56 protein-coding genes and 1 riboswitch (1 of these 57 running past the window's edge) are annotated in these 54,599 nt (G+C 65.3%); of the genes, 28 read left to right on the forward strand and 28 right to left on the reverse strand.

The genetic code is table 11. The features are described from left to right. From L879_RS0100005 to L879_RS19805, 4 genes are all read left to right on the forward strand, one after another. Positions 1–1,374 (forward strand): DNA translocase FtsK (locus L879_RS0100005; RefSeq protein ID WP_027314320.1); only part of this gene is annotated, 1,374 nt, incomplete at its 5' end. Between the two features lie 100 nt (positions 1,375–1,474). After that, the gene (locus tag L879_RS19800; RefSeq protein ID WP_051434917.1) at positions 1,475–2,401 is read left to right on the forward strand and encodes an outer-membrane lipoprotein carrier protein LolA; all 927 of its coding nucleotides are present in this window, start codon (positions 1,475–1,477) and stop codon (positions 2,399–2,401) included. A gap of 85 nt (positions 2,402–2,486) precedes the next feature. Next, entirely contained in the window at positions 2,487–3,302 is an 816-nt protein-coding gene (xth, locus tag L879_RS0100015) for an exodeoxyribonuclease III (RefSeq protein WP_027314321.1), read from the forward strand. A gap of 119 nt (positions 3,303–3,421) precedes the next feature. Further along, positions 3,422–5,494, forward strand: a complete 2,073-nt coding sequence (locus L879_RS19805) for a methyl-accepting chemotaxis protein (protein WP_051434918.1) — start codon at positions 3,422–3,424, stop codon at positions 5,492–5,494. Positions 5,495–5,625: 131 nt separating this feature from the next. Here L879_RS19805 and L879_RS0100025 read toward each other — a convergent pair whose 3' ends face one another. Then, positions 5,626–6,120, reverse strand: a complete 495-nt coding sequence (locus tag L879_RS0100025) for a cyclic nucleotide-binding domain-containing protein (RefSeq protein ID WP_027314322.1) — start codon at positions 6,118–6,120, stop codon at positions 5,626–5,628. A gap of 6 nt (positions 6,121–6,126) precedes the next feature. Further along, on the reverse strand, positions 6,127–6,813 hold the full coding sequence (locus L879_RS0100030; RefSeq protein ID WP_027314323.1) for a response regulator transcription factor: 687 nt from the start codon (positions 6,811–6,813) through the stop codon (positions 6,127–6,129). 292 nt (positions 6,814–7,105) lie between these two features. On the opposite strand from L879_RS0100030, the gene L879_RS0100040 reads away from it, so the two are divergent. Next, the gene (locus L879_RS0100040; RefSeq protein ID WP_027314324.1) at positions 7,106–7,639 is read left to right on the forward strand and encodes a L,D-transpeptidase family protein; all 534 of its coding nucleotides are present in this window, start codon (positions 7,106–7,108) and stop codon (positions 7,637–7,639) included. Positions 7,640–7,643: 4 nt separating this feature from the next. After that, entirely contained in the window at positions 7,644–8,549 is a 906-nt protein-coding gene (locus L879_RS19810) for an ATP-grasp domain-containing protein (RefSeq protein WP_051434919.1), read from the forward strand. Here L879_RS19810 and L879_RS0100050 read toward each other — a convergent pair. Beyond that, positions 8,528–10,042 (reverse strand): ATP-binding cassette domain-containing protein, encoded by a 1,515-nt coding sequence (locus L879_RS0100050; RefSeq protein WP_027314325.1) that lies wholly within the window; start codon positions 10,040–10,042, stop codon positions 8,528–8,530. The genes L879_RS19810 and L879_RS0100050 overlap by 22 nt on opposite strands. A gap of 363 nt (positions 10,043–10,405) precedes the next feature. After that, positions 10,406–11,086: a YggS family pyridoxal phosphate-dependent enzyme gene (locus L879_RS0100060; protein WP_051434920.1), complete on the reverse strand. Its 681-nt coding sequence runs from the start codon at positions 11,084–11,086 to the stop codon at positions 10,406–10,408. 189 nt (positions 11,087–11,275) lie between these two features. Between L879_RS0100060 and leuS the strand changes: the two genes are divergently transcribed. The 3 genes from leuS to holA are packed head-to-tail and all read left to right on the forward strand — an operon-like array spanning position 11,276 to position 15,444. Beyond that, the gene (gene leuS, locus L879_RS0100065) at positions 11,276–13,897 is read left to right on the forward strand and encodes a leucine--tRNA ligase (protein ID WP_027314327.1); all 2,622 of its coding nucleotides are present in this window, start codon (positions 11,276–11,278) and stop codon (positions 13,895–13,897) included. Continuing rightward, the gene (locus L879_RS0100070) at positions 13,884–14,420 is read left to right on the forward strand and encodes an LPS assembly lipoprotein LptE (protein ID WP_027314328.1); all 537 of its coding nucleotides are present in this window, start codon (positions 13,884–13,886) and stop codon (positions 14,418–14,420) included. The genes leuS and L879_RS0100070 overlap by 14 nt, the downstream gene beginning before the upstream one ends. 4 nt (positions 14,421–14,424) lie before the next feature. Next, positions 14,425–15,444 (forward strand): DNA polymerase III subunit delta, encoded by a 1,020-nt coding sequence (holA, locus tag L879_RS0100075; RefSeq protein ID WP_027314329.1) that lies wholly within the window; start codon positions 14,425–14,427, stop codon positions 15,442–15,444. 28 nt (positions 15,445–15,472) lie between these two features. Here the strand turns inward: holA and L879_RS0100080 are convergent, their stop codons facing one another. From L879_RS0100080 to mnmE, 6 genes are all read right to left on the reverse strand, one after another. Beyond that, positions 15,473–16,042 (reverse strand): SMI1/KNR4 family protein, encoded by a 570-nt coding sequence (locus L879_RS0100080; protein ID WP_027314330.1) that lies wholly within the window; start codon positions 16,040–16,042, stop codon positions 15,473–15,475. Positions 16,043–16,067: 25 nt separating this feature from the next. Then, positions 16,068–16,949 carry a ParB/RepB/Spo0J family partition protein gene (locus tag L879_RS0100085; RefSeq protein WP_027314331.1) on the reverse strand — a complete coding sequence of 294 codons (882 nt, stop codon included), beginning with the start codon at positions 16,947–16,949 and terminating at the stop codon, positions 16,068–16,070. Positions 16,950–16,967: 18 nt separating this feature from the next. Then, complete coding sequence (locus L879_RS0100090) at positions 16,968–17,807, reverse strand: ParA family protein (protein ID WP_154664030.1); 840 nt, start codon at positions 17,805–17,807, stop codon at positions 16,968–16,970. Next, positions 17,804–18,430, reverse strand: coding sequence for a 16S rRNA (guanine(527)-N(7))-methyltransferase RsmG (rsmG, locus tag L879_RS0100095; protein ID WP_027314333.1), 627 nt, complete (start codon positions 18,428–18,430; stop codon positions 17,804–17,806). The genes L879_RS0100090 and rsmG overlap by 4 nt, the downstream gene beginning before the upstream one ends. Next, on the reverse strand, positions 18,427–20,304 hold the full coding sequence (mnmG, locus tag L879_RS0100100; RefSeq protein ID WP_154664031.1) for a tRNA uridine-5-carboxymethylaminomethyl(34) synthesis enzyme MnmG: 1,878 nt from the start codon (positions 20,302–20,304) through the stop codon (positions 18,427–18,429). The genes rsmG and mnmG overlap by 4 nt, the downstream gene beginning before the upstream one ends. A gap of 204 nt (positions 20,305–20,508) precedes the next feature. After that, a complete protein-coding gene (gene mnmE / locus L879_RS0100105; protein WP_027314335.1) occupies positions 20,509–21,819 on the reverse strand; it encodes a tRNA uridine-5-carboxymethylaminomethyl(34) synthesis GTPase MnmE in 1,311 nt (436 codons plus the stop codon). Between the two features lie 137 nt (positions 21,820–21,956). Between mnmE and L879_RS19815 the strand changes: the two genes are divergently transcribed. Then, positions 21,957–23,987, forward strand: a complete 2,031-nt coding sequence (locus tag L879_RS19815) for a thioredoxin domain-containing protein (RefSeq protein ID WP_035458291.1) — start codon at positions 21,957–21,959, stop codon at positions 23,985–23,987. Between the two features lie 163 nt (positions 23,988–24,150). Next, complete coding sequence (locus tag L879_RS0100115; RefSeq protein ID WP_027314336.1) at positions 24,151–24,738, forward strand: VOC family protein; 588 nt, start codon at positions 24,151–24,153, stop codon at positions 24,736–24,738. An 83-nt stretch (positions 24,739–24,821) separates the two neighbouring features. Here the strand turns inward: L879_RS0100115 and L879_RS19820 are convergent, their stop codons facing one another. Beyond that, complete coding sequence (locus L879_RS19820; RefSeq protein ID WP_035458293.1) at positions 24,822–25,331, reverse strand: Lrp/AsnC family transcriptional regulator; 510 nt, start codon at positions 25,329–25,331, stop codon at positions 24,822–24,824. A gap of 117 nt (positions 25,332–25,448) precedes the next feature. On the opposite strand from L879_RS19820, the gene L879_RS0100125 reads away from it, so the two are divergent. Next, positions 25,449–26,375 carry a DMT family transporter gene (locus L879_RS0100125; RefSeq protein WP_027314337.1) on the forward strand — a complete coding sequence of 309 codons (927 nt, stop codon included), beginning with the start codon at positions 25,449–25,451 and terminating at the stop codon, positions 26,373–26,375. Between the two features lie 72 nt (positions 26,376–26,447). Here L879_RS0100125 and rho read toward each other — a convergent pair whose 3' ends face one another. From rho to hemE, 3 genes are all read right to left on the reverse strand, one after another. Next, positions 26,448–27,713, reverse strand: coding sequence for a transcription termination factor Rho (gene rho / locus L879_RS0100130; protein ID WP_035458296.1), 1,266 nt, complete (start codon positions 27,711–27,713; stop codon positions 26,448–26,450). 651 nt (positions 27,714–28,364) lie between these two features. Further along, on the reverse strand, positions 28,365–28,790 hold the full coding sequence (gene hemJ, locus L879_RS0100140) for a protoporphyrinogen oxidase HemJ (RefSeq protein ID WP_027314339.1): 426 nt from the start codon (positions 28,788–28,790) through the stop codon (positions 28,365–28,367). Between the two features lie 5 nt (positions 28,791–28,795). After that, positions 28,796–29,833: a uroporphyrinogen decarboxylase gene (gene hemE, locus L879_RS0100145; RefSeq protein ID WP_027314340.1), complete on the reverse strand. Its 1,038-nt coding sequence runs from the start codon at positions 29,831–29,833 to the stop codon at positions 28,796–28,798. A 436-nt stretch (positions 29,834–30,269) separates the two neighbouring features. Between hemE and L879_RS0100150 the strand changes: the two genes are divergently transcribed. The 5 genes from L879_RS0100150 to dnaQ are packed head-to-tail and all read left to right on the forward strand — an operon-like array spanning position 30,270 to position 33,923. Then, positions 30,270–31,100 carry a pyruvate, water dikinase regulatory protein gene (locus L879_RS0100150; protein ID WP_027314341.1) on the forward strand — a complete coding sequence of 277 codons (831 nt, stop codon included), beginning with the start codon at positions 30,270–30,272 and terminating at the stop codon, positions 31,098–31,100. 4 nt (positions 31,101–31,104) lie between these two features. Continuing rightward, on the forward strand, positions 31,105–31,722 hold the full coding sequence (locus L879_RS0100155) for a Maf family protein (protein WP_027314342.1): 618 nt from the start codon (positions 31,105–31,107) through the stop codon (positions 31,720–31,722). 13 nt (positions 31,723–31,735) lie between these two features. Beyond that, on the forward strand, positions 31,736–32,584 hold the full coding sequence (locus L879_RS0100160; RefSeq protein WP_027314343.1) for a shikimate dehydrogenase: 849 nt from the start codon (positions 31,736–31,738) through the stop codon (positions 32,582–32,584). Next, on the forward strand, positions 32,581–33,186 hold the full coding sequence (gene coaE / locus L879_RS0100165; RefSeq protein ID WP_027314344.1) for a dephospho-CoA kinase: 606 nt from the start codon (positions 32,581–32,583) through the stop codon (positions 33,184–33,186). The genes L879_RS0100160 and coaE overlap by 4 nt, the downstream gene beginning before the upstream one ends. A gap of 17 nt (positions 33,187–33,203) precedes the next feature. After that, entirely contained in the window at positions 33,204–33,923 is a 720-nt protein-coding gene (gene dnaQ / locus L879_RS0100170) for a DNA polymerase III subunit epsilon (RefSeq protein ID WP_027314345.1), read from the forward strand. 1,051 nt (positions 33,924–34,974) lie between these two features. Here dnaQ and secB read toward each other — a convergent pair. Continuing rightward, positions 34,975–35,454: a protein-export chaperone SecB gene (gene secB / locus L879_RS0100180; RefSeq protein ID WP_027314346.1), complete on the reverse strand. Its 480-nt coding sequence runs from the start codon at positions 35,452–35,454 to the stop codon at positions 34,975–34,977. Between the two features lie 261 nt (positions 35,455–35,715). Here secB and L879_RS0100185 point away from each other — a divergent pair, with 261 nt between their 5' ends. The 4 genes from L879_RS0100185 to L879_RS0100200 are packed head-to-tail and all read left to right on the forward strand — an operon-like array spanning position 35,716 to position 38,592. Then, the gene (locus L879_RS0100185) at positions 35,716–36,438 is read left to right on the forward strand and encodes a Tim44/TimA family putative adaptor protein (protein WP_027314347.1); all 723 of its coding nucleotides are present in this window, start codon (positions 35,716–35,718) and stop codon (positions 36,436–36,438) included. 50 nt (positions 36,439–36,488) lie between these two features. Beyond that, positions 36,489–37,604 (forward strand): murein transglycosylase A, encoded by a 1,116-nt coding sequence (mltA, locus tag L879_RS0100190; RefSeq protein ID WP_051434987.1) that lies wholly within the window; start codon positions 36,489–36,491, stop codon positions 37,602–37,604. Beyond that, complete coding sequence (locus L879_RS0100195; protein ID WP_027314349.1) at positions 37,601–38,176, forward strand: Smr/MutS family protein; 576 nt, start codon at positions 37,601–37,603, stop codon at positions 38,174–38,176. The genes mltA and L879_RS0100195 overlap by 4 nt, the downstream gene beginning before the upstream one ends. Beyond that, positions 38,173–38,592 carry a helix-turn-helix domain-containing protein gene (locus L879_RS0100200; RefSeq protein ID WP_027314350.1) on the forward strand — a complete coding sequence of 140 codons (420 nt, stop codon included), beginning with the start codon at positions 38,173–38,175 and terminating at the stop codon, positions 38,590–38,592. Before L879_RS0100195 ends, L879_RS0100200 begins: the two co-directional genes overlap by 4 nt. 13 nt (positions 38,593–38,605) lie before the next feature. Here the strand turns inward: L879_RS0100200 and L879_RS0100205 are convergent, their stop codons facing one another. Then, positions 38,606–39,247: a LysE family translocator gene (locus L879_RS0100205; protein ID WP_027314351.1), complete on the reverse strand. Its 642-nt coding sequence runs from the start codon at positions 39,245–39,247 to the stop codon at positions 38,606–38,608. A gap of 18 nt (positions 39,248–39,265) precedes the next feature. After that, positions 39,266–39,346, reverse strand: a riboswitch (ZMP/ZTP riboswitch). A 128-nt stretch (positions 39,347–39,474) separates the two neighbouring features. On the opposite strand from L879_RS0100205, the gene L879_RS0100215 reads away from it, so the two are divergent. After that, positions 39,475–40,476 (forward strand): adenosine kinase, encoded by a 1,002-nt coding sequence (locus L879_RS0100215; protein WP_027314352.1) that lies wholly within the window; start codon positions 39,475–39,477, stop codon positions 40,474–40,476. A 45-nt stretch (positions 40,477–40,521) separates the two neighbouring features. Here L879_RS0100215 and L879_RS0100220 read toward each other — a convergent pair whose 3' ends face one another. The 9 genes from L879_RS0100220 to hisB form a co-directional block, all read right to left on the reverse strand. Continuing rightward, positions 40,522–41,019 (reverse strand): YidH family protein, encoded by a 498-nt coding sequence (locus L879_RS0100220; protein WP_027314353.1) that lies wholly within the window; start codon positions 41,017–41,019, stop codon positions 40,522–40,524. A 56-nt stretch (positions 41,020–41,075) separates the two neighbouring features. After that, positions 41,076–42,053: a type I pantothenate kinase gene (gene coaA / locus L879_RS0100225; protein ID WP_051434922.1), complete on the reverse strand. Its 978-nt coding sequence runs from the start codon at positions 42,051–42,053 to the stop codon at positions 41,076–41,078. A 142-nt stretch (positions 42,054–42,195) separates the two neighbouring features. Then, complete coding sequence (locus L879_RS0100230; RefSeq protein WP_027314355.1) at positions 42,196–42,516, reverse strand: phosphoribosyl-ATP diphosphatase; 321 nt, start codon at positions 42,514–42,516, stop codon at positions 42,196–42,198. Positions 42,517–42,523: 7 nt separating this feature from the next. Then, positions 42,524–43,273 (reverse strand): type I methionyl aminopeptidase, encoded by a 750-nt coding sequence (map, locus tag L879_RS0100235; RefSeq protein WP_027314356.1) that lies wholly within the window; start codon positions 43,271–43,273, stop codon positions 42,524–42,526. Positions 43,274–43,332: 59 nt separating this feature from the next. Then, positions 43,333–44,136, reverse strand: coding sequence for an imidazole glycerol phosphate synthase subunit HisF (hisF, locus tag L879_RS0100240; protein WP_027314357.1), 804 nt, complete (start codon positions 44,134–44,136; stop codon positions 43,333–43,335). After that, complete coding sequence (gene hisA / locus L879_RS0100245) at positions 44,130–44,888, reverse strand: 1-(5-phosphoribosyl)-5-[(5-phosphoribosylamino)methylideneamino]imidazole-4-carboxamide isomerase (protein ID WP_183501302.1); 759 nt, start codon at positions 44,886–44,888, stop codon at positions 44,130–44,132. The genes hisF and hisA overlap by 7 nt, the downstream gene beginning before the upstream one ends. Further along, positions 44,876–45,526: an imidazole glycerol phosphate synthase subunit HisH gene (gene hisH, locus L879_RS0100250; RefSeq protein WP_027314359.1), complete on the reverse strand. Its 651-nt coding sequence runs from the start codon at positions 45,524–45,526 to the stop codon at positions 44,876–44,878. Before hisH ends, hisA begins: the two co-directional genes overlap by 13 nt. Beyond that, on the reverse strand, positions 45,523–46,014 hold the full coding sequence (locus L879_RS0100255; protein ID WP_027314360.1) for a DUF2628 domain-containing protein: 492 nt from the start codon (positions 46,012–46,014) through the stop codon (positions 45,523–45,525). Before L879_RS0100255 ends, hisH begins: the two co-directional genes overlap by 4 nt. Before the next feature lie 75 nt (positions 46,015–46,089). After that, positions 46,090–46,677 carry an imidazoleglycerol-phosphate dehydratase HisB gene (hisB, locus tag L879_RS0100260; protein WP_027314361.1) on the reverse strand — a complete coding sequence of 196 codons (588 nt, stop codon included), beginning with the start codon at positions 46,675–46,677 and terminating at the stop codon, positions 46,090–46,092. Between the two features lie 178 nt (positions 46,678–46,855). On the opposite strand from hisB, the gene hslV reads away from it, so the two are divergent. From hslV to L879_RS19830, 4 genes are all read left to right on the forward strand, one after another. Then, positions 46,856–47,386, forward strand: a complete 531-nt coding sequence (hslV, locus tag L879_RS0100265; RefSeq protein WP_027314362.1) for an ATP-dependent protease subunit HslV — start codon at positions 46,856–46,858, stop codon at positions 47,384–47,386. A gap of 49 nt (positions 47,387–47,435) precedes the next feature. Next, a complete protein-coding gene (gene hslU, locus L879_RS0100270) occupies positions 47,436–48,746 on the forward strand; it encodes an ATP-dependent protease ATPase subunit HslU (protein WP_027314363.1) in 1,311 nt (436 codons plus the stop codon). 136 nt (positions 48,747–48,882) lie between these two features. Continuing rightward, the gene (locus L879_RS22440) at positions 48,883–49,506 is read left to right on the forward strand and encodes a BA14K family protein (RefSeq protein ID WP_051434923.1); all 624 of its coding nucleotides are present in this window, start codon (positions 48,883–48,885) and stop codon (positions 49,504–49,506) included. Positions 49,507–49,676: 170 nt separating this feature from the next. Next, the gene (locus L879_RS19830) at positions 49,677–50,117 is read left to right on the forward strand and encodes a BA14K family protein (RefSeq protein WP_084020657.1); all 441 of its coding nucleotides are present in this window, start codon (positions 49,677–49,679) and stop codon (positions 50,115–50,117) included. Between the two features lie 71 nt (positions 50,118–50,188). Here the strand turns inward: L879_RS19830 and L879_RS0100285 are convergent, their stop codons facing one another. Further along, entirely contained in the window at positions 50,189–50,539 is a 351-nt protein-coding gene (locus L879_RS0100285) for a RidA family protein (RefSeq protein ID WP_027314364.1), read from the reverse strand. Positions 50,540–50,725: 186 nt separating this feature from the next. On the opposite strand from L879_RS0100285, the gene L879_RS0100290 reads away from it, so the two are divergent. Beyond that, positions 50,726–51,229 carry a DUF4142 domain-containing protein gene (locus L879_RS0100290; RefSeq protein WP_051434924.1) on the forward strand — a complete coding sequence of 168 codons (504 nt, stop codon included), beginning with the start codon at positions 50,726–50,728 and terminating at the stop codon, positions 51,227–51,229. Positions 51,230–51,237: 8 nt separating this feature from the next. Here the strand turns inward: L879_RS0100290 and L879_RS0100295 are convergent, their stop codons facing one another. Further along, positions 51,238–51,858 (reverse strand): pyridoxamine 5'-phosphate oxidase family protein, encoded by a 621-nt coding sequence (locus tag L879_RS0100295; protein WP_027314366.1) that lies wholly within the window; start codon positions 51,856–51,858, stop codon positions 51,238–51,240. A gap of 70 nt (positions 51,859–51,928) precedes the next feature. After that, complete coding sequence (gene mbfA, locus L879_RS0100300; RefSeq protein WP_027314367.1) at positions 51,929–52,912, reverse strand: iron exporter MbfA; 984 nt, start codon at positions 52,910–52,912, stop codon at positions 51,929–51,931. A 246-nt stretch (positions 52,913–53,158) separates the two neighbouring features. Here mbfA and L879_RS0100305 point away from each other — a divergent pair, with 246 nt between their 5' ends. Beyond that, positions 53,159–54,599, forward strand: partial view of an adenylate/guanylate cyclase domain-containing protein gene (locus L879_RS0100305; RefSeq protein ID WP_051434925.1) — the 5' portion only. It continues 245 nt past the right edge of the window; 1,441 of the gene's 1,686 nt are visible here — the first part of the coding sequence; it begins with the start codon at positions 53,159–53,161; its stop codon lies beyond the right edge, outside the window.

Consider the following 54,599-nt stretch of genomic DNA (forward strand, 5'->3'; position numbering starts at 1 on the left):
CCCGGCCCTGTTGTGACGTTGTATGAGCTGGAGCCTGCGCCTGGGACGAAGTCGTCGCGGGTGATCTCGCTGGCGGACGACATTGCGCGTTCGATGAGCGCGGTGTCGGCGCGCGTGGCGGTGGTGCAGGGGCGCAACGCCATCGGCATCGAGCTGCCCAACCACAAGCGCGAGACGGTGTATCTGCGCGAGCTGCTCGCCTCCCAGGATTTCGAGAGCACCAAGCAGAAGCTCGCCCTGTGCCTCGGCAAGACCATCGGCGGCGAGCCGGTGATCGCGGATCTGGCGCGTATGCCGCACCTGCTGGTGGCCGGCACCACCGGCTCGGGCAAGTCGGTGGCGATCAACACCATGATCCTGTCCTTGGTCTACCGCCTGACCCCGGCGGAATGCCGCCTGATCATGGTCGACCCGAAGATGCTGGAACTGTCGGTCTATGACGGCATCCCGCACCTGCTGACCCCGGTGGTCACCGACCCGAAGAAGGCGGTGGTGGCCCTCAAATGGGCGGTGCGCGAGATGGAGGACCGCTACCGCAAGATGTCGAAGCTCGGGGTGCGCAACATCGACGGCTTCAACGCCCGGGTCTCGGAGGCCAAGGCGCGCGGCGAGACGATCACGCGCACGGTCCAGACCGGGTTCGACCGCGAGACCGGCGAGGCGATCTACGAGGACGAGGTGATGGACCTCGATCCGCTGCCCTACATCGTGGTGATCGTCGACGAGATGGCCGACCTGATGATGGTGGCGGGCAAGGAGATCGAGGGCGCGATCCAGCGCCTGGCGCAGATGGCGCGCGCGGCCGGCATCCATGTGATCCTGGCGACCCAGCGCCCGTCGGTGGACGTGATCACCGGCACGATCAAGGCGAACTTCCCGACGCGGATCTCGTTCCAGGTGACGTCGAAGATCGACAGCCGCACGATCTTAGGGGAAATGGGCGCCGAGCAGCTCTTGGGCCAGGGCGACATGCTCTACATGGCCGGGGGCGGGCGGATCACGCGCGTGCACGGGCCGTTCTGCTCGGACGAGGAGGTGGAGAAGGTGGTGGCGCATCTCAAGCGCCAGGGCCGTCCGCAGTACCTCGAGGCGGTGACGGCGGAGGAGGACGAGGGCGGGGCCGCCCCCGACACAGCGGTGTTCGACCAAGGCGAGTTCGGGGCGCCGGGCGGGGATTTGTACGACCAGGCGGTGGCGGTGGTGCTGCGCGACAAGAAGGCCTCGACGAGCTACATCCAGCGCCGCCTGCAGATCGGCTACAACCGCGCCGCCTCGCTCATGGAGCGCATGGAGAACGAGGGCATCGTCGGACCCGCAAACCACGCCGGTAAACGCGAAATCCTGCTTGAATCTCCAGGGATGGCGGACGATTAAGTTCTTGAGCCGGAACCTTGGCCGCCGCTTTTGCGTCATCCTTGCGCCACGCAGCATGACCGGCGGCGGTCTTGGCGGTTTCGGTCTGGAGAATTGTCGGATGCGCCCCCTTTCCCTCGTCAGCCTGGCGACGGTCCTGTCCCTCTGGGCAGGAGCCTTTCCGGCTGCGGGCCAGACGCTTCCCCTCGACCTGATCCTGCCTCCGGCCCGTGCCACGGCGCAGGGCTTCAGCCGCACGGCCCCTGCCCTTCCGACCGCGAGCTTCCAGCGCGCCGGGCCTGTGCAAGGCCCCTCCCCGTCCTCGCGGCCCGCCATCGCCAGGCCCGCCAATGCGGAACAGGTTCTGGCCGCGACCACGCCCCTGCCGCCGAGCCGTCCCGTCCCCGAGGAGCCGGCGAAAGCGGCCGAGGCGGAGCCCGTCGCCATCGCCCCGAGGCCCATCGTCACCGCCGCCGTGGAACCGGCGGCGCTCCACCAGCCCCTGCCGAACAGTGCCGTGGTGGAGCGGGCCAATGCGTATTTCACGAATCTGAGCACCCTGGTGGCGGATTTCACGCAAGTAGGCGGCGACGGACGGCGCCAGGGGGGAACCCTCTATCTCCAGCGGCCCGGCAAGGTGCGGTTCGAGTACGATCCCCCGGCGAATCTCCAGGTGATCGCCGACGGCCGCTCGGTCGCGGTGCGCGACCGCAAACTCGCCACGCAGGACCTCTATTCGATCTCGCAGACGCCCCTGAAGTTCCTCCTCCGCGAACGGGTCAATCTGGGCCAGGACATCAAGATCACCGGCATCACCAGCGACGGCGATTCGGTACGGGTCAACCTGGAGGACACGTCGACCCTCGGCGGTACCTCCCGGATCACCCTCTATTTCGACGGCCAGGTGGAGAACCTGAACCAGTGGCGAATCGTCGACGCGCAGGGCTTCCAGACGGTGGTGGTGCTCGACAAGGTGGAGCGGGGCCGGCGGATCGACCAGGACCTGTTCAAGATCCAGTACGAGGCCATCGTCGGCAGCGACAAGTAATCTCTCCCGCCACACCCGCTCCGCCCCGCTTCCCTCGGAGCCGAATCTGTCGTAGCCGGAAAGGGTCTTTCGAAGGGGCCCTTCCGTGCAGCTCACGATCTCGACCTGGAACATCAATTCCGTTCGCCTGCGCCTCGACCAGGTGGGCCGCTTCCTGAGCGAGCGGCGCCCGGACATCCTGTGCCTGCAGGAGACCAAATGCCCGAACGACAAGCTGCCCCTGAAGGAGCTGCAGGCCTTCGGCTATCCCTTCGTGGTCCATATGGGCCAGAAGGGCTATAACGGCGTCGCGATCCTCTCCCGGTATCCCTTCGCGGAAACGGGCGTCATGGAGATGTGCGGCCGCCAGGACGCGCGCCACATCACCGTCACCCTGAGCCGCGAGGCGAAGGCAGCCGCCGGCTTGACGATCCATAACTTCTACGTGCCCGCGGGCGGCGACATTCCGGACCCGGACCTCAACGAAAAATTCCGCCACAAGCTCGACTTCATGGCCGAAATGCGCAGCTGGGGCAGCAAGGCGAAGCCGACCGCGGGCCCCGCGATCCTCGTCGGCGATCTCAACGTGGCGCCGCTCGAGCACGATGTGTGGAGCCACAAGCAGCTTCTCGACGTGGTGAGCCACACGCCGGTCGAGACGGAAGCGCTGGAGGAGCTGCGCCAGGAGGCGGAATGGATCGACGCCATGCGCGCCTTGCGGCCCGAGCCCGAGAAAATCTATTCCTGGTGGAGCTACCGCTCGCCGGACTGGGCCGCCGCCGACAAGGGCCGCAGGCTCGATCACATCTGGCTGTCGAAGGATCTCGGAAGCAGCCTGCGCGCCGTCGACGTGACCCGCGAGACGCGCGGCTGGGACCGCCCTTCCGACCATGCGCCCGTGACGGCGGTCCTGGAGCTGTAAGGAGCTCGGATCCGCCGCGCCCCGCATCGCCCATCGCTGCCCCCGCAAGCCTGCCGCAAGCCTGACCGATTAAGGAATCGGACAATTGCGGAAGTCCGTGCCTAGGGGGGTTCAAGCGGATGGTTTTCAAGCTGCGTTCAATCAAAAGCCGCGTTCTGTTGCTCGCAGGCGCGGGGTTCATCGGGGCCTGCTCGGTCCTGACCTTCGCCGGTTCCCAGATCATGATGAACTCGGGCCGCGAACAGTCTATCGAGACGGCCAATACTCTTCTCAAGGAGTACAAGGGCCTGGTCCAGGCGGAAATCGGGCGCGCCATATCGGCTGCGATGGTCATGAATTCCGCGGTCGAGGCCGTGATCTTCGACCAGAAGGTGGACCGCGACGAGCTTGCGGAGATCGTCGCGAAAACCGTCGAGAGCCAGCCCAACCTGATCGGCATCACCCTGGCGTTCGAACCGAACGCCCTCGACGGGCAGGACAAGGACTTCTTCGCCCATACCTATTCGGACCCGACCGGCCGCTTCGCGCCCTATTTCCACTGGAACAAGGACGGAAAGGTCGCGGTCGAGACGATCGACCTGACCAAGACACAGGAAATCGAGAACTGGTACACCAAGCCGCTGCGGGAGAACCGCCACCAGATCGTTCCGGCCTATACCTATCCGATCAACGGCCAGGACGTTCTCCTGTCGACCGTGAGCGTCGTCGTGCGCCGCTACGGCAAGCCGGTCGGCATCGTCACCGCAGACATGGGCCTGAACAAGATTTCGGACGCGATCGGCACCCTGAAACCCTTCGGCGCGGGCACGGTGAGCCTCGTCGGCGCAGGAGGATTGTGGGTCGCCAACAAGGATGCGCAGCTTCTCGGTAAACCGGCGAACGACCCGGTCATCCAGAACCTGAAGGCGCAAGCGCTCTCGGCGGGCATGGCGGATACGATGATCGAGGACGCTTCGGGCGAGAGCATCTATCGCGCCGTGGTCGCGGTCGACTTTCCCGGCATCGAGGAGCCCTGGCTCCTATCCATCGCGGTCCCCGCCGACGCCATGATCGCCGGAGCCCTGGAAGCCCGCAACCTCATGCTGCTGACGGCGGCGGGCCTCCTGGTCCTGGCGCTGATCGGGGCCTGGTGGGCCGCGCGCGCGCTGTCCACGCCGATCATGCGCATGACGCAGACCATGAAGACCCTCGCGCTGGGCGATACGGGCGTGACGGTCACCGATACCGAGCGCGCCGATGAGATCGGGGCCATGGCCGGTGCCGTCCAGATCTTCAAGGAAGCCCTGATCGCCAAGAAGGCCGCCGACGAGGCGGCGGCCGTGGAAGCCGACGCGAAGATGCGCCGGGCGCAGATGCTCGATCAGCTCACGAAGCAGTTCGAAGCCAATGTCTCGGTTCTCACGGACGGTCTGTCCTCGGCCGCGTCGCGCATGGAATCGACTGCCCGGTCGATGACCGCCGTGGCGGACCAGACGACGAGCCAGTCCGTCAGCGTGGCCTCGGCGGCCGAGCAGACCTCCGCCAACGTGCAGACGGTGGCGGCCGCCACCGAGGAGCTCTCGATCTCGATCCGCGAGATCGCCTCCCAGGTGGCCCAGTCGTCGCGCATCGCGGAACAGGCGGTGACGGATGCGCAGCGGACCAATGCCACCGTGCAGACCCTGGCCGCCTCGGCCGAGCGCATCGGCGACGTGATCCAGCTCATCAACAACATCGCCTCCCAGACGAACCTTCTGGCGCTCAACGCCACCATCGAGGCCGCCCGCGCCGGCGAAGCCGGGAAGGGCTTTGCCGTCGTGGCGAGCGAGGTGAAGGATCTCGCGAGCCAGACCTCGAAGGCCACCGAGGAAATCTCCTCGCAGATCGGCGCGGTGCAGCAGGCGACGATGGAGGCCGTGCAGGCGATCGAGAACATCGCCCGCACCATCGGCGAGATGTCCCAGATCTCCGTGTCGATCTCCGCGGCGATGGAGGAGCAGGGCGCGGCTACCGCCGAGATCTCGCGCAACGTGCAGGAAGCCGCGCGCGGCACGGAGGCCGTGACCGGCAACATCAACGACGTGCGTCAGGGCGCGGGTGAAACCGGCGCGGCCGCGGCCCAGGTGCTCGCCGCCGCTCAGGACCTCGCCCGCCATTCCGAGACCCTCGGCCTCGAGGTCGGCTCGTTCCTGTCGGGCGTCAAGGCGGCCTAGAGCATTTTTCAGCGAAGTGGATCCGGTTCGCCGTTCAAAAATGCGGCATGATTAAAGATGAGACCCGCGCAACGGACCCGAAGGCGGTTCCTCCGGTTTCGGGTCCGGCGTTCTCGCCGGGAGGGAGGCTCTCAGTCACCCTCCGGCGCTTTTGCCGGAATGTCCTCGCCGTCGATGGCGATGAGCTGCTGGCGCACGCGCTCCAGGCCCTCCGTGAGCCGCACCAGATCCTCGGCCATGACATCGTGGATGGCGGCGGCGGCCGCCGGAAATTCCTCCAGCACCCGGCGCATGAGGCTCGGCGTCACGCGGATGATGGTGGAGGGCTCGCGGGCGGTGGCCGTGGCGCGGCGCTCGATGCGCGCGAACAGGGCGGCCTGGCCGATGAGGGAGCCGGGACCGGCGATGAAGGCGGCGGGCGAGCCGTCGTCACGGGCGTCGAGCGCGACGGCGCCGCGGCTCACCACGTAGCCGCCGTCGGAACGGTCGCCCTTGCGGAACAGCACGTCGCCGGCGCGGTAGGTCCGGGTTTCCGACGCGAAAGCCACAAGACGCAGGGCGTCGCGCTCCAGCAGGTTGAACAGCGGAGCCTGGCTTAAGATCGCAATGTCGTCGTCGAGCGCCATGATGTCCTACGGGATCAGCTTGTAGCCGCCCGGCTCCGTCACGAGAATGCTGGCATTGGAAGGATCCGCCTCGATCTTCTGGCGCAGGCGGTAGATATGCGTCTCCAGCGTGTGGGTGGTCACGTTGGAATTGTAGCCCCACACTTCCGTGAGCAGCGTGTCGCGCCCGACCACGGCCTGGCCCGCGCGGTAGAGATAGCGCAGGATCGCCGTCTCCTTTTCCGTGAGCTTGAGCTTGGACCCCTTCTCGGTGGTCAGGAGCTTCGAGCCCGGACGGAAGATGTAGGGACCGATCTGGAACACCGCGTCCTCGCTCGCCTCGTACTGGCGCAGCTGCGCCCGGATGCGGGCGAGCAGCACGGCGAACTTGAACGGCTTCACCACGTAGTCGTTCGCGCCCGCCTCCAGGCCCATCACCGTGTCGTTCTCCGACCCCTGGGCGGTGAGCATGATGATCGGGCTGCGGAAGTTGTTCTGGCGCATGATCTTGACGGCCTCGCGCCCATCCATGTCAGGCAGGCCCACATCCATGATCGCGAGATCGATCCGGTCGCCCTTCACCGCCTCGATGGCCTGGGTGGCCGTCTCGGCCGTGGCGACCTGGAACTCGTCATACATTCCGAGCTGTTCGGCCAGGGTGTCGCGCAGGTCCTGATCGTCATCCACGACGAGGAGGCGGCTGGCATTCGACATCTCAAACCTTTCAACACGATGAACCGCAAAACAGGCAGGAGCGGCCCTTCAAAAAGCGAAAACCCCTCGAGCCCGAGCCGGTTCGTTCGCCCCCTTGTCGCCGCTCATGAGCCGGATCGAAAATCGCCGCCTGGCCTTGGAGCATCGGACCCGGAAGTGGAAAACCACCCTTGGAATCCATCCGATGCTTCTCCCGGCCGGCGCGAGCCTTGAACTTCGGATCATGCCCGTCGCATAAGAGTAGTCATTCCCAGCTTGACAACAAGGGGTGCCTCAGGCCCTTCCACTGCCGATGAAACAGTCTCGCGTCAATGTTATTCGGGTCTTCCGCTCCCCGCTCGATCACAGGCGGGGGCGTCTCGTCGCAGGCAATCTCGTGATTCCCTGCGCCCTGGGGCGCTCCGGCACGGCCCGCGACAAGCGCGAGGGCGACGGCGCCTCCCCCATCGGCCGCTTCGGGATTCTCCAGGCTTTCTACCGGCCCGATCGCGGCCCGCGCCCGCGCACGGGCCTGCCCTTGCGGCCGATCCGCCCCGGCGACGGCTGGTCCGACGACGTGAGGGACCGCCGCTACAACCGGCTCGTCCCCCTGCCCTGCTCCACGAGCCACGAGAAGATGTGGCGGGACGATCATCTCTACGACATCGTGCTCGACATCGCCTGGAACCGGGGTCCCATCAGACGGGGCCGCGGCAGCGCGATCTTCCTGCATCTCGCACGCCCGGGCTTCCTGCCGACGGAAGGCTGCGTCGCCGTGGAAAGCGGCGCGATCCGCCGCCTGATCGAGCGGATCGGGCCGGACACGCGCATCGAGATCGTCGGCTGACCGCGTGATCCTCGTTGCCACCTGCTCGGAATATCCGCATCCGACGCCTAATCTCGAAGCGCTGCTGAAGGCCCTTCGCGCGCTCGGCATGGACGCGGATCACCGTCCCTGGAAGACGGCTCCGGTCGCCGCCTTCGCCGAGGCCGAGGCCGTGCTGCCCCTGTGCTGCTGGGATTACTACGACGATCCGGCCGCCTTCCTTGCCTGGATCGACGCTCTGGACGCGCGAGGCGCGCGGCTGATCAACGATCCGTCCCTGCTGCGCTGGAATTTCCGCAAGACGTACCTTCTGGAGCTTGCGAAGGCGGGGCTTCCCGTTCCGACGACATTCCACCTGCCGCAGGCGAGCCGCGACGCAGTCGAGAGGATCATGGAGATGCAGGGCTGGCAGGTGGCCGTGCTGAAGCCCGTCTCCAGCCAGAGCGGCCACGGCGTCAGAAAGCTCGATCGGGCGGAGCGGGATCGCTGGTCCCTCGACCGATCCGGCACCGACATGCTTCTGCAGGAATTCCAGCCCGACATCGCCAGCCTCGGGGAGACGACGCTGACCTTCATCGACGGCGCGTTCTCCCATGCGGTCCGGCGCGTCCTGAAGCCCGGCGAATGGAGGGCGAATCCTCAATTCGGCATCACCTATGAGCCTATAGCGGCAAGCCGGGACATGATCGATGCGGGAGCATCGTATCTCGCCAGTCTGCCGCAGACGCCGCTTTACGCGCGCGTCGACGGGATCGCCCGTCCGAACGGGTTCATGCTGAATGAGCTGGAGCTGATCGATCCCTATCTCTACCTCGAATTCGCTCCCGGCAGCGCCGAACGGATGGCGCAGGCTCTTCTTCGAAGGATCGGGGAGAGGGATGCGGAACGACATCCCGCATCCCTCTCGCATCATCGGCTCACGCTCTCATAAAACTCCTCCGGCGCATCGATCTCCCGCAGCCTGCCCCTGTCGATGAGCAGGAAGCGGGTGCCGACCGCCTTCACGAAGCTTCTGTCGTGGGACACCAGGATGCAGGTGGCCGCGCTGTCGAGGATCTCCGATTCCAGCTGCTCCCGGCCCGGAATATCCACGTGGTTGGTGGGCTCGTCCATGAGATAGAAGTTCGGCCCGAAGAGGCGCAGCGCCAGCAGGCCGAGACGCGCCTTCTGGCCCGGCGACAGTTTCGCGATGGGCAGCGCCTGCTTCTCGATGGAAAAACCGGCCTCCGCCAGCACCGCCCGGCTGCGCTGGTCGCCGAGGCGGAAGCGCGACAGGATGAAATCCTGCGCCGTTGCATCGTGAGGCAATTGCCCCATGTCCTGATCCACATAGCCGAGGGCGAGGCTCGGGCTCACCCGAATGCCGGGCAGGCCCTCCTCTTCGCTCATCGCCCGGTGCAGCAGGCGCACGAGCTGAGACTTGCCCGTGCCGTTGGCGCCCAGCACCACGATGCGCTCGCCCTGCGCCACGTCGAGCTTCGGAACGGCGAAGAGCTTCCGTCCGTCAGGCGTCTGCACGGTGACGTTGTCCAGCGCCACGAGCAACTTCGCATGCGTGCCGCGATTGCCGAGCCTGATCTCGCCCGCGCGCTCCCTGTGCAGCGCGCGGACGCCCTGCTCCAGGGCGTCGGCCCGGCGCCTGATCTGCGCGGACTTCACCTGCGCCGCGTCGCTGCCGCTGTTGATGCCCACGTTCCGCAAGTCCTGCGCGCTCTGGCGCAGGCGCTTCACCTCGCGCAGGGTCCTGTCGCGCTGCGCCTGGGCCGCGGCATCGTGCGCCTCCAGCAGTTCGCGCGCGCGCCGGTAGGGATGCGCGAAGGAGACGGATTCGGACGGTCTCAGGAAAAGGGTCTTCGTGGTGCAGGCGTCGAGAAACGCGCGGTCGTGGCTCGCCACCACGATGGGCGCGGCGTAACCCGCCGTCGCGATCCAGGCCTCCAGCTTGAGGAGCTTTTCGAGATCGAGATGATTCGTCGGCTCGTCGAGGAGCAGCATGTCCGGCGCGGCGATCCAGGCCCGCGCGATCAGGGCGAGGCGCTGCCAGCCGCCGCTCAGGGCCCGCATCGGCAGGTCGCGCATCGCGGCAGGAGTCTCGAACGCATCGAGCGTCATGTCCACCTGCCATCCCTGCCCGTCGCGTTCCTCGGGCGAGAGCGCCCGGAGCAGGATGTCGCGAAAGGACAGATCGATGAGGCTGGCGGGCACGTCCTGCTCCACGAGGGCGACGCGCAGGCCGCGCGAGCGGACGATGTCGCCATGGGTCGGCTCGGCAAGGCCGGCGAGGCATTTCAGGAGCGTCGACTTTCCGGCGCCGTTGGGCGCCACGAGGCCGAGGCGGTCTCCGTCTGCGACGACGAGGTTGAGGTTTTGAAACAGGGGCGTATGGGCAATGACGCCGACATTGCGAAGGCTCAAGGAAGCCATGGGTCAATCTCACTGGTGCGGCGCACTCCGGCTTCGTTGCCGGTAAAAAGCGCGCAAGGTCTCGAACGTGTCGGACACGCCTCACGCCGCGCGGGGCGAAAGCGCGTGAAGCCGTTCAGAGCTGACCAGGATGAGATGAGGACGCGGGAAAATTTTCAAAAATGCGCATTGAAAATGCGGCTTTGAAATCCCGCCGTCAGATCCGTTCGATGGCCGGCCCTGCAACGAGCTGCTGCAGGGCATGCCAGGGGCCGAACATGCGTAGATGCATCGCTTCACACATGCAGCCCTCCTGTGGTTCGAATGGTGATCAACCGGCCAAGGTTAGACGGGATGGGCTGAAGATGCAATCGTGCACAGGGCTCAACCCTTTTTCGCCCGCGCTCCGAAGATCGCGCTGCCGACCCGCACATGGGTCGCGCCGAGCTGGATCGCGGCGTCGAAATCGGCGCTCATGCCCATGGAGAGCACCTTCAGCCCGTGCCGCCTGGCGAGAGTGTTGAGCAGGGCGAAATGCGGCGACGGCGGGTCCTCAGCCGGGGGAATGCACATGAGGCCCTCGATCTCCAGGCCGTATTTCGTGCGGCAGGCATCGAGGAAGGCGTCGAGCTCGGACGGCGAGACGCCGCCCTTCTGGGGCTCCTCGCCCGTGTTCACCTGGACCAGCAGGCGCGGCTTCCTGCCCTGCCTGGCGATTTCCTTGGCGAGCGCCTCCGCGAGCGAGGGGCGGTCGAGGGTGTGGATCACGTCGAAGAGCTCCACGGCCTCCTTCGCCTTGTTGGACTGGAGCGGGCCGATCATGTGCAGCTCCACGTCGGGAAAGCGCTCCCGCAGGGCGGGCCACTTGGCCTTCGCCTCCTGCACGTAGTTCTCTCCGAAGACCCGCTGGCCCGCCGCCAGAACCGGTGCGACGGCCTCCGCCGGGAAGGTCTTGGAGACGGCCACGAGGGTGATATCGGACGGATCCCGGCCGTAATCGGATGCCGCGCGCCGGATGGCCTCCCGCACCTGTTCCAAGCCTTCGACCGCGTCGTTCCCGCTCATGAAACCCTCTTTCTGTCTGCACCGTCACCCCCTCCCGGGCTGCCGGGCCGCCGGGGATGACACAGAGGTCGAAACTTGACCGCCTCTCTCACGCGAAACCGTTGACCGCGCGGGAGAGCTGTGTCCTAGTCCGGCGCAACCCGGCGGCGCAAGCCGCTTCGCTTACCAATGACGGATGATTGACGAAAAATGAGGCCCGAGCGCTACAACGCCAAGGAAGCCGAGCTGAAATGGCGGAAGGTCTGGAACGACCGCGACCTGTTCAAGACCAGGAACGAAGACCCACGTCCGAAATACTACGTGCTCGAGATGTTCCCCTATCCGTCGGGACGCATCCACATGGGCCACGTGCGCAACTACACCATGGGCGACGTGGTGGCGCGCTACAAGCGGGCCCGCGGCTTCAACGTGCTCCACCCGATGGGCTGGGACGCCTTCGGCATGCCGGCCGAGAACGCCGCCATGCAGAACAAGGTCCACCCGAAGGAATGGACCTATGCCAACATCGCCACCATGCGCGCCCAGCTGCAGAGCATGGGCCTGGCCATCGACTGGAGCCGTGAGATCGCCACCTGCGATCCGAGCTACTACAAGCACCAGCAGCGCATGTTCCTGGACTTCCTGGAAGCCGGGCTCGTCGACCGCAAGACGGCCAAGGTGAACTGGGACCCGGTGGACCACACCGTGCTCGCCAACGAGCAGGTGATCGACGGGCGCGGCTGGCGTTCGGGGGCCCTGGTCGAGCAGCGCGAGCTGACCCAGTGGTTCCTGAAGATCACCGATTTCGCGCAGGATCTCGACGACAAGCTCGACACCCTCGACCGCTGGCCGGAGAAGGTGCGCCTGATGCAGCGCAACTGGATCGGCCGCTCGGAAGGCCTGCTGGTCCGCTTCGCCCTGAAGCCCGAGACGGTGCCGAACGGCGAGACCGAGCTGCAGATCTACACGACACGGCCCGACACGCTCTTCGGCGCGAAGTTCATGGCCGTCGCCCCCGATCATCCGCTGGCCAAGGCCGCGGCGGAAAAGAATCCGAAGCTTGCTGCCTTCATCGAGGAGTGCAAGCGCATCGGCACGGCCCAGGAAGCCATCGAGAAGGCCGAGAAGCTCGGCTTCGACACGGGCATCCGCGCCGAGCATCCGTTCGACCCGAACTGGACGCTGCCTGTCTATGTGGCGAACTTCATCCTGATGGAATACGGCACGGGCGCCATCTTCGGCTGCCCGGCGCATGACCAGCGCGACCTGGATTTCGTCAACAAATACAGCCTCGGCAACACGCCGGTGGTCTGCCCGCCGGACGTGGATCCGGCCTCCTTCGTCATCACCGACACCGCCTATGACGGCGAGGGCCGGATGATCAATTCCCGCTTCCTCGACGGCATGACCATCGCACAGGCCAAGGAGGAGGTCGCCAGGCGGCTGGAGAAGGAGCTGCGCGGCAACCGTCCCGTGGGCGAGCGCAAGGTGAATTTCCGCCTGCGCGACTGGGGCATCTCGCGCCAGCGCTACTGGGGCTGCCCGATCCCTGTCATCCATTGCGACGCGTGCGGCGTCGTGCCCGTGCCGAAGGACCAGCTGCCCGTGACCCTGCCGGAGGACGTGTCCTTCGACGTGCCGGGCAACCCCCTCGACCGTCACCCGACCTGGAAGCACGTGAACTGCCCGCAATGCGGCGCCAAGGCCCGCCGCGAGACGGACACCATGGACACCTTCGTGGATTCGTCCTGGTATTTCGCCCGCTTCACGGACCCGACCCTGACGGACAAGCCGACCGATCGCGAGACCGTGGATTCCTGGCTGCCGGTCGACCAGTATATCGGCGGCATCGAGCATGCGATCCTGCACCTGCTCTATTCCCGCTTCTTCACCCGCGCGATGAAGAAGACCGGCCATGCCGGGCTCGACGAGCCCTTCGCGGGGCTGTTCACGCAGGGCATGGTGGTTCACGAAACCTACAAGGATGCGACCGGCGCCTGGGTGCTGCCCGGCGACGTGCGCTTCGAGACGGAAGGCGGCGCGCGTAAGGCCTTCCATGTGGAGACCGGTGCTCCCATCGAGATCGGCTCCATCGAGAAGATGTCGAAGTCGAAGAAGAACACGGTCGATCCGGACGAGATCATCGCTTCTTACGGCGCCGACACGGCCCGGTGGTTCATGCTCTCCGATTCGCCGCCCGAGCGCGACGTGATCTGGACCGAGGAAGGAGTGCAGGGCGCGGGACGCTTCGTGCAGCGCGTCTGGCGTCTCGTGGGCGAGATCGCCGAACGCATCGGCAGCGCCGACGGCGTTTCCGGAGACGGACCGATGGCGCTCGCCGTGCGCAAGGCCGCGCACAAGGCGCTCGCCGCCGTCGAGGAGGATGTGGAGCGCCTGCGCTTCAACCGCTGCGTCGCCCATCTCTACGAGCTCGCCAACAGCCTGCAGGATCTGGCGAACCATGCCAAGGCCGCGAACGAGCCGGGAATCGGCGCAGCCTTCGCGGAGGCCGGGCGCATCTTCGTCCAGCTGCTCGCTCCCATGATGCCGCATCTGGCGGAGGAATGCTGGGAATCCTTGGGCCAGCCGGGCCTTGTAGCCGATACCCCCTGGCCGGTTCTGGACCGCTCGCTCCTGGTCGAGAACACCATCACCCTGCCGGTGCAGGTGAACGGCAAGAAGCGGGCGGACGTGACGGTTGCCCGCGATGCGGATCAGGCTACAGTCGAGGCGGCCGTGCTTTCGCTCGAGGCCGTGCAGAAGGCCCTGGAAGGGAAACCGGCCCGCAAGATCATCGTCGTTCCCCAGAGGATCGTGAATGTCGTCGCTTAACCTCAAGGGCCTTGCCCGCGTCGCTCTCGTGGCAGGCCTGTCTCTAGGCCTGTCCGCCTGTTTCCGGCCCCTCAACGGCCCGACGGCTTCGGGGCAGTCGCTCCAGACGGAACTCGCCTCGATCGACGTGCCCGAGGTGGAATGGCCGCAAGGCCTGGAGAATGCAGGGCATTACCTGCGCAGCGAGCTGATCTACGCGCTCAACGGCTCGGGATCGGACACGCCCAAGCGCTACAGGCTGGATCTCGCCCTGCGCGAGACCAAGACCAGTCCGGTCGTCGATTCGGAGATCGGAACGGCGAGCTCCGTGATCGTCGGCGGAACGCTGAGTTACACGCTGACAAGCCTGGACGGAAAGACCGTGATCACCCGCGGCACGGCGACCGCGGCGGCGAGCTTCGACCGGTTTACGCAGCGCTTCGCCAATATCCGCGCGGGACGCGACGCGGAGATCAGGCTCGCCAGGGATCTGGCGGGTCAGGTGAAAACCCGTTTGGCGGCGACGCTCGCAACCCGAAGCTGAGGCCATGGTCGCCGTCAAGGCAGGTGACGTGGAAGGGGTGCTCAGGCGCCCCGATCCGCGCATGGGCGTCTTTCTGTTCTACGGGCCCGACATGGGCCTCATCAACGAGCGCGCCCGCGCCGTCGCCGAACGCTCCGTGGACGATCCCTCCGACCCGTTCCAGCTCATCCGGATCGACGGCGACGACATTGCGGCCGATCCGGCGCGCCTGGCGGACGAGGCCGGGACCATGGGCCTGTTCGGCGGAAGGCGCGCCATCTGGGTGAAATCCACCTCGCGGAACATCGCGCCGGCCGTCGATGCCGTTCTCAAGGGCGAGCTTCAGGACACGGTGATCGTCATCGAAGGCGGCGACCTGCAGAAATCCTCCCCGCTTCGCACCCTGTGCGAGCGCTCGCAGAAGGCCCTTGCCCTGCCCTGCTACGCGGACGAGGGCCGGAATCTCGGAACCGTCGTCGACGAGACCTTGAAGAACAACGGCTTTTCGATTCAGCGGGAAGCCCGCTCGGCCCTGATCGCGAGCCTCGGAGGCGACCGTCTCGCCACCCGCGGCGAACTCGCCAAGCTCATGCTCTACGCCCACGGGCAGAAGGAGATCACCCTCGCCGACGTAGACGCGATCATGAGCGACGTATCGAGCCTCGCCATGGATTCGGTGGTCGATTCCGCCTTCGCGGGCGAGGGAACAGGGCTGGAGATCGGCTCCCGGCGTCTCGCGGCGGAGGGCGTGAACGCAGGTGTCCTGCTCGGCGCTGCGCTAAGGCATGCCCTGATGCTGCTCACGGCGCGCCTGTCCGTCGAGGAGGGCCGCCCGATTCCGGCCGTCATGGAAACCATGCGCAGCCTGCATTTCCGCCGCAAGCCCCTGGTGGAGCGCCAGCTTCAGCGCTGGACGAGCGAGAGCCTCAGGAACGTCATCGCCCTCCTGCAAGCAAATCTGCTCCAGACCCGCCGTCTTGCGGACCTCGACGATACGATCGCAGCCAAGACCCTGCTCGATATCGCCCGCGCGGCAAGGCGATAATTCTCTAAATATTCCAATTATTTATATCTTAGAATACAAGCGGCTTGGCGAGCCTGTCGTAAATGGGAATATGCCAGCCTTCGTAGTCCGACGCGTCCGGCTCATCATGGAGCGCATCGAGGAAGGCCTCGAAGGACGGAGCCTGATTCCAGATCCGGTCATTGCCGTCGGTACCCCAGATATTCATGCTGTGCACCCAGCAGAAGATCTGTCCATAATCCGCCGCGCGAAGCGACATCAGGATCTCCAGGCCACCCGGATCGCAGCCGATGAAGAGCATGTCGGGCGGCGTGCCCCTGCCGTAGACATCGCCCCGCGAATATTCTTCGACATCTGCCCAGGGATAAAAGGGATCGACGAAAGTGACCGGTTCGACGAAGGGGTAGCGCTCCAACGGCACGGCAGAGCGGAAAAGCCGCGGATATACACGGCCTCCATTGAAGGCGAGCATGAACCGGCGGTAGCTGTCCGGCAGGGCGTGGCCCGTCCTGCTTTCCCAAGCGACGATGTCCCGGCTTGGGTCCTTCACAAAGGACCAATCCCGCTCACCCTCGTTCCAGCGCTCGGTGACGGGTGCAATCAGCCGCTTGGAACTCATCGCCACCCTTCCCCGGATTGCCGGCTTACGGATTCAAACGCCGGCAGAGACCGTCGAGCTGTTCCAGGGTCTTGTAGCGGATGCGCAGCTCACCGCCCTGCCCCCGGTGATCGATGCTGACGGTAAGGCCGAGAACGTCCTGGAGTGCCTTTTCGAGAGCCCGGGTGTCGGGATCCTTCGCCGCCTTGCCGGGCTTGGCCGATTTCGTCTCGATCCTGGAGGGTTCCGTGTTGTCCGCCTGCGCGATGGACTCGACCTGGCGCACACTCAGGCCCTGATCGAGAATCTGCTTGGCGACCGAAACGGGATCCTTCACCGCAAGCAACGCACGGCCGTGACCGGCGGAGAGCTTGCGGTCGACGAGAAGCTTCTTCACCGGATCGGGCAGATCGGTGAGGCGCATCATGTTCGCAATGTGACTGCGGCTTTTGCCGATGATTTTCGAGAGGTTCTCCTGTGTGTAGGAGAACTCCGCCATCAGCCGCGCATATCCTTCCGCCTCTTCGATAGGGTTGAGGTCGGCGCGCTGGACGTTTTCGAGAATGGCGTATTCGAGAGAGGTCTTGTCGTCGATATTGACGATGACCACCGGTACTTCGTGCAGGCCTGCCTTCTGCGAAGCGCGCCACCGGCGTTCACCGGCGACGATCTCATAGGCATCGTTCTTGTTCGGCACGGGCCGAACCACGATGGGCTGAATGATGCCGCGATCCTTGATGGATTGGGTCAGCTCCTGCAGCTCGGCATCCTCGAACACCTTGCGCGGGTTGCGCGGGTTCGGGCTCAGGAACTCGACGGGCACTTTCTTCTGCCCACCCCTGTTGCTCTGCATGGTGTCGATCTCGGCGCCGACTTCACCGATCAACGCAGCCAGTCCACGGCCCAGCGACTTCGCTTCTTTTGCCATCGTTTGTCTCTAACTTTGTTACGCTGCGCGCAGGGCGCGTTCACGCTGAATGACCTCGGAAGCCAGGCGCAGATAGGCCTGCGATCCGGCGCATTTCAAATCGTAGAGCAGCACGGGCTTGCCGTGGGACGGCGCTTCCGACACGCGGACGTTGCGTGGGATCATGGTCTCGTAAACCTTGTTGCCCATGAACTCGCGCACGTCGGCGACCACCTGCCCCGAGAGGTTGTTGCGCGGGTCGAACATGGTCAGGACCACCCCGTGAATCGTAAGGTCTGGGTTGAGGGCCGAACGGACCTGCTCGACCGTCTTGAGCAACTGGCTGAGACCTTCCAGAGCAAAAAATTCGCATTGAAGCGGCACCAGAACGGCGTCAGCAGCTGTCAATGCATTGATGGTCAAAAGATTCAGCGAAGGCGGGCAATCGATCAAAATATAGGTAAACGGTTCGATTACCTCAACGACCGAAAGGCTCCGGATCGCTGTCCGCAAACGGTGAGCCCGGTCCCGCTCGTTGGCGATCTCAAGCTCGACGCCCAGGAGGTCGAGGGTCGAGGGCGCAACCGACAAACCGGGCACCACTGTCTCGGTGATGCTCTCCTCGAGGGAGGCTTCGCCGGCGAGCACATGATAGGTCGAGGTCTGGCGGCTCTTGCGGTCGATGCCGAGTCCCGTCGAGGCATTGCCCTGCGGATCGAGGTCGATGATCAGCACCTTTTCGCCGATGGCGGCCAGCGCCGTGCCGAGATTGATCGCCGTCGTCGTCTTGCCGACGCCGCCCTTCTGGTTGGCGAGCACGAGAACGCGCGGCTTCATCACAGGCGCGCCTGCTTCGGGTCCGTTGCGGTCGGTCATCATGAATGGCTCTCGATGGAGGTTATGCGGAGAATCCTGGCGTCGGAATCAGTCAAGCTCGGCAGGATCTCTGCCTCGAATGTCCACTTTTTCCTGGCCTCGGTCAATTCAGTCTCGACGTCGCGTCCCTTGGGAAAGAGACCGATTGTCCCCGCTTTCAACAATGGTGCGGTCCAGTCCAGCAACATGGTCAGCGAGGCCAGGGCCCGGGCAGAAACCACATCGGCCTTGCCGACGAAACCGGGAATGATCGTTTCGAGCCGGGACTCATGCACGGTTGCGGCGACGCCTGTCAGACGGGCGATATGCCGGAGGAAGGCGCATTTGCGGGAATTGCTCTCGACGAGGTGGACCCGGAGCCCCCTCTCCGCCCCCGCGATGGCCAGGACGAGACCCGGGAACCCGGCGCCGGAACCGAGATCGAGCCATGTTCTCGCCTCGGGCGCAAGCTCGAGAAGCTGGAGCGAGTCGACGATATGGCGCTCCCAGATATGGTCGAGGGTCGTCGGGCCGACGAGGTTCTTGATCGCCTGCCAGCGCCGGAGCTCCCGCTCCAGCAGCTCCAGCTTCTCGAATGTTTCACGTGAAACATCGAGGTCGGAAGCGGTCATGGCTGGGGAGGTCATGGCTGCACCGCCTTCGCGCCCCGGCCGGGAGCCTTGCGGGCATGAGCCGCGAGAAGCGTCAGCGCAGCGGGGGTGATGCCCTCGATCCGGGCCGCCTGACCGAGCGTCTTGGGACGCACGAGATCGAGCTTGGCCTTGATCTCATTCGACAGGCCGGGAAGGCCCTGGAAATCGATGCTCTCTTCAAGCACCACGCTCTCGTCACGCCGGTAGGCCGCGATGTCGGCCTGCTGCCGGTCGAGGTACACTGCATAGGTGGCGTCTGTTTCCAGACGCTCCTTCACAGCAGGCGTGACGGAGGCCAGTTCCGGCCAGATCCGCTCCAGATCGCTCCAGCCAATGCTCGGATAGGACAGAAGCTGGTAGGCGGACCGGCGGATGCCGTCCTGATTCAGTTCGAGCCCATGCCGAACCGCTTCCTGCGGAGTGAGGGCGAGGGCCTGGAGTCTCTGGCGAATATCCCGGATCTCCGCCTGGGAACGCCGGTAATGGGCCTCCCGCTCCGCCCTGACGCAGCCGATATCCAGCCCCTTTCCGGTCAGGCGCTCGTCCACATTGTCGATGCGCAGGCTCAGGCGATATTCCGAGCGGGACGTGAACATGCGATAGGGCTCGCTCACGCCGCGGGTGATCAGGTCGTCGATGAGCACGCCGATATAGGATTCGGCCCGGTCGAACACGATCCCCTCCTGTCCGGAGGCGCGCCGGGCGGCATTCAAGCCTGCGACAAGGCCTTGCGCGGCGGCTTCCTCGTAACCGGTGGTGCCGTTGATCTGCCCCGCGAGAAACAGGCCCTGCACAGCCTTGGTTTCGAGCCCGGCGGTCAGATTGCGCGGGTCGACGTAATCGTACTCGATGGCATAGGCGGGCTGGAGCATGCGCACCTTTTCCAGGCCCGGAATGTGCTTCAGGAAGGCGAGCTGCACATCCTCCGGCAGGGAGGTGGAAATGCCGTTGGGATAGACCGTGATGTCGTCCAGGCCCTCCGGCTCCAGGAAGATCTGGTGCCCGTCGCGGTCGCCGAAGCGCACCACCTTGTCCTCGATGGAGGGGCAATAGCGCGGCCCCCTTCCTTGGATCTCGCCCGAATACATGGCCGAGCGATGGAGGTTTTCCCGGATCAGCGCGTGAACCCTTGCCGTGGTGCGGGTGATGCCGCACTCGATCTGCGGATTGTCGATCCGCGTCGTCAGCAACGAGAAAGGCACGGGCTCGTCGTCGGCGGCCTGCTTGTCGACGCCTGCCCAGTCGATGGTTCGTCCGTCGAGACGAGGCGGGGTGCCGGTCTTGAGACGGCCCAGGGTGAAGCCGAGCCGGGCAAACGTCTTCGGCAAGCCGAGGGACGGGCGCTCACCCATGCGGCCCGCCGGAATCTTCGTTTCGCCGATATGGATCAGGCCGGACAGGAAGGTTCCGGTGGTGATGACCACGGCCCCGGTGGAGAGCTGCCGGCCATCGGTCAGGAGGAGGCCCGTGACGCAGCCGTCGCGGACGATGAGATCGTCCGCCTCGCCTTCCACGACGGTCAGGTTGTCGGTTCCTAGAAGCTCCGCCTGCATGGCGCGGGCATAGAGCTTGCGGTCGGCCTGGGTGCGCGGACCACGGACCGCGGGGCCCTTGCGGCGGTTGAGCAGCCGGAACTGGATGCCCGCCCGGTCGGCGATGCGTCCCATGACGCCGTCGAGGGAATCGATCTCGCGCACGAGATGGCCCTTCCCGAGCCCCCCGATGGCCGGGTTGCAGGACATGGCGCCGACGGTCGAGAACTTGTGGGTGACGAGAGCCGTGCGTGCGCCCATGCGGGCGGAAGCCGCGGCCGCCTCGGCCCCGGCGTGGCCACCGCCCACGACGATCACATCGAACAACTGACTCATGATCTTCTCCATGAGGGGGGGCATACGCACTGACGGAACGAAGGTCAAAAGGGCAAAATGTTTCACGTGAAACATCGGGCGCCATCCCCAGTTCTGCACAACTGTTCCACAGCCCATGCAGAAGGGATTCAGCACCCTTCCACCGATTCGTGAACAGGATAAACGCGCTGTCTCACAGATTCGCGAAAAGGTTACCGGCGTGTCTCATTTGCCGATGCAGAAGCTGGAGAACAGGCGGTCGAGCACGTCCTCGACATCCACCCGGCCGGTGATCTCGCCGATGGCGCGGGAGGCCAGCCTCACCTCCTCGGCAGCAAGCTCCAGCGGCCCGGGGCCAGCCAGGATGGCGCGGGCGCGATCCAGGGATTCATGGGCACGGCTCAAGGCTTTACGATGGCGTTCCCGGGTGATCACCGCATCGCCCTGCCCCATGGCGCCTACCGCCTCCGCCTCCAGAAGACGGATCAGCTCCGGCAGCCCCTGCCCGGTCGCCGCCGCGATGGTCAGGTCGCAATCGTGTCGGATCCGATTCAAATCCGCCTTCGTCCCCACCTTCAGCAGGCGGCGGGCCGGTGGCGGGGGACCGTCCCCTCCCTCCGGCGGGACAAGCCAGAGAACCAGATCCGCATCCTGCGCCCGGGCCCTGGCGCGGGAGACGCCCTCCTGCTCGATCAGGTCGGCGCTTTCCCGAAGGCCTGCCGTATCGACGATGATCACGGGCAGGCCGCCCAGGTCGCAATGAACCTCGATCACATCGCGGGTCGTGCCGGCGATGGGCGAAACGATGGCGACGTCGCGCTGGGCAAGAGCGTTCAGGAGGGTCGACTTGCCCGCATTGGGCGGGCCGGCGAGAACCACGGTCAGCCCCTCCCGCAGGCGCTCGCCGCTGCGGCTGGCGAGCGCGTGGCCGATCCGGTCCTGGACAGCGCCGATCATGCGCAGGATATCCGCCTCCAGATCCTCGGGCACGTCGCCCTCATCGGAAAAGTCGAGGCTCGCCTCCAGCAGCGCCAGGACCTGCAGGATGCTCTCGCGCCACTCCTCGGCGGCATGACCCAGGCGTCCGCCGAGCTGGAGCATCGCCTGGCGGCGCTGCGCCTCCGTCTCGGCATCGATGATGTCGGCAAGGCCCTCGACCTGGGTCAGGTCCATGCGCCCGTTGAGGAAGGCGCGGCGGGTGAACTCGCCCGCCTCGGCGGGGCGGCATCCGTCGAGATGGCCCAGGGCCCGCAGCACGGCGGCGCGGGTGGCGAGCCCGCCATGGATATGCAGTTCCGCCTGGTCCTCGCCGGTGAAGCTCCGCGGCCCCGGCATCCACAGCACGAGGGCCTGGTCGAGAGGCTCGCCCGTGGCGGGATCGCGCAAGGTCCGCACCACCGCCCGCCGGGGTGGCGGGAGGTCTCCCCCCATCCGCTCCAGGACGCCCCTGCTCCCCGGTCCGCTGATCCGGATCAGGCAAACCGCGGCCCGGCCCTGGCCGGAGGCCATCGCGAAGATCGTGTCGTCCGAACGCATGAAGATGAACCTCGTAAGGAAAAGAGGATTTAACAGGGATGACGCCTTAAAACAGCAAGGGCGGCCAGGATCGGTTCACATCCGAATCGATCACCCGCCGAAGAGACCCGGCGGAGAGACGCAGAAGGAGCGGATCGATGAATCGCCTGAAGGACGCCAGCTCCCCGTATCTCCTGCAGCACAGGGACAATCCTGTCCATTGGTGGGAATGGGGACCCGAGGCCCTGGCCGAAGCCGAGCGGCTCGACAAGCCGATCCTTCTTTCCGTCGGCTATGCCGCCTGCCACTGGTGCCACGTCATGGCCCATGAGAGCTTCGAGGACCCTGCCGTCGCGGCGGTCATGAACGAGCTCTTCGTCAATATCAAGGTCGACCGCGAGGAGCGGCCCGATGTCGACCATGTCTATATGAGCGCGCTCCATCTCCTCGGCGAGCCTGGCGGCTGGCCGCTCACCATGTTCCTGACCCCGCGCGGCGAGCCCTTCTGGGGCGGCACCTATTTCCCGAAGGAACCGAAATTCGGCCGGCCCGGATTCGTCCAGGTGCTCCGGGAGATCGGCCGCCTCTACCGCGCGGAGCCTGAGCGGATCCTCAAGAACCGGGATGCGATCCGGCAGCATCTCGCGAAGGGGGCGGAGGGAGACGGAGGCACGCTGGGCCCGGACGATCTCGACCGCATGGGCCAGCGCCTCGTGGAGCTGATCGACGCGGAACATGGCGGTCTCCAGGGCGCGCCGAAATTCCCCAACCCGCCGATCCTCGAATACCTCCTGCGCTATGCCCGGCGCTCCGGCAACGAGGAGGCGAGGCAGCGTTTCCTCCTGACCCTGGAGCGCATGGCGCTCGGGGGCATTCACGACCAGCTCGGGGGCGGCTTCGCCCGCTATTCCGTCGACGAGCGCTGGCTCGTGCCGCATTTCGAGAAGATGCTCTACGACAATGCGCAGCTCCTCGACCTCTACGCCCTGGCCTATGCCGAGACCGGGCGGGCGTTGTTCCGGGACGCCGCCGAGGGCATCGTCGCCTGGCTCGCGCGGGAGATGACGACTCCGGAGGGCGCCTTTGCGGCGAGCCTGGACGCGGATTCCGAAGGCGAGGAGGGTCGGTTCTATGTCTGGAGCCTGGGCGAGATCCGCGAGGTCCTGGGCGAGGCGGATGCCGCCGTGTTCGCGAAGGCCTACGACATCACGGAGGAAGGCAATTTCGAGGGTCGCAACATCCCGAACCGGCTGATCGCCGGCGAGGCCCCTGCCCCCGTGGAAGAGCGGCTTGCAGCGATGCGGGCCAGGCTTTTGCAGCGCCGGGCCTCCCGCATCCGGCCCGGGCTCGACGACAAGGTGCTGGCCGACTGGAACGGGCTGGCGATCGCAAGCCTCGTGCGGGCCGCTCCCCTCCTCGGCCGTCCGGAATGGATCGCGCTTGCCCGGCGCGCCTATCGTTTCATCTCCGATTCGATGAGCCGCGAGGGCCTGCTCGGACATTCCTGGCGCGGCGGCTCGCTCGTCTTCCCAGGCTTCGCCCTGGACCAGGCCGCCATGATGCGGGCGGCGCTGGCGCTTCATGAGGCCACGTCGGAACCCGTCTATCTTCAGGACGCCGAAACCTGGCGGGATGCGCTGTTGAAGGAGTTCACGGTCGCGGACAGCGGCTGTCTCGCCATGACCGCCCGGAACGCCGACCCCCTGATCGTGCGTCCGCAGCCAGCCTATGACGAGGCGGTGCCCAACGCCAACGGCGTCTTCGCGGAAGCGCTCGTCCGGCTGGCGCAGATCACGCAAGACGCGGAGGATCACCGGCGCGCGACGGAGGTCCTGACACGGCTCGCGGGCATCGCCCGCTCCTCCCCGCTCGGGCACAGCTCGATCCTCAACGCCCTCGATCTGCATCTGCGGGGCCTTACCATTCTCATCACCGGAAGCCAGGCCGAAGCGCTACGCGAGGCGGCGTTGCAGATCCCTTCCCTCGACCGGAGCGTCCGCTGGCTGCGTCAGGGCGAAGCCCTGGACGATGACCACCCGGCAAAAGCCCTAGCAGCCTCGCTGGCCGAAGCGCAGGCCCTCGTCTGCGCCGGCATGCGCTGCTCGCTTCCGGTGACGCATGCGGAAGGCCTGAAGGATCAGGTCAAGGCCATGCTCCAGCCCGTTGAGGCACGCACACCATCCGGCTGAGCCCCTTGGCCGACCCCCTGTCGGATTTCCTCACATCCGCTGGGAAGAATTCGGGAATACCGCTCCTTTGAAGTCCTATGCAGGGTCCACGGCCAAGGCTGCGAGGACATTTTCCGCCTGTTCCGAGGCGGTCTCCTCCGCCTGCGGAGCAAAGGACATCAACATGAAGAAACAGATTCTCGGTGCGCTGGCGGGATTGCTGATCGCTGGCGCCGCACAGGCATCCGGCCTCGGCCTCAGGGGCATGGAGCATATCGGCGTCACCGTTCCCAGCATCGCGGAAGGCAAGGCCTTCTTCGAGAAGGTTCTCGGCTGCGAGCAGGCCTACGCCCTCGGGCCGTTCAAGGACGAGAAGGGCACGTGGATGACCGACAACATCGGCGCCCACAAGAGCTCGGTCGCCAACATCGCCTCGCTCAAGTGCGGCAATTCCACCAACATCGAACTCTTCGAGTTCACCTCGCCCAGCCAGAACAAGGCCTCGCCAAAGCGCGACGACGTGGGCGCGGTCTCCATCGGCTTCTATGTGGACGACATCAATGCGGCCGTCGCCCATCTGAAGAAGAACAACGTGAAGCTTCTGGGCGATATCAAGAAGGTCGAAGAGGGTCCGATCGCCGGCCGCAGCTGGATCTATGCCGAGACCCCGTGGGGCCTGCAGATCTTCTTCGAGAGCGACCCGAACGGCATCGCCTACACGAAGACCCCGGGTGCGGTGAAGCTGTTCAGCCCGCGCAATCTCCCGAACTGATCGTCATGCCGAGAGCCCCCTGATAACAGGTCGTCATCGGGGGGCTCTCCTTGCCTCGAGCGCTTCACCGGCGAGCGCAGCTTTCAGCAATCCGGTTCGTGCCTCTCCGCACCCCGCTTGAGATGCGTCAGCGGCAGGGCCGCGTCGGACTTCACGCGTGTGAGGGCGAAGTTCGAGCGGATGTCGCCGATCATCGGCAAAACCAGGATCTTTTCCGTCAGCAGCTTCTCGTAGGCCTTCAGATTGGTCACCACGATCTCGACGATGAAATCGGCCGTGCCGGAGACCATGTGGCAGGCCACCACTTCCGGCATGGCGGCGAGTGCCTCCTGAAGGGCCTGCGCATTGTCGCGGGAATGTTTCTCGACCTTGATCTCGACGAAGACGGTGAGGCCGAGGCCCACCGAATCCCGGTCGAGCACGGCGCGGTAGGTGCGAATGAAGCCGTCGCGCTCCAAGCGACGGACCCGGCGCAGGCAAGGCGACGGGGAAAGGCCGACCTGATCGGCCAGTTCCTGATTGGTGAGCCGGCCATCGGTCTGAAGAGCGTTGAGGATGCGCAGGTCGATGGCATCGAGGTTGATGTAGGGCATGGCGTCGGCAAACCTTTTCACGCAATTTTCTGCCAAGAATACGCAATCATCAAGCTGAACTTCGCAAGGACATGCCCTCCCCTGGAAGCCTATGCTCAAAAGCCAAGGAGGTTCACCATGTCCGACCTTGCCTGTTCTTCCTCTCCGCGGGCTCAGTCCCGCCCTGTCCTGATCGGCTGGCTCGCCGCCCTCGCGACCGTCACGATCTGGGCCGTCTGGGCGGTCGCGACACGCCATGCGGTGACGCACGACCTATCCCCCGCAACCGTGGGCATGCTGCGGTTCGGCGTTCCGGCCCTCCTGCTGCTTCCGATCAGCCTGCGCATCGGTCTGTTCCCGAAAGGTCTCGGGCTCATGAAAGGCGTCGGGCTTCTCGGGTCCGGCGCTCCGTTCTTTCTCATCGTCGCACTTGGCATGCAGTTCGCTCCGGCCGCGGAGATCGGCCCGCTCCTGCCCGGCACCATGCCGCTCTTCGTGGCGCTGATCGGCTGGCTCGTCTTTGGCGAGCGGCTCGGGCGCATCAGGGTTGCCGGCTTCGTCCTGATCCTGATCGGCAGCGCCTGCATCGGCGGGTACGGGGTGCTTTTCGCCGGTCACGGCGCCTGGCGTGGACATCTTCTGCTTTTGAGCGGCGCCTGCCTGTGGGGCATCTACACCCATGCCTATCGCCGCAGCGGATTGTCCGCCCTTCAGGCCTCGGCGCTCATCGGGCTCTGGTCCTTCCTTATCCTTATGCCCTTCGGCACTCCGTCCCTGGTTCGTGCGCTCGGCGACGGATTGGCAGGCCCCGTGATCATGCAGGCCGTCGTGCAGGGATTTTTCTCAGGGATTGTCGGAATCGTGCTCTACGGCATCGCCATCGACCGTCTCGGCGCGTCTCGCGCGGCCGCCGTCTCGCCCCTGTCGATCGTGCTGGCGGCCGTGATCGCAATTCCGGTTCTCGACGAGATCCCGGATGGGATCGCTCTCATCGGGATAGCATTGGCAACGCTGGGCGTCGTGCTGACAAGCGGCATCTTCGATTCCGCAGGCAAGGGGCGATGATGACCGTCAAACGAAAACCCCACCCTCCTGTCGGAGGATGGGGCCGCTTGTCGTTGAACCGAGTGTTTCGCCTCAGGTGTTCATCGAGTCGAAGAATTCCTGGTTCGACTTGGTCTGGCGCAGCTTGTCGAGCAGGAACTCGATGGCGTCCACCGTGCCCATCGGGTTGAGGATGCGGCGCAGCACGTACATCTTCTTGAGCGTGTCCGTCGGCACCAGCAGCTCTTCCTTGCGGGTGCCGGAGCGGGTGATGTCGATGGCCGGGAAGGTGCGCTTGTCGGCCACCTTGCGGTCGAGGATGATTTCCGAGTTGCCGGTGCCCTTGAACTCTTCAAAGATCACCTCGTCCATGCGCGAGCCGGTATCGATGAGCGCGGTCGCGATGATGGTGAGCGAGCCGCCTTCCTCGATGTTGCGCGCCGCGCCGAAGAAGCGCTTCGGACGCTGGAGCGCATTGGCGTCCACGCCGCCGGTGAGCACCTTGCCGGAGGATGGCACCACCGTGTTGTAGGCGCGGCCGAGGCGCGTGATCGAATCGAGCAGGATCACCACGTCGCGGCCATGCTCCACGAGGCGCTTGGCCTTCTCGATCACCATTTCGGCCACCTGCACGTGGCGGGTCGCCGGCTCGTCGAAGGTGGAGGCCACGACCTCGCCCTTCACAGAGCGCTGCATGTCGGTGACTTCCTCCGGGCGCTCGTCGATGAGCAGCACGATGAGGTAGCACTCGGGATGGTTCGTGGTGATAGACTGCGCCACGTTCTGCATCAGCACGGTTTTACCGGTGCGCGGCGGCGCGACGATGAGGGCGCGCTGGCCTTTGCCGATCGGCGAGACGATGTCGATGATGCGCGGCGAGAAATCCTTGCGGGTCGGATCGTCGATCTCGAGCTTGAAGCGCTCCTGCGGGAAGAGCGGCGTCAGGTTGTCGAAATGCACCTTGTGCCGGATCTTCTCGGGATCCTCGAAATTGATGGTGTTGACCTTGAGCAGGGCGAAGTAGCGCTCGCCCTCCTTCGGGCCGCGGATCGGGCCGTCCACCGTATCGCCGGTGCGCAGGCCGAAGCGGCGGATCTGGCTCGGCGAGACATAGATGTCGTCCGGGCCGGGCAGGTAGTTCGAATCGGCCGAGCGCAGGAAGCCGAAGCCGTCCTGCAGGACCTCGACGACGCCCGCGCCGATGATCTCCACCTCGCGCGCCGCCAGCTGCTTGAGGATGGCGAACATGAGCTCCTGCTTGCGCATGGTGCTCGCGTTCTCGACCTCGAGCTCCTCGGCGAAAGCGATGAGTTCGGTCGGCGTCTTTGATTTCAGGTCTTGAAGTTTGATTTCCCTCATCGGGGAACACTCTCGGAGTAAGGTCGCGGTCAGATGGGGCTGTACGCGGAGGAGATGGAGGAAACGTCGACAGGGCCGCCGGGTTCACGAACCGTGACTGTGAGAGCCCTGAGGGCCCGTGCAGCTCACCTGTCTTTGAGGAAGAGGAGTCCCTTATAGCTGCGTTCCCGGATTTTCTCAAGGGGTGTTTGAAAACGATTGAGCATGATGGTCATCCCGGACGGCGCAAGCCGATCTCAACAAGCGCGCTTAATAAAGGTGCGGAACTATTGCAGCCTCAAAACAAGGTATCATCGAACTCATCAAGGATTTTATTCAAAACTCGGAAGATAACGATCTGAACAAGACGTTTGCAGAGAGATTTGCAGAAAAGCTGAAAACGCTTCATTTCGTGGGCTCCTGGAATGAACCCGGCCTATTATCAGCACGCTTTTCTAAAACGCACCGCACAGACTGAGTTCGCCCATTTTCACCCGCCAAGCCTCTCGTTAAGCGCTAGCTTGGGCTCCCAACAAACCTGCCCAAAGCCTCATCCTGAGGAGGACCGTCAGGTCCGTCTCGAAGGACGAGGCGTCTCCAGTGCTCTCTGGAGCCTCCTTCGAGACGCCGCTCACGCGGCTCCTCAGGATGTGGGTTTTTGTTGGTTATTTTTTAAAACGGCTTCACGATCACCAGGATCACGATGCCGATCATCAGCACCGTCGGCACCTCGTTGAGGATGCGATAGTATTTCGCCGGGCGCGTGTTCTTGTCGGCGGCGAATTCCTTCAGGCGGCGCACATAGACGCCGTGCACGCCGGAGAGGATCAGGACCAGCAGGATCTTGCCGTGGAGCCAGCCGTCCCTGTACCAGCCGCCCTGCCAGATCAGGACGAGGCCGAAGATCCAGGTCGCGACCATCGCGGGGTTGATGATCGCCTTGAGCAGGCGGCGCTCCATGACCTTGAAGGTCTCGGACTGGGCCGAGCCTTTCGGCGCGTCGCAGTGATAGACGAAGAGGCGCGGCAGGTAGAGCATGCCCGCCATCCAGGCGATGACGGAGATGACGTGAAGCGCCTTGATCCAGAGATAGAGCATCGGTTTCAGGCTCCCCGCACGCGGGCGATCATCTGCTCCACATGGGCGATGGGGGTTTCCGGCAGGATGCCGTGACCGAGATTGAAGATGTGCGGCCGCCCGCGCGCCGCGCCGAGGATATGGTCGACGCCCTCCTCCATCGGCGCGCCGCCGGCGATCAGCGCCAGCGGGTCGAGATTGCCCTGGGTGGCGATGCTCTTCGGCAGGCTCGGAAGCACGAGGGCCGGGTCGAGGGTCCAGTCGAGCGCCAGCGCGTCGCCGATCCCGGCCGCGGCGAAGCGGTGAAGGTTCGCGCCGCCGCCACGCACGAAGACGATGGCCTTGGCCTGCGGCCGCGCCGCCTTCAACCCTTCCACCATCCGGCGGATCGGGTTGAGGGAGAGCCGGTCGAACAGGGCGGGCGGCAGGGCCGAGCCGAAGCTCTCGAAGATCTGCACGGCCTCGGCGCCCGCATCGATCTGGCGGATGAGGTAGGCCGTGGAGGCCTTGACCAGCTTTTCGATGAGCGCGTCCATGAAAGCCGGATCGCGATAGGCGGTCAGCCGGGCCGGGGCCTGGTCAGGGGTGCCCTTGCCGGCGATCATGTAGCTCGCCACGGTCCAGGGCGCGCCGCAGAAGCCCAAGAGGGTCGTTTCCTTCGGAAGGGACGTGCTCAGGCGGTCCAGGGTCTCGAAGACCGGGTCGAGGCGCTCCAGCGGCAGCTCCTCGGCAAGCCGCGCGAGATCCTCCGCAGACGTGACCGGATCGAGCTTCGGACCCTCGTTCTCGACGAAACGCACCTCCTGCCCCAGGGCATGGGGAATGACGAGGATGTCGGAGAACAGGATGGAGGCGTCGAAGCCGAAGCGGCGGATCGGCTGAAGGGTCACCTCCTCAGCAAGCCTCGGCGTGTAGCAGAGATCGAGGAAGGAGCCGGCCTGCTTCCGGGTCTCCCGGTATTCCGGCAGATAACGGCCTGCCTGCCGCATGATCCAGATCGGCAGAGGCCAGACCGGCTCGCCGTTCAGCACGCGCAGGATCGTTTTGGTGGGACGCTCGCTCACAGGCCCTCTCTATAAAATATAATCTTTGAATCAAAGAATCTGATGTTTCTCTTGGGCCGTGAATCACAAAGCCGCAACCCCGTCCACAAGCGGTCCACATAGGCTGGGGCGTTAAGGGTTCATTAACGGATCGGGCAGGCGCGCCACAATCCTTTCCGAAATCTTAAGGCTTAACAGATCGTTAACGAAGATTAACCGAATCTGAATCGGAACCGCTTGGGTGATTCGTGCCGGATTCTCCCAATCCGGCCCTTGCCGCCTCGCACATGGATGAGCCCTGTTGATGGCGCGGCGGGAATCCCACAGGCCCTTTTGCTGGACCTGCGCGCCGTGCCGTTTTATCCACACTCATCGACTCCTCGCATATCGGGCCGGGACAAGGATTTCGCCTTCGGGGCCCCTCCATCGATACGCGACGACGCGGAGAACCTGAGCCGTGGGACGCAGCTATTTCCATCTTCATCTCGTCTCCGACTCGACGGGCGAAACCCTCATCACCGTCGCCCGCGCGGTGGTGGCGCAATATGAAGGCGTCGCCGCCATCGAGCACGTCTATCCCCTCGTGCGCTCGACCACGCAGCTGGAGCGGGTGATCAGCGAGATCGAGACCGCGCCGGGCATCGTTCTCTACACCCTGGTCGATCAGGATCTCGCAACGCGCCTGGAAGAGGTCTGCCGCGCCACCGGATCGCCGCATCTCTCCGTGCTTGCCCCGGTCCACGCCCTGCTCTCCTCCTATCTCGGCACCCATTCGACGGCCCGGCCCGGCGCGCAGCACATGCTGAACGCGGAATATTTCAAGCGCATCGACGCGATGAACTTCACGCTCATGCACGATGACGGACATCTCCCGCATGATCTCGACGATGCGGATGTGATCCTGGTCGGCGTGAGCCGCACGTCGAAGACGCCCACCTCCGTCTATCTCGCCAATCGCGGCCTCAAGACCGCCAATATTCCGCTCGTGCCCGGCGTGCCGCCGCCGCCTGTGCTGGAGAGCGCGCGAAAGGCGCTCATCGTGGGCCTGGTGGCGACGCCCGAACGCATCGTCCAGATCCGGCAGAACCGCCTGCTCAGCCTGAATGCGGACGACGACACTTCTTATGTGGATCGCGAGGCGGTGGCCGAGGAACTGGCGGCGTCCCGGCGGCTCTTCGCCCGCAACGGCTGGCCGGTCATCGACGTGACGCGCCGTTCCATCGAGGAGACGGCGGCCGCGATCATCGACCTCTATCGCGATCATCGCCTGCGCTTCATCGCGGAATAGCCCCATGCCCGTGCTCTGGACCCCTTCCGAGAAGCTGCTTCTGGCTTCCACCAGCGTGACCCGTCTCACCCTGCTCGTGAGCGCGGGCCTCTCCGTCGAGACCCAGGCGGCGGGAATCGACGAGCGTGCGGTCGAGGCGGCTTCGGTCCACGAGGGGCTCGATCCGCCCTCGCTCGCGGGAAGGCTCGCTATGGAGAAGGCGCTCGCCGTCAGCCGCCGCCATCCGGAACGGGTCGTGCTCGGGGCCGACCAGGTGCTCGAATGCGAGGGCCGGGTGCTTCACAAGCCGGCGGACCGGGCCGCCGCCCATGCGCAGCTCAAGGCGCTCGCGGGCCGCAGGCACGTTCTCCACTCCGCGGGCTGCCTCGCCATCGGCGGGACCGCGGTCGAGCGTTTCGCGACGAGCGCCGTCCTCACCATGCGGCCCCTCACCGACGCGGCCATCGATCTCTATCTCGATCTCGCCGGTCCCGATGTGCTCAGGAGCGTCGGCGCGTACCAGCTCGAAGGATTCGGGATTCATCTCTTCGAGGCGGTCGAGGGCGACCACTCGACCATCCTGGGGCTTCCCCTTCTCCCGCTGCTCGCCGCCCTGCGCCGTCTCGGCTGCCTCGCCCTTTAAGGACACGATCTCCATGACGAAGGCCTTCATCGTCGGCCATCCGATCAAGCATTCCCGCTCGCCCCTGATCCACGGGCACTGGCTGAAGACCTACGGGCTCGAAGGGTCCTACGAGCGGATCGACGTGGAACCTGTGAACTTCGGGGAATTTCTGAAGGCCTTTCCGGCCAGGGGCTTTGCCGGGGGCAACGTCACCATTCCGCACAAAGAGGCGGCCTTCGCCGGGGTCGACCGCCGCACCGCCCGCGCTGAGCGGGTGGGGGCGGTCAATACCCTCTGGGTCGAGGACGGGACGATCTGGGGCGACAATACGGATGTCGTCGGTTTCATGGCCCATCTCGACCGGAGCCTGGGGACAGGCTGGGAGCAGGATGTGGATACCGCCCTCGTTCTCGGGGCGGGCGGGGCCGCGCGCGCCGTGGTCGCAGGCCTCCAGGATCGGCCCCTGAAACGCATCCTCGTGGCGAACCGCACCCTGGCGAAGGCGGAAGACCTCGTGCGGGATCTGGGAGGCACGGGCCCGGCGGCACTCGCGCCCTTGGCCTGGGAGGGGATCGGATCCGCACTGCCTGGCGCGCAGCTGATCGTCAACACCACGTCCCTGGGCATGGCGGGCCAGCCGCCGCTCGCCATCGACCTCGACCGGGCGCCGGCCGGGGCCATCGTCGCCGACATCGTCTATGTCCCCCTCGAAACCTCCCTCCTCGCCGCCGCGTCCGCGCGGGGCCTGAGGACGGTCGACGGCCTGGGCATGCTGCTTCACCAGGCGGTGCCGGGCTTCCGGCGCTGGTTCGGCGTCACGCCCGAGGTCACGCCCGCATTGCGGGCGCTCGTGCTTGCCGATATCGAGGGCTCGACATGACCTTCGTTCTCGGGCTCACCGGTTCCATCGGCATGGGAAAATCGGCCACGGCCGATCTCTTCCGCAAGCTCGGCGTTCCGGTGCACGATGCCGATGCCGCCGTGCACGGCCTCTACCGGGGCCGGGCCGCTCCGCTGATCGGACAGGCCTTTCCCGGCACCGTCGTGGAGGGGGTCGTCGACCGGGCTAAGCTCGGCGCTGCCGTGCTGAACGACCCTCAGCGCCTGAAGGAGCTCGAAGCCATCGTGCATCCGCTGGTGCGGGAGGAGAAGGGGAGCTTTCTGAGAAAAGTCTCCGCCTTCGCGCCGATCGCCGTCCTGGACATTCCCCTTCTCTTCGAAACCGGCGGCGAGGCAGGCTGCGATGCGACGCTCGTCGTCACCGCGCCCGCCGCCGTGCAGCGCGCGCGGGTGCTGGCGCGGCCCGGCATGACGGAGGAGAAATTTTCTGTCATCCTCGCCAAGCAGATGCCGGATTCCGACAAGCGCGCCCGCGCCCATTTCCTGGTCGATACCAGCCGTGGATTCGAATCCGCCGAGGCCCAGGTGAGGTCGATCCTCGCCTGCCTTGCCGGGCGGCCGGGTCGGCGTCATGCGTTTTGAAGAAGAGTTGATCAGCGATGTTGCGTGAAATCGTTCTCGATACCGAAACCACCGGCACCGACCACGCCAAGGGCGACAGGGTCATCGAAATCGGCTGCGTCGAACTCCTCAACCACATCCCGACGGGCCGGAGCTACCACGTCTACATCAACCCGGAATGTCCGGTTTCGCCGGGCGCTTTCGCCGTTCACGGGCTCTCGGACGAGTTTCTGGCCGACAAGCCGGTTTTCGCCGCCGTCGCCGACGAATTCGCGGCGTTCATCGCCGATGCGCGGCTCGTGATCCACAATGCGGCCTTCGATATCGGCTTCCTCAACGCGGAATTCGCCCGCACGGGGCATCCGCTCTTCGACCTCGCCGACGTGGTCGATACCCTCATCATGGCCCGGCGCAAGCATCCGGGCGCGGCGAACAACCTCGACGCCCTCTGCGCGCGCTACGGAATCGACAATTCCCGGCGCACCAAGCACGGGGCGCTCCTCGACGCGGAGATCCTGGCCGAGGTCTATATCGAGCTGATCGGCGGCCGGCAGGTGGGTTTCGACCTGGCGCTCCAGCCCGCCTCCCGCAGCCGTGCCGCGGCGCTAAGCCAGGCCGCCCGGGAGGCGAAGCCGCGCACCCTGATCTCGCGCCTGACCGACGACGAGCGGGCCGCCCACGAAGCCTTCATCCAATCCCTGGGACCGAATGCGCTCTGGCGCGAATATCTCGGCGAAACGACGCCGGACGTTTCATAAGAGAATGTTATAATATATGGATTTTCAATTAAAAGCTTATATCAAATTAAGGAGAAGCTGCGTTCTTCTTTAGCCTACATTCAGTTCAAAATTTATAATCATAACCTGTGGATAATTTATATCCCAAGAGCTTTAATGAGAATAAAAATTTATTTATTTACAATAAGTTATCAACATTTACCACTTAGTGAAGCATACGCTTCTCATGCGGAACAAATGAGGGTACCAAACATTTAACCGTCGGGTGACCGATCATAACAGACGGTTAACCAAGGTTGTGTAAGTTTCTTTCGTCGCGTGACACGGTGAAAATCTGCCGGCCGTAGCACAGCTATTTAGCTGGAGCACTTTGTAGGGTTCAAGGCAGGCCCTACCACGACGAAATATAGGCCCCCCTCAAGGGGGCCTTTTCTTTTAGTTGTGCGCGCGAAGCAGGGTGCCGCGTCGTAGTAGAGCTCTCGTTTGTCGAGGTGCCGTACGATGAAATGTTGTAAGCCATAAATCGTAGCCGTCCCGAGCACACTTAACGACAGCCTTATAACGAATGTTACTGTCTGGGGCACAATACGAAGCTACAACGCAGCCCCGATCTCCGATTAGCAAGCCATTTTTAATGACTATTGGAGCTTGCAGTAACTCAAACAAACTCACGTCTGGATGGTCATCAAGTATGTGTTGAAGAGATACTCTAGAAAGATAAACGAGTGGAACCTTGGCCTTCAGATATTCGACAGCAACAGCTGGAAGAGGGCCAACGACCAATGGGTCTAGTCGGCCTGCAATCAACTCATAAAGCCGACTCAGCTCAAACACCATGATTAGCAAAGAAACCAAGCTCGTGAACAGTGTCAATTGATAGAGTTACTGAATTCACTTGTAGCGGATGCCACACATGTCGTTAAGGCAAACAGAAATTAAGAATTCTGTCTCCCGACAATACTGGCTGTTCCGTTGATGAGCGGCCTTGCTCATTAAATTAGAAAGCAAATAAAAATCGGGCGACGCTTTCGCCTCGCCCGATCCCTGAAATCGTCGATGCCGCGCCGCAGCCTTACGACAGGGTCTGGCCCCCGGCCTGCTGGGCCTGCATCTCGGCGGCGCGCTGGCGGTAGAGCGCCACGAAGTCGATCGGGTCGATGTAGAGAGGCGGGAAGCCGCCGTTGCGCACCGCATCGGCCACCATCTGGCGGGCGAAGGGGAAGAGCAGGCGCGGGCACTCGATCATCACCACCGGATGCAGCTGCTCCTGCGGGATGTTCTGGATCCGGAACACGCCCGAATAGGTCAGCTCGAAGGCGAAGAGCACGTCCTTGCCGCCGACCTTGGCATCGCCTTCGAGAGTCAGGTCGACCTCGAAATCCGCGTCGGCGAGCTGCTTGGCGTTCACGTTGACCTGCAGGTTGATCTGCGGGCCTTCCGTCTGCGGCTGCAGGGAGCGCGGCGCGTTGGGGTTCTCGAAGGAAAAGTCCTTGCAGTACTGCGCAAGGGCGTTGAGCACGGGGGCTCCGTTGTTTGCCGGATTCTCGGCCATGATGTCTGCTCCCTAAGGGGGTGTCTCGTCGGGCCCGGATGGAACACTGTTCAGCAAAGCGCCGGCTCGCTTCGGGCCATGGAGCTCCGCGCTACCACGCTTCTCATGCATGAAGCAAGATTTCAGCCGACGCATTCGCTTGTCGGGGCCGGAGGTGGATGTTACGACCTCAGGACCCCATATGCGAAGGATGACACCTTCGCCTCCTTGAGACAACGCCCGGCGGCAGTCGGGTGCGGGCAGGCCCACAACGGATCGACGATGCAGGATTCCTTCGACATCACGACCCTCATTTTTATCGTTCTCGCCGTCTTCGTCATCTGGCGTCTTCGCTCCGTCCTGGGGCAGAAGACGGGCAACGAGCAGCCGCCCTTCGATCCGCTCTCACGGCGCGATGCGCCCCTGCGTCCGGGCAACGGGCCTGCCGAGCCCGATCACAATGTGGTGCGCCTTCCCGGCGCCAACGGCCCTCGCCCCGCCGCCGACGTTCCTCCCGCCGAGCGCTGGAAGGGCATCGCCGAGCCCGGCACGCCGCTCGCCCAGACGCTCGACGGCATCGCGCGCATCGAGCCCGACTTCAATGCCGCCGAGTTCCTGGAAGGGGCCAAGTCCGCCTATGAGATGATCGTCACCGCCTTCGCCCAGGGAGACCGCAAGACCCTCAAGGATCTTCTCTCCCGCGACGTCTATGAAGGATTCGAGCGCGCCATCGGCGAGCGCGAACGCCGCGGCGAGACCGTCGAGACAACCTTCGTGTCCATCGACAAGGCGGAGATGGCCGGGGCCGAGCTCCAGGGCAAGAACGCCCAGGTCGTAGTGCGCTTCCTCTCCAAGCTGATCACCGCCACCCGCGATGCATCCGGCACCGTGGTGGACGGCAGCCCCGAGGCCGTGGCCGACGTGACCGATGTCTGGACCTTCGCCCGCACGCTCGGCAGCCGCGATCCCAACTGGCTTCTGGTCGCGACCGAAGCGGGGCAATGAGGCATGCCGGGAAGGTCCTTCTCGCCGGCTGCATCGTCTGGACGCTGAGCATGTCCGCCGCAGCGGCCGGCCCGGCGCTGAACGATCGGGCGCGTCTCGATCCCCTCGCCTTCCACGATCTCGCGGGCTGGGAGGACGACGATCACGCGGCGGCCTTCCAGGCCTTCCTCCGCTCCTGCCGGGCCCTCGAGGCGCAGGCGGCGGAGCTGCGGCCCGCCCAGGCGCCGCAAGCCGATCTTCTCGCCGTCTGCCGGGAGGCCCTGAAGCGGCCCGATCCCGGCAGGGCCGAGGCCAAGCGCTTCTTCGAGGCGCATTTCCAGCCCTTCGCCGTCGTCCCCTCCTCCGGCCAGGGCTTTCTCACCGGCTATTACGAGCCCGAATTCGAGGGCTCTCGGACACCGGACGAGGCCTATTCCGTGCCGCTTCTCGACCGGCCCGAGGATCTCGTCACCATCCCCCAGGGTGAAACCCTGCCCGGCCTGGAAGGGCTCCAGGCGGCCCGGCGCACGCCGGACGGATACGAGCCCTATCCGGATCGCGCCGCCATCGAGGACGGGGCGCTCGGCACGCTCGCCAGGCCCGTCGTCTACCTCAAGGAGCCGGGCGAGGCCTTCATCATCCACGTGCAGGGCTCGGCCCGCATCCGGCTCGGCGACGGCTCGGTGATGCGGGTGGCCTATGCCGGGCGCAACGGGCGGCCCTATACCTCCATCGGCCGCCTGCTGGTCGAGCGGGGCGAGATGGATCTGGAGACCATGACCCTGGCCAAGCTGATGGGCTGGCTGAAGGACCATCCGCAGGAGGCCAGGGACCTCATGCGGCAGAACCGGTCCTACATCTTCTTCCGGGAGGCGGCGGAACTCGCGCCGGAGGATGGCCCCATCGGCGGGGCGGGCATTCCCCTCGTTCCCGGGCGGAGCCTCGCGGTGGACCGGTCCCTCTGGGCCTATGGCCTGCCCATCTGGCTCGACGGGCAATTGCCCGTGACGCTCGATGAGGCCGAGCCCCTGGGACGGCTCATGATCGCCCAGGATACGGGCTCGGCCATCGTCGGCCCGGCCCGGGGCGATTTCTTCTTCGGCAGCGGCGAGGAAGCGGGGCGGCGCGCCGGGCTCCTGCGCCATGCGGTGCGCTTCGTGATCCTGCAGCCGAAATCCGGTTCATGAGCAAGAGAAGCCGCACCCGCCAGCTCAGCCCCGATGAGAAGCGGCTCTGGTCCCATGTGGCCAGGCACGTGAAGCCCATGAAGGGCAAGGGCCTGCCGCCGGAACCGGAGCCCGAGGAAAAGACCGCCACCGCCCCGGTCCCGCAGATCGCGGCGCCCGCGCCCGTGCTGTCCCCTCTCCCGCCTCCAAAGCCCGCCCTGCCGCCGCTGGCTCCCGTGGAGCGCAAGACGCTCCAGGCCCTGCGCCGGGGCCGCAAGGAGGTGGACAGCGTCATCGACCTGCACGGCATGCGCCAGGAAGAGGCCCATTTCGCCCTCCTGCGCTTTCTCCACCGGGCGCAGGGTTCCGGCTACGGGCTCGTTCTCGTGATCACCGGCAAGGGCGGCGCGAGCGTCGGCGCAGGCCCGTTCGAGGAACGTGGGGTCCTGCGGCGCATGGTGCCCCACTGGCTGCGCCTGCCCGACCTGCGCCACGTAGTCATCGGGTTCGAGGAGGCCTCTCCCCAGCACGGCGGTTCCGGTGCACTCTATGTGAGGCTCCGCCGCAGGCGGGGCGGGGAGCGAACGGGATGACGCCCTTCGGTGAACGGGTGCGGCAACTGCGCCGCGAACGCGGCCTGATGCTGAAGGACATGGCCGCGCATCTGGGCGTGTCGAGCGCCTATCTCTCGGCGCTCGAGCGCGGGGAGCGCGGAAAGCCGACCTGGGCCCTGCTCCAGGGCGTCCTGCAATATTTCCACATCATCTGGGACGAGGCCGACGAACTCGCGCGCCTTGCCGATCTCTCCGACCCCCGGGTGAAGATCGACACGGCCAATACCGATCCCAAGGCGACGCTTCTCGCCAACCGGCTGGCGCGGGAAATCCGCTCCCTTTCGTCCGAGGACCTCGACGCGATGCTCGCCATCCTCGAGCGGGCGCAGGAGCGGGAGCGCCGGGCGGCGCTCTCCGCCGAGGCCGTCCAGGCCCCCTCGCCCGTTTCCCGGTGACCCGACCGAGGCTTCAGGACTTCGTCAGCGCCACGCTCTCGGCGATCAGCCTCAATCCCAGCCCGCCCATGACGGCCCCGGCCAGGCGGTCGATCCAGGGCTTGTAGCTCAGATAGACCGAGCGCGGATGGCGGGCGGAAAAGGCAAGGGCCACGATGGCGTACCAGCCTGCTTCCACGAGGAAGATCAGCGGCGGCAGGGCCATGAGCATCCATGCGGGCGGAGAAGCCGGCAGGAGCGCCGCAAAGATGCTGCCATAGACGACGGCCGTCTTCGGGTTGCTGATCTGCGTGACGAAGGCGAAGGAAAACGACCGCAGGAGGGATCCCTTTTCGAAGACTTCGCGATCCGGAACGGCGATCGGCTCACGGGCGCCGCGCCAGATGCGGATGCCCAGATAGATCAGATAGGCGCCGCCCATAAGCTTCAGGGCGAGATAGAGCCATTCCACCCGCATCAGCAGCGCGCTCAGGCCGAGAAGTGCCAGGATCCCGAAGGTCGCGCCGCCGAGGCCCATGCCGAGGGCGGCGGACAGCCCGGCCAGGCGGGATGCGGTGATCGCAATGCGGGATACGAGGACGAAACTCGGGCCGGGGCTGATCGCTCCGATGAGCAGAGCGCCGACAATGCTGAACAGGATGACGGTCATGGACATGGCTGGTCTCTCCGACAGATGTGGTGCCCAGGCGAACGGCGTCCAAACCCGCGCTTCCCGATGGTGCTCCATCCGATCTCGCCAGTAACGCGGCGGATGAAAGTATTCACGTTATGTTATTCAATGCAATCCGCATGAGGATCGGGTCCGCTTCCATCAAGCCGAGGCCTTGACCTCCCCTGCCCCGGATGCGAAAGCGCCCCGTCTCTTCCTCAATCCGGTGGCTCATGTCCCAGACCCGCATCGACGTTCTCACCCTCGGCAACGCCATCGTTGACGTGCTCGCCCATACGGACGAGGCCTTCCTGCTGCAGAAGAAGGTCCACAAGGGCGCCATGCAGCTCATCGACGAGACGCGCGCCGAGGAGCTCTACGCCGACATGGGCCCGGCAATCATCGTGTCGGGCGGCTCCGGTGCCAACACGGCGGCGGGCGCGGCCGCCCTCGGCGTGAAGGCGGGCTTCATCGGCAAGGTGAAGAACGACGAGACGGGCAAGCTCTTCGCGCACGACCTGAAGGCGATCGACGTGCATTATGACGTGACGCCCGCCGAGGACGGCCCCGCCACCGCGCGCAGCTTCATCCTGGTGACGCCCGACGGCGAGCGCACCATGAACACCTATCTCGGCGCCTGCCAGAACCTCACCCCCGACGATGTGAAGCCGGAAACGGTGCGCGCCTCGAGCATCGTCTATCTCGAAGGCTATCTCTGGGATCCGCCGGCCGCGAAGGAAGCCTTCCGCAAGGCGGTGCGGATCGCGCACGAGGCGGGCAACCAGGTGGCGCTCACCCTGTCCGACGCCTTCTGCGTCGACCGTTACCGCGACGAGTTCCTCGGCCTCATGCGGGACGGGAGCCTCGACATCCTCTTCGCCAATATCCACGAGCTGCAGAGCCTCTACGGCACCTCGGACGCGAACACGGCGCTCGCGGCTTTGCGCGAGGAGAAGGTGCTCGGCGTCGTCACCCGCTCGGCCGAAGGCGCGCTGGTGGTGAGCCGCGGTGAGACGCTCGCCGTTCCGGCCTTCCCCGTGGAGCGCGTGGTCGACACCACGGGCGCGGGCGACCTCTTCGCCGCGGGCTTCCTCGCCGGTCTCGTCAAGAATCTCGACCTCGCCGACTGCGCCCGCCTCGGTGGCTTGGCCGCCGCCGAGATCATCTCCCATCTCGGGGCCCGCCCGCAGGCGAACCTTAAGGAACTGGCGCAGCAGGAAGGGCTTTTGGGCTGAGGCTCATCCCTTCTTCCCGCTGCCGGGAACAGAGATCCGCGTACCTCACCCGCCCGTCCGCCCGAACCACAGGCTGAACAGGGCGGCAAGGGAAACGAGCGCCAGGAAACCGTTGAAGAGCACAAGCAGGAACGGCGCGATCCGCTGCACGTCGGGCTGCGGCGGCTGCGCGCCCGTGAACACCTGACGCCAGACGGCCGCCGCGAAGCAGAAGGCGCTGAAGAGGACGAGAATCGAGCCGGTGGAGAGGATCGTCCATTCCGGCACCACGCCTTCCAAAAGCTTCTTCGCGCCGATGCCGGAGGCGAGCGAAGCCAAGCCCGTGCGCACCCAGGCGGCATAGGTGCGCTCGGCGGCGAAGACCGTGCGGTTCGCCGCCAGTTCCGTGCGCCGGTCGGCGCTGTCCTTCAGCTGAACGGTGGCGACGGCGGTCGTGTGCGCAGCGGCCTGCGTGTGCTCCGCCGCCTCCTGCGTCTGCTCGGCAGCGTCCTGTGCGTGCTCGGCGCTGCGCCTGAGTTTTTCGTCGAGCGGCTGCGTGGCCATGATTCCTCCCTGTGACGGAGGAACAACGCTCACGGTTGCGAAAAAGGTCTATCGCCTCACAGCCGTCTCAGCGCCACCGTCTCGATCCGGTGGCTCGCGCCCTTCGTCAGGATCAGGCTCGCGCGCTGGCGGGTCGGCACGATGTTCTCGCGCAGGTTCACCAGGTTGATGCGGTTCCACAGGCCGTCGGCGATGCCGATGGCTTCCGTCTCGGCCAGCTCCGCATAGCGGCGGAAATAGGAGAGCGGGTCGCGGAAGGCCGTGTGGCGCAGGCGCAGGAAGCGGTTCACGTACCAGCGGTGCAGGTCTTCCTCGTCCGCGTCGATATAGACCGAGAAGTCGAAGAAGTCGGAGACGAAGGGAATGGCCGTGCCGTCCTTGGGCATGCGCGCCGGCTGGAGCACGTTGAGCCCCTCGACGATGAGGATGTCCGGCCGGTCGACCGTCGTTTCCTCGCCGGGCACCACGTCGTAGACGAGGTGCGAATAGAGCGGCGCCTTCACGTTGCGCTTGCCCGCCTTGATATCGGCGAGGAAGTGCAGGAGCTTGCCCGTGTCGTAGCTCTCGGGAAAGCCTTTGCGCTCCATGAGGCCCAGCCGCGTCAGCTCGGCATTGGGCAGAAGAAACCCGTCCGTGGTGACGAGGTCCACCTTCGGCGTGTTGGGCCAGCGGGCGAGGAGCGCCTTCAGCACGCGCGCCGTGGTGGACTTGCCCACCGCCACCGAGCCCGCCACGCCGATGATGTAGGGCACCTTCTCCTCCTTCTCGGCGAGAAGGAAGCGTTGGGTCGCCTTGAACAGCCCCTGCGTCGCCGCGACGTAGAGCGAGAGCAGGCGCGAGAGCGGCAGATAGATCGCCGCCACCTCGTCGAGCGAGATAGGATCGTTGAGGGATTGCAGCTGCATCACCTCGTCGGCGGTGAGCGTCATCGGCGCATCGGCGCGCAGCTTCGCCCATTCATCGCGCGTGAAGGTGCGGTAGGGCGACAGCCCGTCATCGGTCTCAGGAGTGGAAACCACGTTGGGCTGGTCCATGCGACCCACCTTTCCGTTCAGAGCATCGGACCCGAAAGCAGCAGGCCCTTCCGGATCTTATTCGATGCTCATGTCTTGAAGAACGCATCGTTGAAGCGGACGAGACGAGCCACATGCGTGACCCGGAGATCCGCACGATGCGTCAGGTCTTGCGCGCCGCTTTCTCGGCAAGCCCCGACTGCGCCGTGCGGCGCTCCAGTTCGGCCATCACGTCACTTAGCGGAATGTTCGCGCCCTGCAACACGACCAAAAGATGATACAGCACATCCGCCGCCTCGGCCGTAAGATTCTGCCGGTCCCCCTGGACGGCGGCGATGGCGGCCTCCACCGCCTCCTCCCCCAGTTTCTTGGCAGCCTTGGCGGGTCCGTCGGCCAGAAGCTTGGCCGTGTAGGATTCGGTCGCGGGAGCCGCCGCGCGGGTCGCGACGATGCGGGCGAGATCGGTGAGGGTGAAGGTGGTCATGGTTGGACTAGCCCGGCAGCGTTACGACAAGAGGTCCGTTTCGGGTGGCGACGACCGTGTGCTCGTACTGGACCGTCGGAGCGCGGGGATCGCTGAGCAGCGTCCATTCATCGTCGCCGTCCGTCGCTAAAGTGGCACCCAGCGACAGGAAGGGTTCCACCGTAAAAACGAGGCCCTCGTTCATGATCCGCCGCTCGGAGCGATCCGGCCAGGTGGGGATTTCTCCCGGCTCTTCATGAAGGGAATGGCCGATGCCGTGGCTCGCCAGGTTGCGAACCAGGGTATAGCCGTTCTTCTGCGCAAACTGACCGATGGCCTGGCCGATCCCCGCAACCGGCTTGTCGGCGCCGACCTGGCGCAGGCCGATCCACATGGCGCGCCGTCCGTCCCGGCATAGCCGCTTGACAGCATTCGTGACCGGTGGGACCGCGAAGGAAGCACCGGTATCGGCATAGACCCCATTCTTTTCCGCCGAGATGTCGATGTTGACGAGATCGCCCGCCGCGATCCGGCGCGATCCGGGAATGCCGTGGGCGATCTCTTCGTTCACGCTGATGCAGGTCGCGCCGGGAAAATCGTAAACGAGCTCCGGGCCGGAACGCGCCCCTTCCTTTTCGAGAAGCCCGCGGCCGATCATATCGAGTTCCGCCGTCGTCATCCCGGGCTCGAGCGCGGCAGCCATGGCCTCGAGGGTATTGGCGACGATCCTGCCGATATCCTGCAGCTTGTTCAGATCGTCCTCGTTGGAGATCGTCATTCGCTAAATCCCTTGTGTCTTATCCGGGATGGTCGGCTGCGATTGCCATGGAAACCGCCTTAGTGCCGATTTGCGGCAGCCTGTGCCGGTTCGTCCAGCCGCATCTTCAGGCCCTTCTCGGCCATGTAGTGCTTCGCTTCGCCGATGGTGTGCGTGCCGAAATGGAAGATCGAGGCGGCGAGCACGGCGCTGGCATGGCCCTTCTCGACGCCATCCACCAGATGATCGAGATTGCCGACGCCGCCGGAGGCGATGACGGGCACCGAGACCGCATCCGCGATGGCGCGCATCAGCGCGAGGTCGTAGCCGCCCTTGGTGCCGTCGCGGTCCATGGAGGTGACGAGCAGCTCCCCTGCCCCGAGCTCCGCCACCTGCTTAGCGAAGGCGACGGCGTCGATGCCAGTGGCGTTGCGCCCGCCATGGGTGAAGATTTCCCAGCGCGGCGGCTCGTCTTCACCGGAGACCTTCTTCGCGTCGATGGCGACGACGATGCATTGCGCGCCGAACTTTTCGGCGGCCTCGCGCACGAAATCCGGGTTCTTCACCGCGGCGGTGTTGATCGAGACCTTGTCGGCTCCGGCGAGCAGCAGATTGCGGATATCCTCGACATTGCGTACGCCGCCGCCCACCGTGAGCGGCATGAAGCAGGCTTCCGCCGTGCGGCTCACCACGTCGAGCAGGATGCCGCGCGCCTCGTGGCTCGCGGTGATGTCGAGGAAGCAGAGCTCGTCGGCGCCGGCGGCGTCATAGGCCTTGGCCGCCTCCACCGGATCCCCCGCATCGACGAGGTCGACGAACTGCACGCCCTTCACGACGCGCCCGTCCTTGACGTCCAAACAGGGAATGAGGCGCACTTTCAGCATCGGGCATTGTCCTTGCGCGCGGTGCGCAGCAGCGCCAGCGCCTGTTCCGGATCGATGCGCCCGTCATAGAGGGCGCGCCCGGAGATGGCGCCGTCGAGGACGGCGCAGTCGGGTTGGGTCAGGCGCTCGATATCGGCCATGGAGGCGAGGCCGCCGGAGGCGATGACCGGGATCGAGACGGCGCGGGCCAGCCCAAGGGTCATCGGGAAGTTGAGGCCTTTCAGGATGCCGTCGCGGGCGATGTCCGTGTAGATGATGGCGGCGACGCCTGCATCCTCGAAGCGGCGGCCGAGTTCTTCCGCGGAGAGGGTCGAGGTCTGGGCCCAGCCCTCCACGGCCACGAGCCCGTCCTTGGCGTCGATGCCCACCGCGATCTTGCCGGGATGAAGCCGCGCGGCTTCCCGCACGAAGGCCGGGTCGCGCACGGCGGCGGTGCCGATGATCACGCGGGACACGCCCTTGCCGAGCCAGCCCTCGACGGTCTTCATGTCGCGGATGCCGCCGCCGAGCTGCACGGGAATGTGCACGCGCTTGAGAATCTCTTCCACCGCGGAGGCGTTCATCGGCTTGCCGGCGAAGGCTCCGTCGAGGTCGACCACGTGCAGCCACTCGAAGCCCTGGCGCTCGAAGGTGGCGGCCTGGTCGGCGGGATCGTCGTTGAACACGGTCGCCTGGTCCATGTCGCCTTGAACGAGGCGGACGCAGCGGCCCTCTTTGAGATCGATTGCGGGATAAAGGATCACGGACGCCACCTTAAGAAATTGGCGATGAGCCTGAGGCCGAGCGCCTGGCTCTTTTCGGGGTGAAACTGGGTGCCGACGATGTTGTCGCGCCCGACGACGGCCGTGACTGGCCCGCCGTAATCGGTGGTGGCGATCACGTCGTTCGGATCGGCGGCCGAGAGCGCATAGGAATGCACGAAATAGGCGTGCAGCCCGTCCGGCCCGGTCGGAATGCCCTCGAAGAGCGGATGCGGCTTCGCGATGTCGAGGGTGTTCCAGCCCATATGCGGGATCTTCAGGGACAGATCGCTCGGCGCGATGGCCTTCACGTCGCCGTGGATCCAGTCGAGGCCGTAGCTCACGCTGTGCTCGAGGCCCCGCGTCGCCATGAGCTGCATGCCGACGCAGATGCCGAGGAAGGGAATCCCCTCCTCCCGGACGCGCTTCTGCAACGCCTCCACCATGCCCGGCACCGAATCGAGGCCGCGGCGGCAATCGGCGAAAGCGCCGACGCCCGGCAGCACGATCCGGTCCGCCTTGGCGATGAGGTTGGGATCGGAGGAGACGGTAACGGTCTGGTCGAGGCCTGCCTCGCGCGCCGCCCGCTCGAAGGCCTTGGCGGCGGAGTGCAGGTTGCCGGACCCGTAATCGATGATGACGACGCTCACCGGGGACGCTCCGCATCGGGGAAGAGGCCGATCACAGGCTCGGACCTCCGGGGGGTGGACGGGATCGGCGTGAAAGCCGGGCTGCGGGGCTGCGTCGCGGGCCTTGCACCGAGCCAGCGGGCGAAGGCCTTGGCCTCCGCCTCGTCCAGATCGTCCGCCGCGACCGCGTCGACCATGGGCAGGCCGCTGCGGCCTAAGGTCCAGCGCCTGAGGCTGTTGGCTTCAAGACCGATCAGGGCTTGCAGCAGGAGCTGGGCGACGGTGGCCGCGAGAGGATGCACGTCGAGCAGGGCCAGGACAGCCCCAAAGGCGAAGACGAGAACCAGCACGGCGAAGCCCGCGAGCCACAGCCTGTGGACGAAGAACCAGAGGAAGGTAAAGAAGAAGGCTCCCCAGGAGAAGGCATCCTTCACGAGTTCCGATTCGTCCAAAGCGGCCGGATCACCCGGCCGCGCATCGCGCGGGAGGTGCAGGGTAAAGGTGGTCATGGCGACGTTTCCTTGGGGCCTCGTCCGGAGAGGTGACGATGAACGTCCCGCCGGACAAGGCACGACCCGATGGATTTAGAGCGTACCCTTGGTGGAGGGAACGCGGCCTTCTTCCCTTGGGTCCACGGCCACGGCCTGACGCAAGGCCCGTGCCAGACCCTTGAAGCAGCTCTCGGCGATATGATGGCTGTTCTCGCCGTAGAGCGTCTCCACGTGGAGCGTCAGGCCCGCATTCATGGCGAAGGCCTGATGGAACTCGCGCACCAGCTCGGTGTCGAAAACGCCGATCTTCTCCGTCGGGAAGGCGGTGCGGAAGACCAGGAACGGGCGGCCCGAGATGTCGAGGGCAATGCGCGTCAGGGTCTCGTCCATCGGCACATGGATGTCCGCATAGCGGGTGATGCCCTTTTTATCGCCAAGCGCCTTGGCGATAGCCTGGCCCAGCGCGATTCCCGTATCCTCGGTGGTATGATGCTGGTCCACATGCAGGTCGCCGGTCACCTTCACGGTGAGGTCGAAGAGACCGTGCCTGGCGAACAATTCGAGCATGTGGTCGAGGAAGCCGACCCCCGTGGAGATCTCGGCCTTGCCGGTGCCATCGAGGGCAATCGACACGGTGACATCGGTCTCGGCGGTGCGACGGCTGACGCTCGCGGAGCGCATCATGAGGTTCCTTTGGCGGTAAGAGACGGCGCTTTCTATCAAGCCGCGACGAGAAACGCCACCCGCGTTGCTTTTGGCCGATGAGTGATTAAGTCAGACCTTGCGGCCCTGGAGGCCGTCGACCTTCCTTCCCGCCTGCCGGAGTCCCGTTCCCGTGTCCGAAGACGCCACCCCCCGCATGCATGCCACCACCATCCTCATGGTCCGCAAAGGCGGCCGCGTCGTCATCGGCGGCGACGGCCAGGTCAGCCTCGGCCAGACCGTGGTGAAGGGCAATGCGCGCAAGGTCCGCCGCCTGTCCAAGGGCGGGGTGATCGGCGGCTTCGCGGGCTCCACAGCGGATGCCTTCACCCTCTTCGAGCGCCTCGAGGGCAAGCTCGAGCAATATCCCGGCCAGCTCACCCGCGCCTGCGTGGAACTCACCAAGGACTGGCGCACCGACCGCTACCTGCGCCGCCTGGAGGCCATGATGCTCGTCGCCGACAAGGAGGTGGGCCTGCTGCTCTCCGGTGCGGGCGACGTGCTGGAGCCGGAGAACGGAATCATGGCCATCGGCTCCGGCGGCAATTATGCGCTCGCCGCCGCGCGGGCTCTCGCCGACAGCGAGCTCGACGCGGAGGCCATCGTGCGCCGCTCGCTGAACATCGCGGCCGAGATCTGCGTCTACACGAATGCCAACATCGTCATCGAAACGCTCGATGAGGCCTGATGGCCAAGGCCATAACGTAACGACGAAACACTTTCAGCCAAGATATCTCATGACCACCTTCTCCCCCCGCGAAATCGTTTCCGAACTCGACCGTTACATCGTTGGCCAGAACGACGCCAAGCGCGCCGTGGCGATTGCCTTGCGCAACCGCTGGCGGCGTCAGCAGCTGGAAGGCTCGCTCCGCGAAGAGGTGGCGCCGAAGAACATCCTGATGATCGGCCCCACCGGCTGCGGCAAGACGGAGATCTCCCGCCGTCTCGCCAAGCTCGCGGGCGCGCCCTTCATCAAGGTCGAGGCGACCAAGTTCACCGAGGTCGGCTATGTGGGCCGCGACGTGGAGCAGATCGTGCGCGACCTGGTGGAGATCGGCATCGGCCTCGTGAAGGACGAGCGCCGCCGTCAGGTGCAGGCGAAGGCCCATGTGGCGGCGGAGGAGCGCGTGCTCGATGCCCTCGTCGGCCAGACGGCGAGCGCCTCCACGCGCGACGCGTTCCGCCGCAAGCTGCGCGCCAACGAGCTCGACGACAAGGAGATCGAGATCGAGCTGCAATCGGGCGCAGGGCAGGGGCTTCCGATGTTCGAGATTCCCGGCATGCCGGGCGCGTCGGTCGGCGCGATCAATCTCTCCGACATGTTCGGCAAGGCCTTCGGCGGCAAGCCCAAGACGCGCCGCACCACCGTGCGCGAGGCCTATGATCCGCTGGTGACGGAGGAGGCCGACAAGCTTCTCGATCAGGACGCCATCGTGCAGGAGGCGCTCCGCCAGGTGGAGAACAACGGCATCGTGTTCCTCGACGAGATCGACAAGATCTGCGCCCGCGAGGGCCGCTCCGGGGCCGATGTCTCGCGCGAGGGCGTGCAGCGCGATCTTCTGCCGCTGATCGAGGGCACCACAGTCTCCACCAAGTACGGGCCCGTGAAGACGGACCACATCCTCTTCATCGCCTCGGGCGCGTTCCATGTGTCGAAGCCGTCGGACCTTCTCCCCGAGCTGCAGGGCCGCCTGCCGATCCGCGTGGAGCTGTCGCCGCTGACGGTGGAGGATTTCAAGCGCATCCTCACCGAGACCGAGGCGAGCCTGATCAAGCAATCCGTCGCGCTCATGAAGACGGAGGGCGTGGAGCTCGTGTTCACGGACGACGCCATCGACGCGCTGGCGCAAGTGGCGGTGGAGGTGAACAACTCCGTCGAGAATATCGGCGCGCGCCGCCTGCAGACGGTATTGGAGCGCGTGCTGGACGATGTGTCCTTCACCGCGCCCGACCGGTCCGGCGAGATCGTCACCATCGACGCCGCCTATGTGCGCGGCGAGGTGGAGACGCTGGCGAAGAACACGGACCTGAGCCGCTTCATCCTCTGACGGCGCAAGCGCCGTCTGCAGGCCGCTCTGACAAAGATCAAAACCTTGCAGGGCGACATAGGTATTCTGATAAGGCTCGACCGGCGGGAACTGCGCCGTGACGACGACGTTGTCAGAGACATGGAAGGATACGGCCATGCGCAAGTTCATTCTTACCGCCTTGGCCACAGCCGTGCTTGTACCGGCCTCTCTGCTTGCCGGTTCAGCCTCCGCGCAGGTGGCGCCTTCGACGACATTCCAGCAACTTCTCGAACGGGATCAGATAACAGCCGTCTATGCGGCGCGCGGCGGCCGAGGCGGTGGCGCTGCCATGAGGAGGCCTGCCGGCATGCATGCGGGCGCCTATCGGGGCGGTGCTTACCGGGGCGCCTATCGCGGCGGAGCGTATCGCGCAGGCGTTTACCGCGGTAACGCCGTCCGTGCGGGCGCTTACCGCGGTCCCTATGCGGGGCGCTATTACGGCGGCCGGTATTACAGGCCCTACGCCGCCTATGGCCGGCCCTATTATCGTGGAGCGTACAGGCCCTATTACGGCGGGGGGTATTACCGTCCGTATTACGGCGGCGGCTACTCCTATCCCTACGGCTACGGCGCCGCCGCCGCAGCGGGCGCTTTGATCGGGGGTGCCATCGCATCGCAGCCTATGGTGACGGGCAGCGTCGGATCGGCCGCCGCTTACTGCGCGCAGCGCTACCGCTCCTACAACCCGGCGACCGGCACCTTCACCGGCTACGACGGACGGCAGCATCCCTGCCCATAGATGAGTAACCTTCGTGCGTGACGAAACGGGCCTTTTCGGGCCCGTTTCGCATGGCTGCGGCGTGTGTGGGGCTCCTCATCACCTTCTTGCGAGAGCCGGTCCGGAGAAGAAAGAGAGAGGAACACTCTCCGCTTTCAGGCGTTCGCCTCCCAACAATGGAGGAGTTTCCCATGCAGAAAGCGTTCATGGCTCTTGTCACGGCAGCGACCATTGGTTCGGCCGCCCTTGCTGCGGCACCCGCCCAGGCGCAGGCGGCGCCGGTCGACGCGCTCGTGACCGCCATCCGGAACGGCGATGTGAAGGCCGATTACGTTCAGCACCGCCGCTATTATTACCGCGGCGGACCGCGCTATGTGGAGCGCCGCTATTACGGCCCGCGCCGTTACGGTTATTACGGCAACCGCTATTACTATCGCCGCGACCGGGGCAACGCCCTGGCGGCCGGCGCCATCGGTCTCGCCACTGGCGCGATCATCGGCGGCGCCATCGCCCAGTCGCAGGCGGCTCCGGCCTATTCCGGCAACGCCTATTGCGCGCAGCGCTACCGGTCCTACGATCCGGCCTCGGGCACCTATCTGGGCTATGACGGCCTGCGCCATCCCTGCCCGTAAAGCGGCGGCGCCATCCTGAAATGAATGAAGCGGGCTCATGGCCCGCTTCTTTTTTCGTCTGCGCCGGAGATTTACTTCGCCGCGATGACGGCGATCTCGACCTTGAACTGGGGAGCTGCGAGCTTCGCCTCGACAGTCGCGCGGGCCGGCGTGTTGCCGGGGGAGACCCAGGCGTCCCACACGGCGTTCATCTCCTGGAAGGTCGCCATGTCGGTGAGCCAGATATTCGCCATCAGGATCTTCGACTTGTCGGAGCCCGCCTCGGCCAGCAGGCTGTCGATGATGGACAGGATTTCCGTCGTCTGTTCCGTGACGCTCTTGCCTGCGCTCTGGCTGGCGACTTGGCCTGCGAGATAGACCGTGTTGCCGTGAACGACGGCGCCGCTCATGCGGGGGCCGGGCTTGATGCGCTGGATGGTCATGATGTGCCTCTTTGAATCACGAAGATTCCTCTTTTGGCCGCTCGCAAGCGCAGCGTAAAGAGCCGGCACGCGCGTTGCGCCCATTCTCGTGTGTCTTCAACAGCAGGGAACCGGTTCGCCCCGCAGCCGTTCACCGGGCACTTGCACTGCGTATCCGTTTGAATGCTCGAAATGCGAGGTGCCGATATGTTGAAGACGACGATCGCGAGCCTGGCCGTTGCCATGGCTCTTTCCTGTCCGTCTTACGCCCTGGCGCAGGGCAGGCCGAGCCAGGATTTCATCAAGAAGGCCATCGAGGGAAATCTGGCGGAAGTCGCGGTGGGCCAGCTCGCCCAGCAGAAGGGCAACAGCGAAGGCGTCAAGAATTTCGGGCGTCAGCTCGAGACGGATCATTCCGCCGCGAACCAGAAGGCCATGTCCGTGGCGACTTCCATGGGGGTGACGCCGCCGACCGGGCCCAACAAGCACCAGAGAGAGGTTTACCAGAAGCTCTCCAAGCTTTCGGGCGCCGCCTTCGACCGCGCATTCATCAAGGAAGCGATGACGGATCACAAGAAGGACGTCGCGGAATATGAGAAGGAAGCCAAGCGGCAGAACGATCCGGTGGCCGGCTATGCCGGTGAGACCCTGCCGGCGCTGCAGAACCATTTGAAGATGGCCGAATCCCTGTCGGCCGCAAAGACGCAATAGGGACAGGCTCAGTAGAGCGTCGTCTTCTGCCGTTCGGGCAAAGCCTTGTCATAGGCTTCGCCGTCGAAGCGGTTCCCGCTCAGGGCCGCGAGGATCCGGCCGGCGCTCGGAAGGCTTTCACGCGCCACATGCTTTTGCGGGTTCCAGAGTTCCGAGCGCAGGATAGCGCGGGCGCATTGGAAGAACACGCTCTCGACGGCGATCCGCAGAACGGTCTTCGGCGCCTTGCCGTCGATGGCGAAGCTGTCCAGGAGGCCGGGCTCGGTGGAGATTGCGGCGCGGCCGTTGACGCGCAGGGTTTCGCCGATGCCGGGGATGAGGAAGAGCAGGGCGACACGCGGATCGCGCACGATGTTGCGCAAGGAATCGATGCGGTTGTTGCCGCGCCGGTCCGGCAGCAGGAGGGTCTTGTCGTCGGCCACGCGCACGAAGCCCGGCCCGTCGCCGCGCGGCGAGCAATCGAGTCCTTCCGGTCCGGCGGTCGCGAGCGCCACGAAAGGCGCGGCCTCGATGAAGGCGCGGTATTCCGGGACGATGCGGTCGATTTCCTTCTGGAGCGAGGCCTCGCCCGGTGCGCCGTAGAGGCTCTCAAGCTCCGCCACGCTGGCGATGATGTGCGAATCGGGCACGGTGGCGTCCTCCGGCACCGGCAGCGGTGCCGGATCTTCTTACCCGATCGGAAAACCTCTTCAACCCGGCTCAGGCATTGCCGATGAGCACGCCCGCAGCAAAGACGAGCGCGCCGCCGAGCACCACCTGAAAAGCGGCGCGCAGGAAGGGCGTCTCCATGTAGCGGTTCTGGATGAAGGCGATGGCCCACAATTCCGCGAAGACGATGGCCGCCGCGATGAACGTCGCCGTCCAGAAATGCGGGATGAGATAGGGCAGGGCGTGGCCGAGGCCGCCGATGGCGGTCATGATGCCGGAGGCGAAGCCGCGCTTCACCGGCGAGCCGCGCCCGGAGAGCTTTCCGTCGTCGTGGGCCGCTTCCGTGAAGCCCATGGAGATGCCCGCGCCCACCGAGGCCGAGAGGCCGACGAGGAAGGTCTGCCAGGTATCCTGCGTGGCGAAGGCTGCCGCAAAAATCGGGGCGAGGGTCGAGACCGAGCCGTCCATGAGCCCGGCGAGGCCCGGCTGCACATAGGTGAGAATGAACTGCCGCCGCTCGGTCTGGGCCTCCTCCTCCTGCACCGATTCCGGCGTATAGGCGAGGCCGAGGCGGCGGGCGAGGGATTCGTGGCCCTGCTCCGCCGCCGCCAGGTCGCCCAGGAGCTTGCGTGTCGAGGCGTCGGTGGAGCGCTTGGCGGCCTCCACATAGAAACGGTGCGCCTGCGCCTCCATGTTTTCAGCCATGGCACGCACCTTCTCGATGCCGAGCGGGCGCACGAGCCAGTCGGGCTTGCGCTCGTAATAGCCGCGCACATGCTCGCGCCGGATCAACGGGATCGTCTCGCCGAAGCGCTGCCGATGCAGCTCGATCAGCGCCGCCCGGTGCCCGTCCTCCTCGACCGCCATCTCCTCGAAGACCTTGGCCGATTGCGGAAACTGTTCCCTCAGGCCATCCGCATAAGCGCGGTAGATCCGCGCATCGTCCTCTTCCGATGAGATGGCCAGCGCGAGGATTTCCTGCTCGCTCAAGGAATCGAAGGAGCGGCGGTCGAAGCCGAAGACACGGGAGAGCATGGGAGGAGCCTTGTTTAGAAGAGTTCTAAATAATCTTCCAAGGTGAGGACGTCAATCCGGTGCCGCTTGAGAAGGATGCAAGCCAGAGGAGCAATCAGAGCTTTGGCCGTGAGTGCTCACCCTGACAGGGCGTGAGGACTGACTGATCCGGCGATAGTGATTTGACAATCGGAAGCCGGAGGCTGCTGCTGTCGTGAAATCGAACCCGCGATCGATTTTGCGGAACAGCGAACGCTTAGGAGGCGCATGCAGGATTGGACAAAACCGGCTCGTGAGACGAAGTCCAGGGGAATCCTGTTCCGCTGGCGTGAACTGCGCTTGGCGACGGGGCTCGTGCTGGGCCTCTTCCTGCTTACCCATTTCAGCAATCATGCCTTGGGTCTCATTTCCATCGAGGCAATGGAGCAGGGCAGGGCGTGGTTCAATCTTCTGTGGCGAAACCCGCTCGGCACATTCCTTCTCTACGGGTCGCTGCTTACGCATTTCCTCATGGCGCTCCTGGCACTCTACCGGCGGCGCACGTTGCGCATGCCATGGCGCGAAGCAACGCAGTTGGCCTTGGGCCTCTCGCTGCCGTTTCTCGTAATCACGCATGTGGTGGGAACGCGTGTCGAATGGAGCCTGACCGGCTGGGGCGTCGGTTATCCGGAAGTGATCCGCAATCTCTGGATCCGCTCGCCTGAGATCGGCCTGCGCCAGACCATCGCGCTCATCGTCGCCTGGCTTCACGGATGTCTCGGAATCTTCTTCTGGCTGCGCGCGAGAACCTGGTTTGCGCGTTACGCGCTGCTTCTCTACACGGGCGCCGTTCTCGTGCCGGTTCTGGCACTTCTGGGCTTCGTCTCGGCAGGCAAGGAGATCGCCAGGGCTCCTGATCTATACGGTCCCGCCATGCGGATTTCATCCGCGGCTGCCGATAAGCTCGCCCACATCAATGTGGGGCTTTACGCGGGCTTTGCTGCGCTCGTTCTCAGCGCGTTCATCGCGCGTATCATCCGCAGCAGCCTGTTGAAGGCGCAAAACGTCCGGATCGTCTATCCCAACAATCAGATCGTCAGCGTGCCGCTGGGTTTCAGCGTGCTGGAAGCAAGCCGCCTTGCGGGCATCCCGCATGTGTCTGTCTGTGGCGGGCGAGGGCGGTGCTCCACCTGCCGCGTGCGCCTCGTCGACGGAGAAGAGGGGCAACCGCCGCCCAGCGGTCAGGAGCGGGGTACGCTCGCGCGGATCAATGCCGGGCCGCATGTGCGGCTCGCCTGCCAGTTCCGGCCCGTGCACGACGTGGCGGTGGTGCCGATCCTGTCTACGGGACGCCAGGGCGTCACGTCCCTGGTGCGCGGCACCGCAGAGCAGGGGCAGGAACGCGAGATCGCTGTTCTGTTCTGCGACCTGCGCGGTTTCACGAGCCTCGCCGAACGGCATCTGCCGTTCGATACCGTCTTCATTCTCAATCGCTATTTCGAGATGGTGGGCGAAAGCGTGGAGAATGCAGGCGGCTATATCGACAAGTTCATCGGCGACGGCGTGCTGGCTCTCTTCGGCCTTAAAGCCTCGCCGCAGGAAGCAGCCAGGCAGGCGGTCGATGCGGCATTGAGAATTCACGCAGGGCTCATCGCGCTCAACCGGCAATATGCGAGCGAGTTCGAGAAGCCCCTTAAGATCGCCATGAGCCTTCACGCCGGTCCCGTCA

Origin of the sequence: Microvirga flocculans ATCC BAA-817, assembly GCF_000518665.1 — a bacterium.
GTDB lineage: Bacteria > Pseudomonadota > Alphaproteobacteria > Rhizobiales > Beijerinckiaceae > Microvirga > Microvirga flocculans.

What these genes read in the sequence shown, in the direction of transcription:
- L879_RS0100040 (WP_027314324.1), top strand. Translation starts at nt 7,106, where the DNA reads ATGAAACAGTCTCGCGTCAATGTTATTCGGGTCTTCCGCTCCCCGCTC.
- L879_RS0100060 (WP_051434920.1), bottom strand. Translation starts at nt 11,086, where the DNA reads ATGAGCGGGAACGACGCGGTCGAAGGCTTGGAACAGGTGCGGGAGGCC.
- coaE (WP_027314344.1), top strand. Translation starts at nt 32,581, where the DNA reads ATGACCTTCGTTCTCGGGCTCACCGGTTCCATCGGCATGGGAAAATCG.
- secB (WP_027314346.1), bottom strand. Translation starts at nt 35,454, where the DNA reads ATGGCCGAGAATCCGGCAAACAACGGAGCCCCCGTGCTCAACGCCCTT.
- L879_RS19830 (WP_084020657.1), top strand. Translation starts at nt 49,677, where the DNA reads ATGCAGAAAGCGTTCATGGCTCTTGTCACGGCAGCGACCATTGGTTCG.
- L879_RS19805 (WP_051434918.1), top strand. Translation starts at nt 3,422, where the DNA reads ATGGTTTTCAAGCTGCGTTCAATCAAAAGCCGCGTTCTGTTGCTCGCA.
- L879_RS0100255 (WP_027314360.1), bottom strand. Translation starts at nt 46,014, where the DNA reads ATGACCACCTTTACCCTGCACCTCCCGCGCGATGCGCGGCCGGGTGAT.
- mnmG (WP_154664031.1), bottom strand. Translation starts at nt 20,304, where the DNA reads ATGAGTCAGTTGTTCGATGTGATCGTCGTGGGCGGTGGCCACGCCGGG.
- L879_RS0100115 (WP_027314336.1), top strand. Translation starts at nt 24,151, where the DNA reads ATGAAGAAACAGATTCTCGGTGCGCTGGCGGGATTGCTGATCGCTGGC.
- dnaQ (WP_027314345.1), top strand. Translation starts at nt 33,204, where the DNA reads ATGTTGCGTGAAATCGTTCTCGATACCGAAACCACCGGCACCGACCAC.
- holA (WP_027314329.1), top strand. Translation starts at nt 14,425, where the DNA reads ATGGTCGCCGTCAAGGCAGGTGACGTGGAAGGGGTGCTCAGGCGCCCC.
- L879_RS0100155 (WP_027314342.1), top strand. Translation starts at nt 31,105, where the DNA reads ATGCCCGTGCTCTGGACCCCTTCCGAGAAGCTGCTTCTGGCTTCCACC.
- L879_RS0100195 (WP_027314349.1), top strand. Translation starts at nt 37,601, where the DNA reads ATGAGCAAGAGAAGCCGCACCCGCCAGCTCAGCCCCGATGAGAAGCGG.
- L879_RS0100230 (WP_027314355.1), bottom strand. Translation starts at nt 42,516, where the DNA reads ATGACCACCTTCACCCTCACCGATCTCGCCCGCATCGTCGCGACCCGC.
- L879_RS0100070 (WP_027314328.1), top strand. Translation starts at nt 13,884, where the DNA reads ATGTCGTCGCTTAACCTCAAGGGCCTTGCCCGCGTCGCTCTCGTGGCA.
- L879_RS0100185 (WP_027314347.1), top strand. Translation starts at nt 35,716, where the DNA reads ATGCAGGATTCCTTCGACATCACGACCCTCATTTTTATCGTTCTCGCC.
- L879_RS19800 (WP_051434917.1), top strand. Translation starts at nt 1,475, where the DNA reads ATGCGCCCCCTTTCCCTCGTCAGCCTGGCGACGGTCCTGTCCCTCTGG.
- hslU (WP_027314363.1), top strand. Translation starts at nt 47,436, where the DNA reads ATGACCACCTTCTCCCCCCGCGAAATCGTTTCCGAACTCGACCGTTAC.
- L879_RS19820 (WP_035458293.1), bottom strand. Translation starts at nt 25,331, where the DNA reads ATGCCCTACATCAACCTCGATGCCATCGACCTGCGCATCCTCAACGCT.
- L879_RS0100220 (WP_027314353.1), bottom strand. Translation starts at nt 41,019, where the DNA reads ATGGCCACGCAGCCGCTCGACGAAAAACTCAGGCGCAGCGCCGAGCAC.
- mnmE (WP_027314335.1), bottom strand. Translation starts at nt 21,819, where the DNA reads ATGCGTTCGGACGACACGATCTTCGCGATGGCCTCCGGCCAGGGCCGG.
- L879_RS22440 (WP_051434923.1), top strand. Translation starts at nt 48,883, where the DNA reads ATGCGCAAGTTCATTCTTACCGCCTTGGCCACAGCCGTGCTTGTACCG.
- hslV (WP_027314362.1), top strand. Translation starts at nt 46,856, where the DNA reads ATGCATGCCACCACCATCCTCATGGTCCGCAAAGGCGGCCGCGTCGTC.
- L879_RS19815 (WP_035458291.1), top strand. Translation starts at nt 21,957, where the DNA reads ATGAATCGCCTGAAGGACGCCAGCTCCCCGTATCTCCTGCAGCACAGG.
- coaA (WP_051434922.1), bottom strand. Translation starts at nt 42,053, where the DNA reads ATGGACCAGCCCAACGTGGTTTCCACTCCTGAGACCGATGACGGGCTG.
- mbfA (WP_027314367.1), bottom strand. Translation starts at nt 52,912, where the DNA reads ATGCTCTCCCGTGTCTTCGGCTTCGACCGCCGCTCCTTCGATTCCTTG.
- L879_RS0100200 (WP_027314350.1), top strand. Translation starts at nt 38,173, where the DNA reads ATGACGCCCTTCGGTGAACGGGTGCGGCAACTGCGCCGCGAACGCGGC.
- L879_RS0100125 (WP_027314337.1), top strand. Translation starts at nt 25,449, where the DNA reads ATGTCCGACCTTGCCTGTTCTTCCTCTCCGCGGGCTCAGTCCCGCCCT.
- L879_RS0100290 (WP_051434924.1), top strand. Translation starts at nt 50,726, where the DNA reads ATGTTGAAGACGACGATCGCGAGCCTGGCCGTTGCCATGGCTCTTTCC.
- L879_RS0100050 (WP_027314325.1), bottom strand. Translation starts at nt 10,042, where the DNA reads ATGGCTTCCTTGAGCCTTCGCAATGTCGGCGTCATTGCCCATACGCCC.
- L879_RS0100085 (WP_027314331.1), bottom strand. Translation starts at nt 16,949, where the DNA reads ATGGCAAAAGAAGCGAAGTCGCTGGGCCGTGGACTGGCTGCGTTGATC.
- leuS (WP_027314327.1), top strand. Translation starts at nt 11,276, where the DNA reads ATGAGGCCCGAGCGCTACAACGCCAAGGAAGCCGAGCTGAAATGGCGG.
- L879_RS0100215 (WP_027314352.1), top strand. Translation starts at nt 39,475, where the DNA reads ATGTCCCAGACCCGCATCGACGTTCTCACCCTCGGCAACGCCATCGTT.
- hisB (WP_027314361.1), bottom strand. Translation starts at nt 46,677, where the DNA reads ATGCGCTCCGCGAGCGTCAGCCGTCGCACCGCCGAGACCGATGTCACC.
- rsmG (WP_027314333.1), bottom strand. Translation starts at nt 18,430, where the DNA reads ATGACCTCCCCAGCCATGACCGCTTCCGACCTCGATGTTTCACGTGAA.
- map (WP_027314356.1), bottom strand. Translation starts at nt 43,273, where the DNA reads ATGACGATCTCCAACGAGGACGATCTGAACAAGCTGCAGGATATCGGC.
- L879_RS0100160 (WP_027314343.1), top strand. Translation starts at nt 31,736, where the DNA reads ATGACGAAGGCCTTCATCGTCGGCCATCCGATCAAGCATTCCCGCTCG.
- L879_RS0100090 (WP_154664030.1), bottom strand. Translation starts at nt 17,807, where the DNA reads ATGATGACCGACCGCAACGGACCCGAAGCAGGCGCGCCTGTGATGAAG.
- mltA (WP_051434987.1), top strand. Translation starts at nt 36,489, where the DNA reads ATGTCCGCCGCAGCGGCCGGCCCGGCGCTGAACGATCGGGCGCGTCTC.
- hisF (WP_027314357.1), bottom strand. Translation starts at nt 44,136, where the DNA reads ATGCTGAAAGTGCGCCTCATTCCCTGTTTGGACGTCAAGGACGGGCGC.
- L879_RS0100205 (WP_027314351.1), bottom strand. Translation starts at nt 39,247, where the DNA reads ATGTCCATGACCGTCATCCTGTTCAGCATTGTCGGCGCTCTGCTCATC.
- rho (WP_035458296.1), bottom strand. Translation starts at nt 27,713, where the DNA reads ATGAGGGAAATCAAACTTCAAGACCTGAAATCAAAGACGCCGACCGAA.
- L879_RS0100030 (WP_027314323.1), bottom strand. Translation starts at nt 6,813, where the DNA reads ATGTCGAATGCCAGCCGCCTCCTCGTCGTGGATGACGATCAGGACCTG.
- L879_RS0100285 (WP_027314364.1), bottom strand. Translation starts at nt 50,539, where the DNA reads ATGACCATCCAGCGCATCAAGCCCGGCCCCCGCATGAGCGGCGCCGTC.
- hemJ (WP_027314339.1), bottom strand. Translation starts at nt 28,790, where the DNA reads ATGCTCTATCTCTGGATCAAGGCGCTTCACGTCATCTCCGTCATCGCC.
- L879_RS0100080 (WP_027314330.1), bottom strand. Translation starts at nt 16,042, where the DNA reads ATGAGTTCCAAGCGGCTGATTGCACCCGTCACCGAGCGCTGGAACGAG.
- L879_RS0100025 (WP_027314322.1), bottom strand. Translation starts at nt 6,120, where the DNA reads ATGGCGCTCGACGACGACATTGCGATCTTAAGCCAGGCTCCGCTGTTC.